The sequence below is a fragment of the Pseudomonas paraversuta genome (assembly GCF_904063065.1).
Lineage (GTDB): Bacteria > Pseudomonadota > Gammaproteobacteria > Pseudomonadales > Pseudomonadaceae > Aquipseudomonas > Aquipseudomonas paraversuta.
Window position 1 is genome coordinate 115,344 of sequence record NZ_CAJFCL010000010.1, and the last position, 46,033, is coordinate 161,376.

The following is a 46,033-nucleotide window of genomic DNA, read 5'->3' on the forward strand; positions in this document are numbered from 1 at the left end:
TGAACACGAACAGGTTGTCGACGCTGAGCACTTTTTCCAGCGCATAACCGGTAACGAACAGGCTGGCCACGCTCGGACCGTGGGCGTAGTACAGGTAGCCCGCGAACGCGAGCGAGATCAGCACCCAGAACACCGACCAGACGGCGGCGTTGGTCAGCGTGACCGGTTTATCGCTTTTGTGGGTAAACAGGTCGACTGCCAGAGCAATGACCGCTAGCGCCACAAATACAGCGATGGTAGTTGGCGGAAAGCCAATTGCCGTGTTTTCCATGATGTCCTCAGAGATCAAAATCGCCAGGGTTCAACCCCAGCTCATTGCAGATAGTGCGGCAAGCAGCCCGCTCACTTTCATCGAAGTTGCCGTCGGCGCTACCGATTGCGCAGCAAACACGCACCAGCAGACGGGCAGCATCTTCTTTTTTTCGTAACTGACCGATCGACTTCAGGGCTTCTGCGCGACCGATCTGCTGATCGAATTCAAACTTGTCGCAGACCTCGTTGAAGGACTTGATCACGTCTTTAACGTCAAAGGCCTTCAATTCGTTTGAGTTCTGGATGAACCCGACCATCTTCTGCTTTTCGTCGCTGCTGATGTTGCCATCAGCTGCCGCCACCAGTGCGCATCCGGAAACCACGGCTTCCATGAACTCACGGTTTTTAAATTTGCTGACTTCCGCCGAAAGCTTGTCACGGGCGGCGGTTGCGTTGGTTTTCAGCCATTCAAGCATTGGGGTCACCTTGTCAGAAATTGAGTGAATGCCGCCAGCCTCGGCTGGCGGCCAATTACATAACGCTCATTTGGAGCCGGCAGCCCAGCGCATGCCCCAGCCAAATGCTTTGTCCATGTCCGAGTGCCCTTTGAAGAACTCGACCCTGCGGTTGACCTTGACGCTGCCACCGACGTTTTCGAGCAAGGCAATGGCGCACATGCCTTTGGTGCCGCCCTCTTCACTCAGACGCACTTCAATTGGGGGCTCGCCCGGAATATACAAGGTAATCACGCCATCGGTGGCCTGCCAGTTCGGGGCGCCTTCGTAGATGAATGCGTACACCAGTACGCGACGCATCTTGCGCCACTCCTTGCCGTTGATGCGCAGCCACTCGCCGTCGCTCACGGAGCCGGTGCGGTCGTCACCCATCAATTGAATGAACGGCTCGTCACGGAAATCGCCAAACGCGTTGCCCAGGGCCTGAACGGCACCCTTGCGGCCGTTTTCCATTTCGTACAGGCAGCCGACATCAAGGTCGATACCGCCCGACTTGCCGCGCAGCGAGGCAAAGAAACCACCGCCGCCGCTCGGCGTGGCGCGGTTCCAGTTGAGGTTGATTTTGATCTCGCCAAAATCACCGTCCTTTTTGTCCAGGCTGATGGAGGGACGCTGCTTGTCGAGGGTGATTTTCGACAGGTTGACCTTCGATGCCGGGGCTGGTGCAGCCGCCGGAGCAACAACTGGCGCAGGCGCTGCTGGCGGTGCTGCCGGGGTCGGTGCAGGTGCAGGTGCAGGTGCCGCAATATCAACCCCGAAGTGCTGGGCCAAAGGCGCCAGACCACCGGCAAAACCCTGGGCCACGCAACGGAACTTCCACGCGCCCTGGCGGCGGTAAAACTCGCCGAGGATCAATGCGGTTTCCTGCATGCCCACGGTCGGAATCGGCGCTTCAATACCGCCGCTCACAGACACATTGAGCTGCGGGAACGCGTCGAATCTGGCCTTGTTCTCATAAATGGTCGCGGTCAGTGCGACTTTATCGATAGCCGCGTCTATGGCGTCCAGATTGAGGCTGAACACGCTGCGACCGGGCGCAGATTCCGCCAGCTTTACCGCGCCATTGTTGACGCTTTGCTGGCCGAAGAAACACATGTCGTTGTCACCGCGAACCTTGCCCGACTCATTGAGCAGGAAGGCCGACACGTCCAGATCAGCCCCCGGCACAGGGCTGTAGCTGATGGTGACACTGAGGGTGCCGGTGGTCACCGCAGTGTTGGCGCCGGGAGTCAGAGTACTCATGGGCGCACCGCCTTGGCGGCCTCGCTGCTCAGGTCCTGTGCCGTACGGCCATTGGCAACGGTACCCACTGCGGTCAGGTCCCAACCCGCCGCAGTACGGCTCAGGTAGGCCATTACTACACCGGTGTGGCGGCCCTTGTCGGACAGGTTGAAGCGCGCCAGTTCCTTACCGCTCAGTTCATCGACGATACGGCAGTAGGCATTCTCTACCGCTTCAAAGTTTTGCCCGGTGAACGAGTTAACGGTAAACACCAGGTGTTTCACGCTGGCGGGCAGTTGCTCAAGATTGACCTGTATCGACTCATCGTCTCCATCGCCTTCACCCGTACGGTTGTCGCCGGAGTGAACGATGGAACCGTCAGTGGATTTGAGCTGGCGGAACCACACCAGATCCTGGGGTTGGCCGGCACTGTCGAGCAGGATGCATGAAGCGTCCAGATCGATGGCGGTATCACTGTTGAGCAATTTGGCAAAAAAACCGCTCGGCTTGACCGGGTCCCATCCCAGGCCCATGCGAATTTTCTTAAGACCGGTTCCGGCTTCTTTCTCGAGAGAAATGGTTTGGTTCTTGGATAGCGAAATGGCCATGAAGCGTCTCCTTGTCTACACTGAAGCACGATAGGTTGGTGCTGATTATTGACGTGCTTTGCTTACGCCTTGCTTACAACTCTTCGCGCAAGCACACATCAAGTGGCCGCTTGCGGCGCCACAGCGCGTGAAATTCGCGCCAATGTGGCTCCTCGGCGGCTCCGAGCATTTGTTCATCACCCCGGGTGTCACCCCAGGCGCGCAATGTGTAGCGGTCCAGAGGCCCATACTTGGCCTCTAACCGGATGACTTTTTGTTCACAGCGACAGTTGGTACCGTCGATCTCTCCCGTCAGTACGCCGTCGACTGATGCCAGCCGGGTACCGATCAGGCCGATACCAAGCTTTTTGGCGAAAGGCGTGAGCACCAGTTCGGGGGACGCCGAGCAAATGGTGACCGTGGCGCCCTGCTCCAGCTGGTTGGCGACAGATGTTAAGCCCAAAGGGCGCATTAGGCGCTGCCACGAAACGTCACAAAATGCTTCTGCACGTTCCTTGACCCAGGCTTCTTTGGCACCTGTCAGATAGACCGTGATCAGCTTTTCCTTCAAATCATTACGCGATATCTGACCCAGCAGGTAACAAACTGTTGATGGAATCATCCGCATCAAGCGCATGGCGAACAGCCGGTTGCCAAAAGCAAAGCGCAAAAACGGCACAAAGGTATCGTGATAGGTCAGCGTGCCATCGAAATCAAACGCTGACAGAACCTGCTTGCCTTTAACTGGTGTATTCAAAACGTCGTTCAACCCACTAATTCAGCCAATCGCAGGCTGCCTCCAAAAGTGTCCGACGAGCCGCCGGTTTCAGGGCGAACCCCCTGCCAGTGCGCTCGCTCAATAATTGTTTGCGCCCATTTGTAATGGGTCGCAGGCTCGCACATGGCGTCGTTGAACTTGAACACCGCAGGCGCCGCCTCACTCAGTATGTGGCGTGCGCTGTTGAGATCTTCAAGGCTGACTTGCAACGCCCTGTGGATAACTGCAATTTGCGACGGATGGATAGCGGTTTTACCCACCAGCCCGTGGGCCATGTCCAGCGCCAGTTCCTGCTCCAGCAACTGCGGGCTATTGAGCTGTTCAAACACCGGGGCCGTAAGGGCGAAACCGGCAGAGCCCATCACGCCGCACAGCATCGGAATAACATAGCTCATGGGCGTGCTGTACAGGGTCATCGCCGGGCTGCGACGCAAGCCCAGGCAACCCATCAAATCGTTGCCGCCGATGCGCAAGGCGATAATCCGCCCCGGCAGTTGCTCGAGCATCGCACTGCGCAATTCAACCATGGCCCCCGGGTCATACACCTCGGGAGTTTCCAGGGTCGGCATCAGCATCAATTCGTTGCGGGTCACCGCCTGCTGCCACTCGCGGATATTGCCAAGACGCAGTTTGGGCACCACAAAACCGTCGACGTGACGCATCAACGACCACTCATTAAGCACCGCTGCCATTGCCGCATCCCGGGGCCGAACAAACAGGATCGGCCCGCCGGACGGTCGACCGCCGCGCGCCTCGATGCCCAGCAACAGATTTTTCAGGTTGCTGAGCCCCTGCTGCACGTCCGTCTCGGCCACTGCGTCTTCAAGGCACACCACCAGCGAACGCAGGCCCTGGATTTTCTCGCCCATGACCACGTCCATAATGTCGGGACGGGTGGCCGGCATATAAAGAGTGGCGCCCAAGGCAAAGGCGGAATGCTTGATCATCAGCGAACACTCCTGATTACAGTCACGGCGCGATACGGCCCCAACTCTTCACCGACTTCTTCGACCTCGATATTCGCCTGCCGGGTAAGGTGCAGCAGCAATTGAACATCCTGATCGTCGCGGTTGCGCACCAGCACGTGGTCCGGCACCCGGCGCATGACTGCGCGCGTGGCCTCGGCGATGCCCGGTTTGACGCGGTTCGGGTTGCTCACTGCAAACCGTGTCGAGATACGTTCGACCGCAGCCACGGCTGAGCGTTGCAATATTTGCGCCTGCTCCGCAGTCCAGGGTTGGGCGGCTGCCTGGGGCGCCAATTGCGCGCGCTCGGCTTCGATACTGCGGATAAAGTCTTGTGTCACGTCGTGCCCGGCCAGATGCTCATACACCACGCAACCATGCAAACCGGGGTCTTGCGGCCAGATCGAACGGGAAACAAGGCCCGACACTGTCGCCCCCAGGATGCCCGAAGGAATCAGCCAGTCTTCTGCCGAAGCCGCCAGCCAGGCCCTTCCGCAGGGGTCGGCCAGCACCACCAGGCGCGGGTCGGCCGGGAAACGCGAATCGCCGGCCAGGCTGTCGCGGATCTGCCCGCTGATTGCACCTTTGCCGGTCCAGCCATCCACAAACACGATGTTCTCGGCGCCGTGGGTCTTGATGATAGCTTCGAGTGCGACGTTGTCGATTCCACGATCACGAATAATGCTGATCCCGTAATGCCGGGCGTCACGCCCCGATTCGACCAGCGCACGACGCAACAACACACCCAGCGGCAACCCGGCACGCACGAACGACACCAGCGCAATGGTCGGGCCGTTGTAACGCTGGTCCAGGGCCCTGGCCAGCGCCTGTACATCTGCGGCCATGCGCGCGCCGTTCTGCGCCAGCGCCAGGCGGTACAGGCTTTTATGGGTGTCGGACGGCGGATGTTCCTGGCTGATCATCTCCGAGTAGTGACGCTGACGGGTCTGGATCAGGCGCTCTTTTTCCTGCACATCGGTGACTTCAATCTGCATGGTGCGCAGCAAAAAGTGCACATCATCGGTGGCATAACTGCCACTGCCGACGGTTTGCAGGCCTTCGAAAGCATTACTCATGGCTGACGCTCGCCAGCACATGACTGGCCAGCTGACCACGCTTGGGCGTCCCCCACCAATCGCACTCGGTCATGAAGCCCATGTCCGAGACACTGTCGCCAAAGCCCAGCAACGGTCGTTTACCGTTGATCGCCTGATCGCGACGTACCCATTCGCGCACTGCGGCGCGCTTTTGCAGGGCCACCGGCAGGAACGCCAGGTTGTTGCCGTTGCCGTGCACGTACAACCCGTCCAGCAAACCGCGCGCCTTGACCACGGCCAGCACGGTGAGCAGTGCATCGTCAGTTTCGTTGTTGTGCTTGGTGACCACGTAATTGGCCAGGCCTTGCTCTTCAACCACCCAGCCACGCAGGGAGAAACCCAGCTCGGCGCCAATGGCCAGGGTTTGCTCACTCAACTGATGCAGGCGGGTTTGCTCCAGCGCCAGCTCAGTACCCATGTGCGCATGCCAGACCGGGTCCAGCGAACCGTCAGGATTGAGGATCACCCCGCCATGGGCGCACACCGCGCCATGCACGAAAGGCAGTTGCACCCGTTGATAGGCCTCGATGCTGCGGGCGGTCACCGGGACCACATCGGCAGTGGCCAGCAGCCATTCGACGAAGCTTTTCTGCGTCGCGCTCATAAAGCCGTTGGGCTGACCGTCCACATCCAGGGTCGCCGGGAAGCGTGGCTCATCCCCCATTTTGCGGGCGGTCTGAAACAGGGTGTCGTCCAGATCAACGAACACCAGTGGACGATTAACGCTCATCAACGATCACCTGTGCATTCAATGCGCTGACCAGCGCCGGATCCACCGCCGCTGCCGGGGTTTCAGTACAGATCAGCACCCGGTCGAACTGGCCGGGAGCAACGTTGTACAAGAAGTTGGGAATACCCAGACCGTAGTTGTCGCAGAACGACAGCGCATGATCGATGGCATGCCCCAGCGCAATCGGCGAACGGCTGGTGGAGCTGAAGTGCACATCGGCACCGGCTCGCTCCAGGCGCTCGGCCAGCAGGAACGGGCGCCATACATACTCGCTGGTACCAATGACCAACACCCGCTCCCCTGGCAAAACCTGCAAGCCGGGCGCCAGGGTATCGAGGTGTTCACGCACCCCCATACGGGCCCAGTCGCGATTCGGGTCCAGGGGCCAGTCGCCCCGGGCCACACTGCCGACTTCAGGCATGTCGGGCAGTTCTGCGGCGGGGTCTTCGGTGAAGGTGTAGCGACCGTCGAGCAACGACACGCTGCTGACGTGATCGCCCATGGCCTTGCGCACCGCGTCCCCGGACCAGTCGGTCAGGGTTGCCGTGACTATCCGTTGAATGGAATCCAGCCCGGCTTCGGCAAGCGCCTTGCTCAGGTTGATGAAGGTATTGCCGGTAGAGGCTTCGTCGTCCACCAGAACCAGCGAACGGGCAGTCAGCATCATCTCCCGGGTCCTGGCATCTTGCGGCAGGTGCAGCAAATGCGAGCTGGCGTGGCTGTGTTCTTCTTCAAAACGGGTGAACAGTTCGCCGCCGGTGGGGTGGCGACTGCTGCACAGGTACAGGCTGTCATCACGGGTCCGGCTCAGGGCGCGATGCACACCTGCACCCAGGCCCACGGCGGTTTCTGCCATGCCGATCACCAGCACCGGGCCAGGCAGGTCGGCAGGGATTTTCGCCGCCAGCGCGTTAAAGCTTGCGGCCATCAGCGACGGACGAGCCGGGATATGCCGGCCGAGCACACGGGAAACAAACAAAAAAGCGCGCTTGGGATTGCGGCGCTCGGCAAAACTGAAAAGTGCCTGGGGATCAAAGGTCGATGCATTGACCTCAACATCCAGTCGACCGCGCTTAAGGTTTGCGTGCAAAGCCTTGGATCCGGTCATGGGGTTACCGCTGTTCATCAATGTTTTACTACCTGGAAAGACTTAAAAAGTGAGGGACGATCTGGGAGCCCGGGTTTTAGGACAAGTTAAAAATGGTTACCAAAGATGGCCAAAATCAATTCTGCCGATCCAAAAGCGCTTCGCCGCAAACCGGAACCACGACAGTGATCGCCTTTACCTGAACATTCTCGCGCCAGACACTGGCCGGCGCGGGCATTCCCAGGCGACGGGCGGCGAAAATACCGGGCAGGTTAACCCCCGCTTCCCGGGTATAGCCGATACCACCGGAGTAACGCAGATTGATCTCCAGCAGATGCGGATTGCCTTCGGCATCATCGCGGGTTTGCACGTTGACGATGCCGTCGCAGCAAAAATGCCGCGCGGCTCTGAGTGCCAGTTCGACGGCGGCACCGTCGCATTCGAATGACTGCATCAGCCCCTGTTTGCGCCGCCCGACATATGCCACCGCGTTGCCCGCTTCGCACACCATGTCCACCGACACCTCGCTACCGGGCATGTACGGCATGACCAGCAACGGTTTGGGCTCAATGGACTGGCCGTAGGCCCGGGCAAACACCTCGGCATTCACCTCATGGGCATCGGCATTGGCAAAGCTGCGAAACGGATCGACATCATCCCCCAGGCGCCAGAAGCCCTGACCATAAATGCCGCGGGTCGGTTTCACACACACCTGCCCTTCACGGGACAGCCGCGCGTAGGCCTCTTGCAGCTCGGCCTGGTTGTGCACGGTCACCGCCGGAATGCAGGCAAGCCCTGCGGCCAGCGCCTGACGGGTGAATACCGACTTGTCGTCGACCCGCTCAAAGGTGTCCAGGTCCAGGGCGCCCGTGACCAGTTGCAAGCCTGCGGCCTCGAATTGGCCACGATGGGCTTCATAGACCTGCCCCACACGCCCGGCCAGCACCAGCTTGATCTGATGGCTCAGGGCCTGCTCAATGACCCAGGCAATACGCTCTTGATTGTCCAGCGGCTCGCGCCAGGCGACATCCGCCAGTCCGGTTATTTCAGGGCGATTTTGACGGTGCGAGGCGAAAATCCGAACTGCATCGGGCAGCGCCGCGCGCGCGCCGGCAATCACATCGCGCTGGCTGGATTGCCCTTCAAGAAACCAGATCATGAACATCCTTTGCTGCAGAGGGAGGAGACACACGTTGAGCGCGGGAGTCTAGCGGATGGGGCCGGCAGATGCCCCAGTGATTGACCGGTGTGCCTGCCGGAGCTGGCAGGCCGGCGCCCGGATGAGTACCTCCCGCAGCCCGCACACCCTTTGCAGCCCGGAGGTCTCAGGTTTCACATTTTGTTAAGAATTGCCCTCCTATACTCCAGCGCACCATTACTTCCGACTCTGCCCTGGTAGCCAAATGCGCCTGACCCGCCCTGCTCTGCTGTTATTGCTGCTCGGTTGTCTGCTGTTCTTTTTTGCCCTGGGCAACCACCAACTGCAAGGCTCGACCGAGTCCCGGGTAGCGGGCATCGCCATGCAGATGCACCTGAGCAACGATTGGGTGACGCCGTCCCTGCTCAACCAGCCCTTCCTCGAAAAACCGCCGCTAAGCCTGTGGCTGGATACGGGCGCCATTCGCCTGTTCGGGGGTGAACTGTTCGCCGTGCGCCTGGCATCAGCCTTCGCCGGATTATTTTGCGTCATGTTGCTATACGCCATGCTGCGCAAACTTGGACGCCCCACGGCACTGGCCTGGACGGCTGCCGCCATGCTGGCGACCATGGGCAGTTTTTGGGGCAATACCCGTCAAGTGGGGGAAGATGCCCTGCTGACATTGGGCGTGAGCATGGCGCTGCTGGCGTTTTTTCACGCCAGCCGCCAGCCGGGCTTTGCACGGGGCAGCTGGCTGCTGTTTGCTGCCGGGATCGCCATTGCAACCCTGAGCAAAGGAGTATTGGGGCTGGCGCTGCCAGGGGTGGTGATCTTTACATTTCTGCTGTGCGAAAGCCTGATAGAGAAGCGCTTTGTCCTGCGACACTGGCTACGACCGGCACTGTTGACCCTGCTGGGACTGATTCCGCTGATGATCTGGTTGTGGGTGCTGTATCAGCGCGGCGGGCTTCAGGCTGTGGGCGAAGTACTGTGGACCAACAGCGTCGGACGTTTCAGCGGCTCCTTTGTTGATGCCGGGCATTACGAACCGTTTTACTACTACCTGAGGAAGCTGCCCGAAGCCTTCCTGCCGTGGAACCTGCTGACCTATCTGGGGCTCTGGCACTTTCGCCGGCAACTGCGAAGCAACCCGTATCTGCTGTTCTTCTGTGTCTGGCTACTGGCGCAGTTTCTGCTGCTGAACCTGGCCTCAAGCAAACGTGCGGTGTACCTCATGTCACTGACCCCGGCCGCTGCTGTCATTGCCGCCGAATATGCCCGGGTGGTGCTGGAGTGGCTGTACAAGAAAAGCCGGACCTCGACCCTGGCCAGATTCCTGAGCGAGCATCATCGTGCCCTGGGGGGAGTGGTTTTAGCCTGCATCGTGGCCAGCTACCTGCTGGCGGCGCTGTGGGCGCCACGGGCCGACAAGGAGGAGTCATTCCAACCGGTAGCGGCCCATGCACTCAACCTGCAAGCCGCCGGCAAACACATCGCGTTGATGCAACCGGACGAGCGCCTGGGCGCCCTGGTGTTCTACAGCCAGCGACTGCAGCAGACGCTGGACTCCACAGCCGAACTGCAGGCCTTTCTCCGCGCCTCGCCCGATAACGTCGCCATCGTCGAACAACCGGTTATACCCGGGTTAGCCTTGAACATAGTGGACAAGGTCAGCGTCGGACGTCACCACTATTACTTCATCAGCCTGGCAACGCCCGGGCCCCGGACTTGATCCCGGGCAATACAAAGCCGGTTAGCGTGGCCGATTACCCTGCATTGACTACGCTCCCTGTGCTGGACGATTCCCAGCCAAGGAGCCTGTCATGACCATCAACATCACCAGCAAGACCCTGAGCGACTATGACGCTCATCTGGCGTTCAATACGGCCACCGCGTTTCTGCGCAAGTCCGATCTTGCCAACTATTTGATTGATCAGCTTGAACAGCAAGACGTAAAACTCAGCATTGACGTCAGCAGCGACCCGGCGCTGGCGCAAAAGGATGCTTCAAACAACGGGGTGATTTTATGGAACCTGCACACCGCGACCTCGCCAAGCCCGCAACTGGCCGACGTGGCGGCCCTGCTCAGTCGTATCCCGGCCGGGCAGAAGCAATACATCACCAGCCAGTGGGTGCTGATGCATTTACTCGCACTTGCCTGCCATCAATTAAACGATCAGCTGAATTTTCGCGATGCGGATGCGACGTGGCCATGGCTGGACGAAAAAGTCCTGAGCGCCGGCGATATCGAAAATGTTGTGGCCCGTGAACTCAGCGACCTGCCGTTGCCCGAAGAGCAAAACTGGAACCGCCTACTTAATCGGGCGTGAGCTGCACACAGGCCCGGAGAGGTTGTCAGTCAGGGCAAACCCTGTGCAAGCATGGCTTGCCCGCGTTAGCACCGGCTTGTCTGCACTGCAGACAAGCCGGCACCTGCAGTGGGATTGGCTCAGAATTGCGAGGCTTCGAACACGTGATGCTCTGGTGCTGCCTCCGGCAGGATGGCCGACCAGTCGTTGGTCTCGACATACCCCAGCATCTGCGGGTCATGGGTGCCATCGTCCTGGATGAACAATGAAGCCCCGTAGCCGAACGTTGTATCCGTTGGCACATGCATGTCCGCTTCCAGCGCGTCCATGCATTCGCTGTGGGTCACCAGCACCAGGTTGCGCCCCGGCACCTTGTGCTTGAGGGCATCACGCAACATCGTGCCGCGGCAGTTGAATAACCAGTCCTGCGCCGGCACCGGGCGAATGAACATGGCATCGGCGGTTTGCCGCGCCCGGGTCAACTCACTGCTGTAAATATCGACGTTCTTCAGCCCCAACTGCCTGAAATTGGCGCCCAGCCCCTGAACCACCTCTTCGCCATGCACCGTGATCCCGTCAGGCAGGCCCAGGCATGGGGTCGACGAGCGATCGCAGCGCTCGCCATGGCGCACCAGTGCAATCACATCACCTCTGGCCCAGCTCTGGGTCAGGGTCAGTACCTGTCCGGCATGTTTTGACTGCGCCAGATTGGGCGCCGGCACTGGCGCCAGAAGGTTCCACGTGACCGCACCGGTGAGCAGGCTTGCGGCGACTATCACCAATGCATTTCTGTAACGCGCCAGCACACCGCGCAGCATGGCACGTGTGGCTCCAGCCAGACGAAGACTCAAAATCACGGAAGAAATACCCTCTATGGCAGTCAGTGGACGACACTGGCCGTTACCCTAAAACGCGAATATGACAATGGGTCGATGCGCGCCTCTTTTTGTAAGAGCAAAGATTGCACACGACGGATATCGGTTAGCTGAACCAGATTCTAAAAACCCCCACGTCAGGGACAGGTGAAACGAATGTGAAAAAAAACGTAAAGCCGCCCCTTGCCCACATGCTTGCAAGGGCTTTTCGCCGAATATTCATTGTTATCAAGAAAACATTTCAGCTCTGAGAACTGCCGCCGATACACCCCAACACAAGCATTCTGCTGGGCCAATAACTAAAACCCTCCAGCGAAATTCGATCCTGCGTGCACCGTTCCTGGAGAACTTTATGAACAGCTGGCTGAGCAACATCAGCGTCAACCTGAAACTGACCCTTGGCTTTGGCCTGGTACTGCTCCTCACTTGCGTAATGGCGATCTTTGACTGGCTCAGCCTGGACAAAATGGTTGATCGCAGTAACTGGATGAGCGATATCACCCGGCTCAATACCGCGTTTACCAACCTGCGGGTGACACGCTTGCAGTACATGCTGACTGACGGCGACGAGACCGCCGCGCAAGCAGTGCAAGGCAGTATCGATGCCTTTCAGGAACAGCAGAAAAAGCTGATCGACACCTTCAAGAGCCAGGAAAACCTCGTACTGCTCAAGGAGCAGCAAGCCATCATCGGCGACTACGAGCGCGCACTGGTGACCATGCGCAAGGCATATGTCGAGTCTGCCGAAGCGCGGGCCGCCATGGACCGCAATGCCAAACTGGCCCAGGACGCCATCGCCACGCTGCTGGCCAGCACCCTGCAACTGCCTGCCGCTGAAGAGTCCCGTTTCGCGATGTACCAGACCGTGTCTGAAGTCCGCGAACAATTCCTGCTCTCGCGTTATCAGGTCCGTGCCTATATTGCTGCGCCAACGCCGGCGACCGAAAAGGCCGCCAGCCAGCAACTGGAAAAGACCGTCGACAGTCTTGAAAAGCTCAATCCTTATTTCGCGACGAGCGCCGCAGAGACCCTGCGTACCCTGACCCGGACCATGGAGCAGTACCAACAGGCGCTGCAGGTGTACAGCAGCACCGACAACACCATCATCGACGTGCGCAAGAAGATGACCGAGTACGGCGCCAGCGTTCTGAGCCGCAGCGATGAGCTGTACAAACTCCAGTTGCAGCGCCGCGACATCGAAAGTGCCACCGCCAACAGCATGCAAGCGATCACCACCCTGCTGGTGCTGCTGTTCGGCATCGCTGCTGCGGTGATCATCACCCGCCAGATTACCCGCCCGTTGCGTGAAACCCTGGATGTGGTCGAGCGCATTGCCAGTGGCGACCTGAGCCACAATCTGCAGGTGACCCGTCGCGATGAACTGGGTGTGTTGCAGCAAGGTATTGCGCGCATGGGCACCACCCTGCGCGACCTGATCGGCGGTATTCGCGACGGGGTTACGCAAATCGCCAGCGCCGCCGAAGAGCTGTCAGCGGTCACCGAGCAAACCAGTGCCGGGGTCAACAGCCAGAAGATCGAGACCGATCAGGTGGCCACTGCCATGCATGAAATGACGGCGACCGTGCAGGAAGTTGCGCGCAATGCCGAGCAGGCTTCGCAAGCCGCCGCAGCCGCCGACGGCGAAGCCCGTGAGGGCGACAAGGTGGTCAATGAAGCCATTGACCAGATCGAGCGTCTGGCAGTTGAAGTCGGTCGCTCGACCGAAGCCATGGCCGTGTTGCAACAGGAAAGCGACAAGATCGGCAGCGTCATGGATGTGATCAAGGCCGTCGCCGAGCAAACCAATTTGCTGGCCCTTAACGCCGCCATCGAAGCCGCCCGTGCCGGTGACGCCGGACGCGGTTTTGCCGTGGTGGCCGACGAAGTGCGTGGCCTGGCCCAGCGTACGCAAAAATCCACCGAAGAGATCCAGACCCTGGTTGCAGCCTTGCAAAGCGGTACCCAGCACGTGGCCAACGTGATGAACAACAGTCGCTCCCTGACTGACAGCAGCGTGACCCTGACCCGCCAGGCGGGCACCTCGCTGCAGGGCATTACCCGTACCGTGTCGAACATTCAGTCAATGAACCAGCAGATTGCCGCCGCCGCCGAACAGCAAAGTGCAGTGGCTGAAGAGATCAGCCGCAGCATCGTCAATGTGCGCGACGTTTCCGAGCAAACCGCAGCCGCCAGCGACGAGACGGCCAAGTCCAGCGTTGAACTGGCGCGCCTGGGCAATCAGCTACAAGAGATGGTGAGCCACTTTAAAGTCTGACCCTCACTGCAGGAGCGAGCCTGCTCGCTCCTGCACCGGGACCATTGAGCCTCCTCTCTATCGGGGCAGAAACACACCGGCGCGGTTACCGTTGGCCACGCCGTTTTCATAACTCAACACCCCGTTGACCCACACCCCGTCAATCCCTTGTGCCGCTTGTTGCGGGGAGTTGAAGTCGGCGACATCACGTACTTTCGCGGCATCGAACAGCACCAGATCCGCCCAGTTGCCTTCGCGTATTTCTCCCCGCCCCCCAAGACCAAAACGAGCCGCCGACAACCCGCTCATTTTGTGCACCGCCGTGTGCAGCGGGAACAACCCCAGGTCACGACTGAAATGCCCCAGCACCCGTGGAAAAGCCCCCCACAAGCGTGGATGCGGAAACGGATCGTCAGGCAGGCCGTCGGAGCCGATCATTGACAGCGGGTGCGCCAGAATCCTGCGAACGTCGCTTTCATCCATCCCGTAATACACCGCGCCCGCCGGTTGCAGGCGCTGCGCTGCATCCATCAGCGATACGCCCCAAAGCCCTGCTATGTCCTGCAAGTCACGCCCGCCCATTTCAGGATGCGGGGTCGACCAGGTAATGGTGATCCGGAACGCGTCAGTCACTTGCTTGAGGTCCAGAGTCGAAGAACTGGCGGCGTAGGGATAACAGTCGCACCCCACAGGATGGGTTTTCGCTGCCTGCTCCAGAGCTGCCAGCAAGTGCGGACTGCGCCCCCAGTTACCCGCCCCGGCACATTTGAGATGGGAAATAATCACCGGCACCCGGGCCTGGCGACCGATCAAAAACGCTTCATCCATGGCCTCCATCACCGGCTCGAATTCGCTGCGCAAATGCGTGGTGTAGAGCGCGCCGAACGCGGTCAGTTCTGCGGCCAGTTGCAGCACCTCGTCGGTCTCGGCATTAAACGCACTGGCATACGCCAGCCCTGTGGATAACCCCAGCGCCCCCGCTTCCAGGCTTTCCCGCAGCTGCTGACGCATGCCGCGAATTTCGCCGGGGGTGGCGGTGCGCTGCAGATCGTCCATGTGATTGCTGCGCAACGCCGTATGACCGATCAGCGCACCAACGTTCAACGCGGGACCGGCCGCCGCAACGGCGGCGCGGTAGTCGCTGAAACGCGGGTAGGCAAACGCGGCCTTGTTGCCCAGCAGGTTCATCGGGTCCGGCGGCTCATCGCGCAAGGTCACCGGCGACGCGCTGATCCCGCAGTTGCCGACAATCACTGTGGTCACGCCCTGACTGAGTTTGGGCAGCATCTGCGGCTGGCGAATCACCACCGTGTCGTCGTGGGTGTGCACATCAATAAAACCCGGAGCCAGCACCCGGCCCACCGCGTCTATTTCCCATGTGCCGCGCACATCACCGAGGTTGCCAATACGCTCGATACGCCCTGCGCGTACGGCCACGTCAGCGCTATAGGCCGGCGCGTTGCTGCCATCTATAACCCGGGCATTGCGGATCACTGTGTCGTAGTTCATTTCAATCCCCCAATGGCAGGCAATCATCACCGCCGCGATAGTCATCCAGTGCCAGTTTGATCCGGCGCAAGCGCTCCTGGTTGGCTTCCGGCATCGACAGCGCCAGCTCGGTGGCAAGCACGTCAATGGCCAGCAGCATCCCGTAGCGGGCCGCCGTTGGTTTGTAGATAAAGCTGGTTTCCACCCCTTGCAGCGCCAGCACCACATCGGCCAGTTGCGCCAGCGGCGTAGCGGGCCGGGTGATGGCAATCACTTTGGCGCCATAGTTATGCGCCAGCTTTACCACCTCGATCAGCTCGGGGGTCAGCCCGGTCAGCGAGCACACAATAACGGCATGCTCCGGTCCCAGGGTCGCCGCCGTGACCCGCATCATCACGACGTCGCGACAGGCCGCGACCGGGTACCCCAGGCGCACCAGACGCACCTGCAATTCATCGCTGTAGACACTGGAACAGCCGCCCATCCCGAACGCATGAATCATCTTCGCTTCGCCCAGCAGCTTGACCGCATCGGCGAAATGCACGCCATTGAAGCCGGCCAGATGCTCGTGCAGCGTCGATTCAATATCACTCACAATCTGACGGAAAAAAGCCGACTGCTCAGGCATGCTGCCGGTATCTAGAAAACGACTGCCCACCCCGCTGGCCTGGGCCAGTTGCAGGCGCAAGTCACGCAAGTCACGGCAGCCGACACTGCGCGCAAAGCGCGACAGCGTGGCGCTGCTGACCTCGGCCCGCAGCGCCAGCTCATCGAGGCTGGCACTGGCGGCAAAACCGGTATCGCTGAGTATCAACCGGGCAATGCGGGCCTCGGCAGCGCTGAAGGTGTCCTGGCGAACCCGGATTTGATACAGGATGTCCATTTAAATCAGCTCTGAAAGGATCAGGGTAAAACCGAACGCCACGACTGAAATCAAGGTTTCCAGCACGGTCCAGGTTTTGAAGGTTTGGGCGACGGTCATATTGAAGTATTCCTTAACCAGCCAGAAGCCGCCGTCGTTGACGTGGGAAAAAATCACCGAGCCCGCGCCCGTGGCCAGCACCAGTAATTCCGGGTGCGGATACCCCAGGCCCAGCGCCACTGGCGCCACAATCCCCGAAGCCGTAGTCATGGCGACGGTGGCCGAGCCCGTGGCGATGCGCATCAAGGCCGCAAATACCCAGCCCATGAACAGCGGTGACAGCTGAAAGTCCTGGGCCAGACCGACAATTTCGGTGGTCACCCCCGAGTCGATCAGAATCCGGTTCAGGCCGCCTCCGGCCCCCACCAGCAGTGTGATGCTGGCCGTAGGCGCGAGACATTCGTTGGTGAATTTGAGGATAGATTCACGGTTGAAGCCCTGGGCCAGCCCCAGGGTCCAGAAGCTGACAACCGTCGCAATCAGCAAAGCCATTACCGAGTTGCCGATAAATTGCAGAAACTGATTAAACCCGCTGCCGGGGGTAGAGATCAGGTCGGCCCAGCCGCCGATCAGCATCAGCACGACCGGCAACAGAATCGTCGCCAGAGTGATGCTGCAACTGGGTAACCGGGCCCGCGGTTCACGGTTGATGAACTGCTGTTCCAGCGGGTTGATATCGGGCAACTGAATACGCGGCACGATGAATTTGGCAAAAACCGGACCGGCGATGATCGCAGTGGGGATGCCGATCAGAATCGCGTACATCAGGGTTTGCCCGACCGACGCCTGGTAGGCCTGTACTGCCAGCATCGCTGCCGGGTGCGGTGGCACCAGTGCATCCACCACCGACAACCCGGCCACCATCGGCAAGCCCACCATCAGTACCGACACCCCGACCCGCCGGGCAACGGTAAAGGCGATCGGCACCAGCAGTACAAAACCGACCTCGAAAAACAGCGGCAAGCCCACCAGGAAGGCGATACAGACCATGGCCCAATGCGCGTTGCGCTCACCGAAGCGATCGATCATCGTCCGTGCTACCTGCTCCGCGCCCCCCGACTCGGCCATCATCTTGCCAAGCATGGTGCCCAATGCCACCACCAGCGCAATATGCCCCAGGGTTTTACCGACACCGCCCTCGTACGCCCCGATCACACTGCCTGCAGGCATGCCCGCCATCAGGCCCAGACCGATGGCCACCAGGGTAATGACGATAAACGGATTGATCTTGTAGCGCGCAATCAAAACGATCAGCGCAATGATGGCAATGGCCGCATACAACAGCAGCCCATAGCCCGAAGATGGCGTCATGCGATGTTCCCCCGGCAATATTTTTTGAGTTCTTCTGAAACTTAAAAAGCATTACCGGGGTGAATTAACAATCTTTGTGAAAGTAATTTTCGCGCAACGATATGTGTTGTCGCGATCAGGCATGGACGACAGGCCGAAATGAAAATCACGGGGGTGTATTTTCATCGATCGGGTCTGGGTCTGGGTCTGGGTCTGGGTCTGGGTCTGGGTCTGTAGGAGCGAGCTTGCTCGCGAGCTGTCTGAAAAGCTCGCGAGCAAGCTCGCTCCTACAAATAGGCGGGGGGTTACTCGTGGTGGACGCGGGCGCGCTTGAGCAGTTTTTTGCTGCGCTCGGACAAATGCAGGACCCGCAGGTGTTTGCCCGCTTTTGTGTAACGCTCGCGCAGGGTGTCCAGCGCGGCAATGGCCGAGTAGTCGACAAAGCTCAGATGGCTGCAATCCAGGGTCACTCTGGCCGGGTCGCCAGCAGGATCGAACTGTTTGAGAAAGGCCGCCGTCGAGGCAAAAAACAAGGTGCCGTGGACCCGGTAAAGCTTGCTGCCATCAGTTTCCAGATAGGTGTCGGCGTACAGCTGGCGCGCCTGCTGCCAGGCAAAATTGAGGGCCGCGATGATGACCCCGCACAACACCGCAACGGCCAGATCGGTGAACACGGTGATCACCGTTACCGCGACAATCACCAGAACATCGTTCAACGGCACCTTGTTCAGCACCCGCAATGAGGCCCAGGCAAAGGTTTGTTGCGCGACCACAAACATCACGCCCACCAGCGCCGCCAATGGAATGCGCTCGATAAACGGCGACAGAAACAATACGAACAGCAAGATCATGATCCCGGCCGTTACCCCGGACAGGCGACCGCGTCCGCCAGAACTGAGGTTGACCACGGTCTGGCCGATCATGGCGCAGCCACCCATGCCGCCAAACACGCCCGATACCATGTTCGCGGCGCCCAGCGCCACGCACTCGCGGTCCGGATAACCACGGCTTTCGGTGATTTCATCGGTCAGGTTCAGGGTCAGCAGGGTTTCCAGCAGGCCCACCAGCGCCATGACGATGGCGTAGGGCGCAATGATGCCCAGGCTTTCCAGGTTCCACGGGATATCGGGCAGGCTGAACGTCGGCAAGCCGCCGGCAATATGCGCCATGTCACCCAGGGTGCGGGTCGGCAAACCCAGCAGATAAACCGCCAGCCCGACCCCGAGGATTGCCACCAGGGCCGGCGGCGCGGCCCGGGTCACCCGGGGCAGCAAATAAACGATGGCCATGGTCAGCGCCACCAGCCCGATCATCAGGTACAACGGCGCGCCGCTCAGCCAGGTTGCGCCATCCTTGAAATGATCCAGCTGGGCCATGGCAATGATGATCGCCAGGCCGTTGACGAAGCCCAGCATCACCGGGTGCGGCACCATGCGCACCAGCTTGCCGAGCCTGAGCAGCCCGAACGCCAGCATGATCAGGCCGCCCAGCAGCACAGTGGCCAGCAGGTATTGCACGCCGTGTTGCACCACCAGCGCGACAATCACCACGGCCATGGAGCCGGCAGCACCGGAGACCATGCCCGGCCGGCCGCCGAAGAGCGCGGTAAGGGTGCAAATGATGAACGCGCCATACAGCCCCATCAACGGATTGAGGTGGGCTACCAGCGCGAAAGCGATGCACTCGGGCAGCAGGGCAAACGACGTCGTGAGTCCGGCCAGGGCATCAGCGCGCAGACGTGTGAGTTTCATGGCGTACCTAAAATTCGGGGCGGGAAAAGCGGAGGGGGTATCGAAAAAAGAATGGTAACAAATTGCGAAGATGCGGGATAACCGTAGGAGCGAGCTTGCTCGCGAGCTTTTCAGCGCAGAGCTCGCGAGCAAGCTCGCTCCTACAGGTTTTTCAGGGTGTTCTTACTTCACAACCTTGCCAACCCCGCGACCACGGGGGTCAGAGGCGGTTTCCAGCTGGGTGCCGTTAACCCGGATCGCCTGTATATCACCCATGTTCCAGCCCTGATCCTCCAGGGTGTAGCCCATGGCTTTGAGCTCATCGGCAACTTTGCCGGTGAGCGGCGCGTAGGCGTCGTAGTAGATCGTGTCTTTAGGCAGCAACTGGTGATGTACCCGCTGGGCGGCCACGGCTTTTTCCAGCGGCAGGTTGTAGTCGTAGATATTGTTCAGCACCTGGAAGATCGAGGTGAAGATCCGCGAACCGCCCGGCGTACCGAGCACCAGGGTGACCTGACCATCACGGGTCACCAGGCTCGGGCTCATCGACGACAACATGCGCTTGCCCGGCTCGATGGCGTTGGCATTGCCCCCCACCACACCAAAGGCGTTGGCCACGCCCGGCTTGGAGCTGAAGTCGTCCATTTCATCGTTGAGCAGGAAGCCCGCGCCTTTGACCACGACGCCACTGCCGTAATCCCAATTCAGGGTGTAGGTGTTGCTGACGGCGTTGCCGTCTTTATCGACAATGGAGAAGTGCGTGGTCTGATGCGGCTCAAGTCCGGGCTTGATATTGGCCGTCGGCGAAATCGCTTTCGGGTTCACTTCTTTTGCCCGCTTGGCGATGTAGGCCGGGTCGGTCAACTCGGCCACCGGCATCTTGCCGAAGTCCGGATCACCGAGGTAATCGGCACGGTCGGCAAACACGCGCTTTTCAATTTCGGACAACAGGTGGATGTAAGGTGCCGAGTTCAGTTCGACACCTTTGAAGTCCGCGGCGCGGTCTTCCTTGATGCCGATCAGTTGCGCCAGTGCGATACCGCCAGAACTTGGCAGCGGTGCTGTGTACAAGCTGTTGCCGCGGAAATCGACCCGCATCGGCTCACGCCAGTTGACCTTATAGTCATTCAGATCTTCTTTGGTGATCAGGCCCTTGTCCTGCTGCATCTGGGCAATCAGCAGGTCGGCGGTCTGGCCGTGGTAGAACTCTTTGGCGCCCTGGTCGGCAATACGTTCCAGGGTGGCGGCCAGTTCAGGCTGCTTGAAGGTTTCGCCAGGTTTCATGCTGCCGAAATAGTCGCTGAAATTGGTGGTGCCCTTGAACAGCGCCAACGCATCTTCGCGGTACTGGTATTGCTGATCGGCCACCTTGAAGCCGTTTTTCGCGTAGCCCACGGCGGGGGTCAACAACTCGCTCCATGGCAATTTGCCAAAGCGCTGATGGACTTCCCACAGGCCCATCACCGTACCCGGCACGCCAGCGGCGCGCGAGCCGACCAGGCTCAGGTTCTCGATGATTTCGCCTTTGTCATTGAGGTACATATCGCGGCTGGCAGCCTTGGGCGCCGTTTCGCGATAGTCGAGGAAGTAGGGTTTGCCATCGATAAACAGGGTCATGAAACCACCGCCACCAATGTTACCGGCTTCGGGGTAAGTCACGGCCAGGGTGAAGGCGGTTGCGACTGCGGCATCGACTGCGTTGCCGCCTTTTTTGAGAATTTGCGCCGCGACTTCAGCGCCGTACTGATCCGGGGCGGCGACTGCCCCGCCTTCCAGCGTAACGGCATAGGCTGAACAGCTGGCTGCGATGGCAGCCGTCAAGGCCAGGGTTTTGAACCATACAACACGCATTGGAACTTCCTTTTATTTTTGTATAACGATGCCGAACATTGTCTGATTTCAGAAACGTTTACAAACAACAAAAGTAAAAATGCGGGCCTGTGCACAAACCGAAAAGCTATCCAAGAACAGCAGGAGCGAGCTTGGGCGCAAAAGAGCTCGCTCCTGCGGGGGGCAGAGATCAGGGGTTACAGCATTTGGTTTTTGATCCACTCCACCACGCTGCTGCGTTGCGGCGTCCAGCCCAGCAGTTCGCGGGCGTTTTTGCCGCGTACCCGGCTGTTGGAACCCAGGCCGTAGTTGGCCATTTCATAGCCCCATTCAGCTTCAGCATCGGCCAACGGCCAGTCGTGGGCTTCACCCAGCCCCAGCACCCGGGCGATGGCGTTGCTCATGTCGGCAAACGCCGCTTCGCCACTTTCAACAAAGTAGAAAGTCCCGGCCGGGGTGTTTTCCAGTGCCAGCAGGTACAGGGCCACGACGTCGTCGATATGCACGTTGGACCAGATGTTTTGCCCGCTGCCGACATGACGCACGACTCCGCTCTTGCGGGCCTGTTTAAGCAGGCGCGGCAGTTGCACGCTGTCGCGTTTTACCCCCAGGCTGTGGCCGTAAATCAGGGTGTTGCAGATGACCGCTGAACGTACATTGTCGTTGGCCGCCGCCAGTACCAGATTGTCGATGGCAACCCGCGCCGCCTTGTCGACGCTCGGCTCGGGCAACTGACCTTCGTAGTAGACAACGTCGCTGGCCTTGCCACCCGAGGCGTCGCCAACAATGCTCGAACCGCTGGTGTGCAAAAACACTTTGCCGCTGCCGCGCAGGGCCTTGAGCAAGGCTTCGACGGCGCCCCGATGGTCGCTGCTGGCCGCGTTGATCACCGCATCCGCCTGGCTGGCCTGCTTGGCGAGCAAGTCGCTGTCATCCAGGGCGCCCAGCACCGGCGTGATGCCAAGGGCGAGCATTTCCTGTTGCTGATCGGTGTTGCGCACCAGACCCGTGACCTGATGCCCGGCCTTGACCAAAGCGCTGGCAATTGAACCGCCGATAAATCCTGCTGCGCCGGTAACGAAAACCTTCATGGAGTGACTCCCGCGTGAAATAAGTGATGCCGCCAGTATCGAAGAGTGAGGGCAGTGGAAAAACCCGCCGCGGGCCAATTCAGTCTTGAGTACAGATCACTAATGCGCGGGGATTTACCCTTTGAAGTACGGCACCGCATAGCTGGCGAGCTTGTCCTGGATGAAGTCCAGAAAGCACTGAATGCGTAGCGCCAGCTGCGAGTTGCGGTAGTACACCGCGTGGATCGGCTGGCGGTAGCCGCTGTTGAATTCGCCCAGCAGCACTTGCAGGCGCCCGGTCTTGACGTCTTCATGGGTCATGAAATGCGACAGGCAGGCGATGCCCTGCCCTTGCAGCGCCAGATGGCGGACCGTCTCGCCACTGGAAGCACTGATGTGCGGCTCGATGGCCCAGCGATCGCCTTGTGCATAACGCAACGGCCATTGGTTCAAACCGTCATTTTGGGTAAAACCGATCAGGGTGTGACTGGCCAGATCGGCGACGCTGCCGGGGGCGCCGTGGCGGGCGATGTAGTCGGGGCTGGCGAGGATGCTCAAGGGGCTGCAGCCCAATGAGCGGGCGTGCAAGGTGGAATCGGCCAGGGTACCGATGCGGATCGCGATGTCAGTGCTTTGCTCCAGCAAGTCGATGATCAGATCATTACTGTTGAGCTCCAGCTGGATCTCGGGGTAGAGCTCACGGAACTCGCTGATATACGGAACGATGGCATGCAGCATGAACGGCGAGGCGGCATTGATCCGCAGACGCCCGGAAGGGGTGCGCTGGTGGGAAATCAAACGGTCTTCAAGCTCATCCATTTGCTCCAGGATCAGCTTGGCCCGCTCGAAGAAAAACTTGCCCTCCTCGGTCAGGTCCATGCGCCGCGTGGTGCGGTTGATCAAGGTGGTTTCGAGCTTGGCCTCCAGCCGTGACAAGGTACGGCTGACCGCCGAAGGGGTTTGTCCGGCCTGTTCGGCAGCCGCGGAAATGGAGCCGCACTCAATCACTGAAACAAAGATTTGCAGCTCATCGGATCTGGCTTTCACACGTGCCCCTCATTGGTAACTGCCTGCAGCGTAGTCGCTGACTCGCGAAGCGAGGCTGCGATCAGGGTAGCAATTTCACACTGATCGCAGTCCCGCGGTGCGCAATCAAACGGCTCGCAGCCGCGCTCCGCGAGTCAACGACTACCGCAATTGCAGGCGTTAGATGGCGAACACTTGTTTCAGGTGTTGCTCATAACGGGCGGCATCGTCCTGGGGTTGTGGACGTTTCATCACGTCGACACACAGGAAGGTCGGCAAGGCGCTCATGCCAAGGAACTCATTGGCCTTGTGGAACGGGAAGTACACCGCGTCCACGCCTTTGCCTTCGAAGAAGTCGGCCGGATCATCAAAGGCTTGCTGCGGTGCGTTCCAGGTCAGCGACAGCATGTACTTTTTGCCGTGAATCAAACCACCGCTGCCATAGCGCTGCGAAGCGTCGGAACGGGTACGGCCGTCACTGGCGTAGAGTTTTCCGTGACCTTCGGTGAAGACTTCGTCGATGTACTTTTTAACGATCCAGGGCGCGCCCATCCACCAGCCCGGCATTTGATAAATGATCACGTCGGCCCACAGGAATTTCTCGACTTCCTCGGCCACGTCATAGCCTTCATCGATGTGGGTGACTTTGACTTCGAAGCCCTGGCGATCGAAAAAAGCCAGCGCAGTGTCGTGCATGGTCAGGTTGTAGCGACCATCGGAGTGGGCAAATTTTTTGGCACCGTTAAGCAAGAGTATTTTTTTCATCATCAGCCTCATTCGGGATTAACCCTCAGCGCTGTTGAGCGGCCTTCGGGTGTTAAAGATTTAATACCTGGCAGGGTATCGATCACTGCCCTCGGGAAAAACCCGCATCGGAGCAAATCACCTTTGCTTATCAAGCACGAATAGCTGCCATATTGTTGCCAAAACCTTTAACCAGCGATTAGCAGATGCATACCCAATAGCGCCATACCGATAAAAAATACGGATTTGAATAATGCGCCGCTGATGCGCTGACGCAGCCATTGACCCAGCCACATGCCGAGCATGGCGGGCAGCAGCGCCAGCAATGACCCATTGAGCTCGCCGCCACCCAGATTTCCGCGCCAGTAAAGCCCGGCAGCCAGGGCCAAGGTGGAGACGCTGAAGGACAATCCCAAGGCCTGTACCAGCTGATTTTTGCTTAAGCCCAGGGCCTGCAGATACGGCACGGCAGGGATTACAAACACACCGGTGGCCGAGGTAATGATCCCGGTGATCAACCCGCAGGTTGGCCCCAGCCAGTTCTCCATCCGTGGCGCGACCCGCAGCACGGGCAGAAACAGCCCGCTCAAGGCATACAGCAACAAGGCCATGCCCAAAGCCCGTACCACCCAGCTGCCGCCATCACTGCTGAGCCACAGCATGCCAAGGCCGGTGCCCAGCAAAATCCCCAGTTGCATCGGCCACAGCCGCTTTATCAGCCCGCGTAGCCGGCCGCCCGCAGCCAGTTGCCAGGTATTGGTGACGATGGACGGGATGATCAGCAATGCCGCTGCCTGTGCCGGGGCAATAGCCAGACCCAGCAAGCCCATGGCTACCGTCGGCAAGCCGAGGCCAATCACCCCCTTGACCGTTCCGGCCACCAGAAAAGTCAGCAGCACCAGCAATGACAGGGACCAGCCAAGGTTTTGGTAGAACTCGAAGAGTGTTTTCATGGCCCTATGCTGGGCCACGGTGCCGGGGTTGGAAATGCGTCATATACTGAGCCAGCCTCTTGCATGACAAGAGGCTTATTTACCAAGGCAGGTGACATGGAGGCTTATGCACTTCGATCTGGTGGATTTACGGCTGTATCTCAATTGCCTGCAGACCGGCAGCATCACCGCGGGCGCCGGTCTCAGCCATTTGTCCCTGGCCGCCGCCAGTGCGCGCATCAGGGCGATGGAAGCGGCGCTGGGGGTGGCATTCTTGCAACGCAGCCGGCGGGGCATCAGCCCGACACCTGCGGGCCAGGCGCTGGCGCAACATGCCCGGCTGCTGCTGCGACAGGTGGAACGCATGAATCACGATCTGGCCGAATACGCCCAGGGCTTTAAAGGCCAGGTACGGTTGCTGTGCAATACCGCAGCCCTTACCGAATATCTGCCCGAGTTGCTGGCCGATTTTGTACGCCAGCATCCCCATATCAGCGTCGACCAGCACGAATTGACCAGCCTGCGTATCACCCATGCCCTGCGCCAGGACGCCGCCGATATCGGGATAGTTTCCAATGCAGTCGATACCCGGGATCTGCAAACCCGGCCCTTTCGCGATGATCCGCTGGTGCTGGTGCTACCCCAGGAGCATCCGCTCTCCAGTCTGCCGCAGCTCAGGTTCAGCGACACCTTGAGCCATGACTATGTTGGACTGTCAGCCAGCAGTGCACTGGCCGTGTATCTGGAAGAGCAGGCGCTGCACAGCGGTTGCCGCATGCAGGTGCGCATCCGGGCCGAGGGCTTTGATGGGGTCTTGCGCATGGTCGCCCGGGGCGCCGGGCTGGGCATAGTGCCCAAGGCCACCATCGAACGCTGGCAGGCACCGCGCACCTTCAAGGCAGTGCCCCTGAATGAGCCTTGGGCAGACCGCAAACTGCTGCTGTGCGCCCGCTCCTTCGAACAATTACCGGCCTGTGCGCAAACCCTGCTTGGGGCGCTATCGACCCCGGATAACCGATAAGAAACTTCCTAGAGTGCTGTTCGCCTGTATGCCTGAATTTTTACCAAGAGTAATATCCGGGGCTTGCTGACCCAACGCGGCGCCTGTCGTCCCGTTGATTTCATCATCATTGAGAATAACCACCCACAAGGCACCCGATGGCTGACGCTAACTCCCCCCCGGTCACACTCAAACGCGGTTTGAAAAATCGTCATATCCAGCTGATTGCCCTGGGCGGCGCTATCGGTACCGGGCTGTTTCTGGGCTCGGCGGGCGTGCTCAAGTCCGCAGGGCCGTCGATGATTCTCGGTTATGCGATTGCCGGCTTTATCGCGTTTCTGATCATGCGCCAGCTCGGCGAGATGATCGTCGAAGAACCCGTGGCCGGCTCGTTCAGCCACTTTGCCCATAAGTACTGGGGCGGCTATGCGGGCTTTCTGTCGGGCTGGAACTATTGGGTGCTGTACGTGCTGGTGGGCATGGCCGAACTGACTGCGGTCGGCAAATACATCCAGTTCTGGTGGCCCGAGGTTCCGACCTGGGTCAGTGCCGTGGTGTTCTTTGTGCTGGTCAACCTGATCAATACCCTGAACGTGAAAGTCTTCGGCGAGATGGAGTTCTGGTTCGCGATCATCAAGGTGGTGGCGATTGTCGGCATGATAGTGCTGGGTTGCTATCTGCTGATCAGCGGCACCGGCGGCTCCCAAGCCTCATTCAGTAACCTGTGGAGCCATGGCGGATTCTTCCCCAATGGCGGCACCGGTTTGCTGATGGCCATGGCCTTTATCATGTTCTCCTTCGGTGGCCTGGAGCTGGTGGGTATCACCGCCGCCGAAGCCAGCGAACCGAAAAAAGTGATCCCCAAAGCCATCAACCAGGTGGTGTACCGGATTCTGATTTTCTACGTCGGCGCCCTGACTGTTCTGTTGGCGCTGTACCCCTGGGACCAGTTGCTGGTGACCCTTGGCGCCGGCGGGGATGCATACGGCAGCAGCCCGTTCGTGCAGATTTTTGCCTTGATCGGCAGCAATACCGCCGCCCAGATCCTCAACTTTGTGGTGCTGACGGCTGCCCTGTCGGTCTATAACAGTGGCGTTTACTGCAACAGCCGCATGCTCTTCGGTCTGGCCGAACAGGGCGATGCACCCAAGGCGCTGATGAAGCTGACCAAAAATGGTGTGCCATTGCGGGCACTGGGGGTGTCGGCGCTGGTGACCTTGCTGTGTGTAGTGGTCAACTACCTGGCGCCGCACAAGGCACTGGAGTTGCTGTTCGCGCTGGTGGTGGCTTCGTTGATGATCAACTGGGCGCTGATCAGCCTGACCCATATCAAGTTCCGCAAGGCCATGGCGGTACAGGGCGTGAAGCCTTCGTTCAAAGCGTTCTGGTTCCCGTTCAGCAACATCCTGTGCCTGGTGTTCATGGCCACCATCGTCTCGGTGATCTGGATGATCCCCGATGTGCGTGCGTCGGTGTATGCGATCCCGGTGTGGCTGCTGATCCTTTACGGGTTCTATCAAGTACGCCTGCGTACGGGCAAAGCATTGGCAAACCCGCGCTGATCCTTGCCTGACACAACAAAGCCCCGGTCCTTGTATCAAGGATCGGGGCTTTTTCGTATCCGCAGGCTGCGTATTCGGGTCACTGGGGGTCGGAACCAGACATCTGCCGGAAACTGCCGCCGGTTAGGCTGGAATCCGTGCCTTGATCCATCTACCGGAGTCCTTATGTCTGCGCCAATTACCGTACTTCGCGACACCCACCCCCTGCCCGTGCTTGATGCCTGCAAATGGGAAAAGCTCGAAGGCGATCCGCACACCGTGAACCTCAATGCCTACACCAGTGATGATGGCAGCAAAATCATGGGCACCTGGATTTGCACGCCCGGCAAGTGGTACGTGGAATACGTGAAGTGGGAGTACTGCGATTTCCGCGAGGGCTACTGCATCATCACCCCCGAGGGCAAACAACCGATTCATCTGCGGGCCGGGGATATCTTTATCGTGGAGCCGGGGATGAAAGGCACATGGGAAGTGGTTGAAACAGTGCGCAAGTATTTTGTCTTTGCCTGATTGGCACCACGCAAAAAACCGGGAGTCCGCCCGACGCGGACTCCCGTAAATGCCCTATTCGGGCTTGCGATAGCTATTGATGATGGCCGAGAAGTCTTTACCGCCCTCTCCGCGCAAACTCATTGCCTGGTACAACTGTTGCGCCACTGCGCCCATGACCACGGGCTGATGCGCCTGACGTGCAGCTTCGGTGGCCAGCCCCAGATCCTTGAGCATCAGCTCGGCACCAAAACCGCCGGTGTAGCCGCGCGAAGCGGGTGCCGTTGGCACAATGCCCGGCCACGGGTTGTAGATTTCGGAACTCCAGCAGCGTCCGGTGGAACTGTTGATCACCCCGGCCAGCACTTCGCTGTCGATACCCAATGCCGCGCCCAGAGCCATGGCTTCACTGACCCCGACCATGGAGATACCCAGCAGCAGGTTGTTGCAGATTTTAGCCACTTGGCCGGTGCCCACATCCCCACAATGGACTATGTTGCGGCCCATTTGCGAAAGGACCGGGTGCAGCGTATCGAACAGGGCCTGGCTGGCACCGACCATAAAGGTCAGGGTGCCTGCCTGCGCCCCGCCGGTGCCGCCGGACACCGGGGCATCGGCCATTTGCACGCCTTGTTTGGCCGCCGCGCCCGCTACATCGCGAGCGGTCTGCGGGTCAATGGTGCTGCAATCCACCGCCGGGACACCTTCGCCGATGCCGGCCAGCACCCCGTCTTCACCCAGCCATACGCTGCGCACATGGGCGGCAGCCGGCAGCATGGTGATCACCAGTTCAGTACCTTTGGCCGCCTCACGGGGCGAAGCGCTGACATGGCCGCCAAGGGCCGCCAGTTCAGCCAGAATGTCCTTGTTCAGATCAAACAGGTTCAACGAGTGCCCGGCCTTGAGCAGGTTGCGCGCCATCGGTGCGCCCATGTTGCCCAAGCCGATAAATGCAATATTCATGGTCTGTGCCCTCAACGAAGATTGATGGTGGTGTTGACGCCATCATTCACGCTGTCATCGTCGAACCAGCGACTGGTGACGGTCTTGGTCTGAGTATAGAACTGCACCACTTGCTTGCCGTACGGCCCCAGATCGCCCAGCTTGGAACCACGGGAACCGGTGAAGCTGAAGAACGGGACCGGCACCGGAATCGGGATGTTGATGCCGACCTGGCCCACGTCGATTTCGTTCTGGAATTTACGCGCCGCCGCACCGCTTTGGGTGAACAGGCCGGTGCCATTGCCGAACGGGTTGGCGTTGACCAGCGCAATGGCCTGGTCAAGGGTATCGACTTCAATCACCACCAGGACCGGGCCGAAGATTTCCTGGGTGTAGATCTGCATGTCGGTGGTGACACCCGAGAACAGGGTTGGCCCCACAAAGTTGCCGTGCTCGAAGCCCGGGACCTTGATATCGCGGCCATCCAGCTCCAGTACCGCGCCTTCCTTGATCCCGCTTTCAATCAGCCCCAGCACGCGCTCTTTCGCACGCTTGGAAATCACCGGGCCGACATCGGTACCCGCCTCGCTGCCGGCATTGACCTTGAGCTTTTGTGCCAGCGCCTTGAGGTCCGGCAACCATTGTTTGGCCGCGCCCACCAGCACCACCACCGAGGTGGCCATGCAGCGTTGCCCGGCAGCACCGAAACCGGCGCCGACCAGAGCATTCAGAGTTTGCTGGCGATTGGCATCGGGCAGTACCACGGCGTGGTTTTTGGCGCCCATCATCGATTGCACGCGCTTGCCGTGGCGGCCTGCCAGGTCATACACGTGGGTGCCCACGGCGGTTGAACCGACGAACGATACAGCCTTGATATCGGCGTGGGTGCACAGAGCATCCACCACGTCCTTGCCGCCATGGACCACGTTAAGCACGCCTGGTGGAACCCCGGCTTCAAGAGCCAGTTCCACCAGCATCAGGGTCGACAGCGGGTCTTGTTCTGACGGTTTGAGGACGAAGGTGTTGCCGCAGGCGATGGCCATCGGGAACATCCACAGCGGAATCATTGCCGGGAAGTTGAAAGGCGTGATGCCTGCACAAACGCCGATAGGTTGACGCAAGGTGTAGGTATCCACCCCGCTCGCAACGTTTTCTGCGAACTCACCCATCTGCAGGGTACCGATAGAGCACGCGTGCTCCACGACTTCCAGGCCGCGAAAAATATCGCCCTCGGCGTCGGCAATGGTTTTGCCCTGCTCGGCACTGAGCACCGTGGCGATACGCTTGGAGTGTTCACGAATCAGCGCCTGCAACTTGAGCATGATGCGCATCCGCGCGCCGATCGGCGTCAGCTTCCAGGTCTGGAAGGCGCGTTGCGCTGCGGCGATAGCGGCGTTGACTTCATCGGGGGTAGCGAAAGGGACTTTGGCCAGTACTTGCTGAGTCGCCGGGTTGACGATGTCGTGCCACTCGGTGGTCTGGGACTCGACCCACTCGCCATCGATCAGCAGTCGGGCATTTTGGTACGGGGTAGTAGAAACGTTCATGGAAGTCTCCGAAATTATTGTTATGTCCGGTCACGCCAATCTGTAGGAGCGAGCTTGCTCGCAAGCAAGCTCGCTTCTACAGATTAAGTCGTGCACCGGTGCGCCCGGATTGGTCGCAGGACTGTTTTTGGAGTATAGGTGTGCGTTCTTCTAATAAGAACGCACATAAAAGCCGGTCTAACATGCAAAAAAACATCACATCGTTAAGCGCACTGAACTGGGACGACCTGAAGTTTTTTCTCGAGGTGGCCCGCACCCGCAAGGCCAGCAGCGCCGCCAAGCGCCTGGCGGTGGACTACACCACCGTGTCACGGCGTATCAGTTCGCTGGAAGCCGCGCTGGGTACCTTGCTGTTCGAAAAATCCCGTACCAATGGCTTCACCCTGACCCCTGAAGGCCAGCGTCTGCTGGGGTATGCCGAGTCAATCGAGAGCACGCTGCACATGGCCTGCGAGCAGGTTTCGGGCTCGGGCGTGGCGCTGTCGGGGCATGTGCGAATGGGCTGCACCGAGGGCTTCGGAAGTTTTTTTATCACCCCGCAGTTGAGCCACTTCGTGGATGCCTACCCGGCCATTTCCGTGGACATCTTGCCGTTACCGCACTTCATCAGCCTGTCCAAGCGCGAAGCCGACATCGTGATTGCCCTGGAGCGTCCGGAACACGGGCCGTATGTGTGCTGCAAGCTGTGTGACTACCAGTTGCAGTTATTTGCTACCCAGGAATACCTGGACCAGCACCCGCCGATTCGCCGGGCGGCCGACCTGGTGGATCACCCGTTTATCAGTTATGTCGACGATCTGGCGTTCAGTTCCGAGTTGCTGTACCTGGCCAATGTGCTGCCCGGCGCCAGCGCCAACCTGCGCAGCACCAGCGTGATCGCGCAGTTCGTGGCGGCGCAGCAGGGCCGCTCGTTGGCAATCCTGCCGTGCTTTCTGGCGGCACAGGACCCGCGTTTGCTGCCGGTACTGCCGGACGAGATCAACCTCACACGCCAGTTCTGGATGTACTGCCGGGAGGATTTGAGGAAGCTCAAGCGGATCACCCTGTTGTGGGATTACATCCGCGAAGTGACGGAGCTGAATGCACCGTTGTTGCTGGGGGAAAGTCGCGAGATGCGCTTCGCCGATTAACAGTCCTTAACGCGCAGCCGACACAGGAGAGCCGCACCTGCGTACTGCGCTGCGCGCCGCCGGCCTTAAGAAATTTAGGACAAATCCCATAGGCGCCAATTTTCACCACTCTTACTCTGCGGCTCCGGGCTCCGACTGTCAGCCCCCGACCTCCGATTAGCCGAGGTGCCATGGCTTCCATGCCCTCATCCATCAAGAGTGTTCCCTCCCATGTGCATTTCCTGCGAACCGTCACCTGCACCCACCATCAATCATCGCCGTAATTTCCTCCGCCTGGCGGGGGGCGCTGCCGGCGCTTTGATGCTGGCCGGCGCGCTGCCCGCGCAACTGGCCCAAGCCGCCAGCGAAGGCCCGGTCCCCAAACCGCAAAACCGGCTTGACCCGCAACAGGCTTTGACGCGGTTGATGGCAGGCAATGCCCGTTACGCCCAGGGCGTGACCCGGCGCCATGACTTCCTGACCGAGCGTGAGGCCCTGGTCAACGGGCAAAACCCCTATGCCGCCGTGCTGGGTTGCGCCGACTCGAGAATCGCCCCGGAGTATGCATTCGATACCGCGCGCGGCGACCTGTTTGCGGTGCGGGTGGCGGGTAATTTCGTGACGTCCGACGGCCTGGCAAGCCTGGAATATGCCGTGGCCGTACTGGAAACACCTTTGATCATGGTGCTCGGCCACGACAGTTGTGGTGCGGTCTCGGCCGGGGTCAAGGCGCAGAAAGACGGCGCGAAGTTTCCCGGGCAGATTCAGGGGCTGGCGGATGCGATCAAGCCCTCGGTGGCCAAGGTGTTAACCCGGCCCGGAAACCTGCTGGACAACGCCATTGCGCAAAACGTCAAAGACACAGTGGCCCGCCTCAAAAGTGAATCAAGCCTGTTGTCGGATGCGCTGGCCAAGGGAAAGCTGAACATCGTGGGTGGCATCTATAAACTCGACAGTGGCAAAGTCGAGTTGATCGCCTAGAACCCTGAACATGTTCCCGGGCTGCAGCCTTTGCGTGCTTTATGCAGGGGACTGGCGCCCGGGACATGCATCCCGCTGTTAAAAGCCCTGCTTGCTGCTGATGAACAATCCGCTTCCCGTCCCTCAGCATCCGAGGAAAAACCGCCATGAATCTCAGGACGATGCCCGCCCTTTTGTTACTGGGTGTACTGTCTGGCGCAGCTGGCGCCGCGGACATGATTGCCTTCTGGGACAAGCCTGAGCGTGGAGGAAACAGTTTCAATCGACTGCCTCCCGATCAAGCCTATTTCGATGCTCTGCAGGACTATGGCGCGAGCTGGGTGCGCCTGTCCTATGACAAGTGGCAGCCGGCAGAACGGGACTACCTGATTGGCAATGCAGACCAGTACCAGGGACTGGTTGCCAAGGATCTGCAACAGCTGAAAACCACCCTGGACCGGGCACATGCCGCAGGGCTCAAAGTGGTGATCACGCCCCTTTCGCTGCCGGGTATGCGCTGGGCGCAAAACAATGGCGACCGCTTCGATGACCGCTTGTGGCAAGACAAGCGATTCTGGACCCAAAGTGCTGCCTTTTGGCGTGATCTCGCCGCAGTGCTCAAAGAGCACCCCGCGGTTGCCGCTTACAACTTGATCAACGAGCCGGCACCGGAAAAACAGGCGGGGCTGGCCGAGCACGCCGATGCTGCAAAGATGCGGGACTGGTACGAAAAACAGGTCGGCAGCGCACGGGATTTACCCGGGTTTTACCAAACCCTCATTAGCGCCATCCGCGAAGTTGATTCACTCACACCGATCATGGTGGACGCCGGCTGGTACGGTGCGGCCGATGCATTCTCATACTGGCCAGCCCCGTTGGCCGACAGCCGCGTGCTGTACAGCTTTCACATGTACGAGCCCTATGCGGCAACCAGTGCCCCCAATTTGCAACGGGCCAGACCCTATACCTACCCGGGCCTGGTGCCATTTGCTGCGGGCATGCAGAAGTGGGACCCGAACCGGGTTCGCAGCTATCTTCAGCAGCCACTCGACTGGGCCGCACAACACGCCATACCGGCCAACCGGATGGTCGCGGGTGAGTTCGGATGCATGCGTAAACTGCCCGGTTGTCAGCAGTATCTGGAGGATGTGCTCAGCGCACTGGAAGCAGCCAGGGTGCACTGGGCATTTTACAGCTTTCGCGAGGACAGCTGGGACGGTATGGATTACGAGCTGGGAAACGCCAACGTTCCCTGGGCTTACTGGAAAGCGGCTGAGGACGGGCAGCCGGACCCGGTCAAACGATCTGCCACAGCTGAATTCGAACCCATCAGCAAGCGGCTGAAGAAGAGTGAATAAAAGCCCCGCCCCCTCCTGACACTCGCACACTGATCTGATAGCGATGCCAGCAGAGGCCGTAGCCATAACGCGGGCCTTTATTCGGCAATCACCACAATCGCCACCCGCCGATTTTCGGTACGTCCGGAGCGGGTGCTGTTGGACGCTACCGGCACCCGGCTACCCAGCCCGCGGACCTCAACATTTTCAGGCTGCATGCCGACTTTGGTCAGCACTTTGACCACGCTGTTGGCACGCCGTACGGACAGCTGCTCGTTGTAAGCGTTGCTACCGGACGAGTCGGTATGGCCGTCAACCCGTACGCGCTGGATGTCGGCGGCGAGCAATGCTTTACCGATGCGTTCCACGATTTCCTGGCTCTGGGGGTTGAGCACTTCCAGGTCGCTGCCGAACAGCACTTTGCCTGACAAGCCAAATGCCCAGCCTTCATCGGTCAGTTCAAACCCCTGTTGCTTGAGCACGGCAATCTGCGCCGGCGTCAGCCCTTTGGGCGGGGCGGTCTGACAGCCGGTCAATGACAACATGGCCAACAACAAGACAGCACTAAAAAATTGCAGGTAACGCTGGGTCAATACACGCATGGGGGGACAAGCTCCTGATTATCACTGGGCTGCGGGGTACTCCAACTCCGCAACCTGTTGCCCGCCTCGGGCGAGGCGTTTGGCCTGGTACATCGCCGAATCCGCTGCACAGAGCAGCGTATCCGGGGTTGCGCCATGTTCGGGGTAAACGGCGATTCCAATACTGAGCGACGTCACGACATGGCTGTCATCCGGTAACCGGATCGGCTCAAGCATGCTGGCGATGATTTTGTCTGCAATACGCTGGGCATCTTCGATGCGGTGCAGCGGGGTCAGGGATATGGCGAATTCGTCGCCGCCCAGACGCGCCACCACATCGTTTTCGCGCAACTGGGCGCGGATCCGCGTTGCCACTGCGACCAGCACCGCGTCTCCAGCGGCATGGCCATGGGTATCGTTGATGTCTTTAAAGCGGTCACTGTCGAGAAACAGCACGGCAACCTTATCTCCGGGCTTGTTCAGCGTGCGCAAGGTCAGCGCCAGCCGCGCGGCAAAATAGGCTCGGTTGGGCAGATTGGTCAGCGAGTCGTGGCTGGCCTGGTGCGCCAGACTCTGATTTTCATTTTGCAAGTGGCTTTGCCATGACTCCAGCTCATCAAGCAAGGCATTGAAGTCGTTGCCCAGGCTGTCCAGCTCGGCGATATGGGCAGGCGGCACGCGACGGTCAAACGCCCGATCGATGCGCGCGGCGTGGGCAACTTCGGCCAACTGCTGCAAGGGGCCGGTAATGCCGCCAAGCAGACGCCGCGACAGGTACAACGCGCTCCAGGCACTGAGCGCCGTACACAGAAGCACGCCAAGCAAGCCGCTGAGTAAAAAGCGCAACATGTTGGCGCCGTGCCCGCTGACCACCACCACCCCGACTTCCCGCCCCTGATGCTCAATCGGGACCTTGATCGGCTGTTGCAGCAAACTGTCGGCCAGCAGCATTTCGACCTTCGACAGCAAGCCGGTTTCCGGGCGCCGCCAATGGGCGAGCAATTCACCATTGGCGGTGTAGACCTCAGCCTCGGCGACGGCTTCGGTGGAAGCGATCATGTCCAGCGCTTCGGTTGCCGCCACCTGATCATCAAACACCACGGCAGCTTCCACGGTGTAGTTGATGGAGCGGGCGATCAAGTGCAGGTTGTGGTCCGCATAAACCTTGAGCGCCAGCACGCCCAGCAGGGTCATGGACGCGCTGGCCAGGATCACTGCTACCAGCGCTACTCCCAGATGCCCGCGCCGCAGCACAGAGCGCAGGCTGCGCCGCTGTTCAGGAGCTTTGAACAGGCTCATGGTTGAACCGCCCGACGCCGTGACAGTTGCAACACGCTGGGGTGAATACGCACACCGCTGCGGGCAACAGAGTCGAGGTTGACCTCAAATGTCACTTGCTCATCGGTCACCCGCAGGCAGAACAGACTGCCGACGGTGCATTGATCACCGTATTCGCTGATGCTCAGGACGGCTTGTCCGCTCAGGGAACTGAACAGGCTGCTGCGCTCTGCGGTGCTTAGCTTGCCCAGATACACCGCGTTGCACTCGCGGGCTATGGCCGGATTACTCACCAGCATGCGCCGCACTTGCACCTGCCGACCACTGGACTGGGTAGCACCTTGAAGCAAGTCATCGGTGTATTCAGTGGGGCCCACCACGCACAACTGCATTTGAGCCGGCTCGATGGGCCAGCGTGCATAGCTGAGGATGCCCAGGACCACTTGGGTCACAGCCTTCGCTCGCTGATCTGCCAGGTTGCTGGAAGCTTCAGGCTGGGCCAGGCAGGGAGTGCTCAACAGTAACAGGCAAAGTGATAGCCGCCGTAGCCGCCATCCAGCCCCTTGTCCTGTCGGTGGGACAGCCACGTCCATGCCTGAAATCTCTGTATTCATTAGGTGAGTGATGTCGCAACGATAGCACGGAGCGCATCAAAACGTGATGCGCGTCACATTATGCCCGGCCGCAACGGTTTGCGCAGGACCCATACCCCGAGGTTCTGCCGCAAGTTGCGGCCAGGGCCATAAGCAGGGGGCAAATCCTCTTTGACCATGGCTACTTCAGCCCCAGCATCAAGCCGCTCAAGCGCTTAACCTTGCGCTGTACCGCTTCTTCGAAGACACCGGCACGCGGCTCGACCAGGCTGAACCAGTGTTTGGCCCGGGTGATACCGGTGTAAATCAGCTCCTTGGTCAATACCGGGTTCAGCGCTTCCGGCAGCACCAGCGCGGTGTGGGAGAACTCCGAGCCCTGGGATTTGTGCACGGTCATGGCGTACACCGTTTCCACATCATTGAGGCGGCTTGGCAGCACAAAGCGAATGCCGCCCTGCCCGTCGTTGCGAGCGAAAGCCACGCGCAACACGTACTTTGGTGTCAGTCCGTCACGCTCAGGGAGTTTGAGAGCAATGCCGATATCGCCGTTCATCAACCCCAGGCCGTAATCATTGCGGGTCATCAGCACCGGGCGACCTTCGTACCAGTGCTGGTCGCTGTCAATCAGCTTATGGCCGAACAGGGCACGGGTGATGCGCTCATTCAGACCTTCGACACCCCAGGGACCTTTGCGCACCGCACACAGTACTTGAAACGCTTCGAACGCCTCCAGCACCTTGCCGGCCCACGCGCCCCAGCAGGGGTCTTCGAGCCCCGCCTCGGCTGCCGGGCGCTGCTCGCGCAACACCTCGAGATAGTGTCGATAGCCTTTGGCCTGCGCCCCTCGCCCTTCCAGCGCCAGGCGCTCAAAGGCACGGTCCTGTTCACCCTTGAGGGACAGGGCAAAAAGGTCGGCATGGCTGCCGGCCGCCAATAGCGCCCGCGCAGCATCGGATTGCTGACGATTGACCAGGCGCGAGAGCTGGCCGATGCCACTGCCTTCGCCAAAGCGCCGCGAATGGCGGAGCATGACCACTTGCTGGGCTAACGGATGAGAACCGTCGAGGTCTTGCTGCAATTCACTGGCGGCCAGGCTTTCGCCGCTGACGTGCTCCAGCCACTCCCGGGTTTGCGGGGTGTACCAACCCGCTTCGGCATCGCGACACAAATCCCCCAGCACGGCACCGGCTTCAACCGACGCCAGCTGGTCCTTGTCCCCCAGCAGCACCAGCCGGGCATGGGCGGGCAGTGCATCGAGCAGGTTGGCCATCATTTCCAGGTCGATCATCGAGGCCTCGTCAACCACCAGCACGTCCAGCGGCAAACGGTTGCCCGCGTGATGGCGGAAGTGCCGGGTGCCGGGGCGACTGCCAAGCAGGCGGTGAACGGTGGTCACATCACTGGGGATTTTTTGCCGGACCTTGTCGTCCACTTCCAGTGACTTGACTTGCAGACTGATGGACTCGGTCAAGCGTGCCGCTGCCTTGCCGGTCGGCGCGGCAAGACGGATCCGCAACGGGGTCCCCGCTTCAACGGCCGGGGCTTGAAGCAGTGCCAGCAAACGTACCACCGTGGTGGTTTTACCCGTACCGGGACCGCCGGTGACAATGCTGAACGCGCCCCGGGTGGCCAGGGCGCAGGCCAGCTTCTGCCAGTCAATCGGCGCATTCGCGGCGGGGCTGCCGAACAGGCTGTCGAGGCGCGCAGGCAAATCTGCAGAGGTCACTTGAGTGGCTGCCAGCCGTTGGCGCAATGCGCTGTCGATGCGCCGCTCATACGCCCAGTAACGACGCAGATACAGACGCCGGTCACTCAGCACCAATGGCCGGCTGGCGGCATCGGCCAGCGGCTGGCCGGCATGCTCTACCAGCGGGCTGGCTTGCAAAGCCTTGCACCAGGCGTCGCCATCCAGCGCTTCGAGTAATTGTGAGGGCAGCAACATGGCACCGGTCTGCACATCACCCTCAGGCGGCAGGGACAGCGCGAAATCGGGCTCTTTCAGGGTTTCAAACAGGTCCAGGCAGACGTGCCCGTGCCCCAGCTGGTGGCTGGTCAACGCCGCCGCCAGCAGCACCAATGGATCGCCATGGGGGTCGCGCTCATGCAGAAATGCGACAAAGGCTTTATCCAGAGCGCGCAGCCAGCCGCGCTCCACCCAGCGCTCCAGCAATAGCAGCAAATCCTCGGCCCGGTGCAAGGGTTGCAGCCGGGCCAGGCTCTCGGCCGTCAGCGGGGTAGGCAACAGCTCGGCAAATGAACGACTCATAATAACACTCCCTGTTCCCACGCCGGCTCTGCCTGTTGTGCCGCAGGTTTGCCCTGGAACATCAGGTCCAGGCTTTCGATCAATAGTCTGGGCGGACGGGTGAAGAACACGCCCTGCCCCTGGGACCGGGTACCGCGCAAGAACAGGTAGAGCGCGCCGCCCATATGCCGGTCATAGTCGTAATCGGCCAACCTGGCCTTTAGCTGGCGATGCAGGGCCAGCAGGTACAACACGTATTGCAGGTCGTAGCGGTTATCCAGAATGGAGGCCGTCATCGCTTGCTCGGTGTAGGCCGAGTCGTCGGCACCCAGCCAGTTGGATTTGTAGTCCGCCACGTAGTAACGCCCCTGGTGTTCAAACGTCAGGTCAATAAAGCCTTTGAACATGCCATTGAGCAGGCTCGGTTCCGCTGCCGCACGTGCGGCACCGCCATGGGTGTGCTGGCGTACCAGCCTGTCCAGTTGCAGGACATCAACCTTGTGGCTGGCAAACCAGAATTCCATTTCGATCTGATACTGGCTCAGCTCGCTGAGGACCACCGCCGGCTGACCGTTATTGAGGCGCAGCGGCTCATCTTGCAGATGCTGCAACCAGTCGCTCAGGGTCTCGATCCAGCCTTGCCAGCCGCGACGGTTGCAACGCCGGGCCACGGCATTCTGGATGGCCTGCGGGTCTGCCTTGAAGCCTTCGCTGCCCGCCCATTCGAGCAGACCATGGAGGAAGGTTCCGGGATTGGGCCCGCGGGGAAACCGGTGAATGTCGCCGCCACTGAGCAGCACTTCACGCGGCGCATCCGGATCAAGCCGCTCATCGTCCGAGAGTTTTTGCGCCAGGGCGCTTTCAGGGGCTTCGGCGGGGCTGAGGCTGTCACCAATGCGCAAGGCACTGTAGGACGCGATCCACCAGTTTTCCGCTGCCCGACGTGCCGGTAGCAGCGGCTTGAGCAGGGTCGCCTGATTGAGCGGTGGATAAAATTTCGCCTCGCTGGCCGTCGGCACGGGCAAGTAGCGGATCGCCGCGCAGTCTTGTTGCAAGTCAGTCAGCCAACCCTGCAATCCTGCGGACTCGGCCAGCAGCGCACCACCTCCGAGCAAATAGCCCAGTGCTGAAAGGTGCAGCACCGAACGATTGTTGTTACCGCGCTTGAGGTCGGCCACCCCCAGCCAGCAAGCATGCTGGGCCCGGGTCAGGGCCACATAGAGCAGGCGCAGGTCTTCGGCCAGACGCTCGTCATCGGCCTGGGTTATCAGCTCTGGCGTGGCCTTTAAACTCACCCGCGGGTTGCCCGCATCATCGTGATAATGCAGCGGCAAACGGCTGCCATCCACAGGTTTGGTGGAGCAAATAAACGGCAGAAATACCAAGGGGTATTCCAGGCCTTTGGACTTGTGAATGGTCACCACTTTGACCAGTTGCTCGTCACTTTCAAGGCGCAGGATTTGCTCTTCCCCGGCCTGCCCGGATAGCGCCAGGTGCTCGGCCAGATGCCGGATCAGCGCCTGTTCGCCATCCAGTTCGGTGGCGGCCTGCTGCAGCAGTTCGGACAGGTGCAGGACGTTGGTCAATATCCGTTCGCCATCGACACGGGCAATCAGCGCCTGAGGCAATTGGAAGTCATGCAGCAGTCGGCGCAACATGGCCAGCACACCCTGCTTGCGCCAGATCTCGCGGTAGCCCCGGAATTGCATGACCCGGGATTCCCAGGCCAGTTCGTCCTGATTCAGACGTTCGAGTTCAATCAGCGGCAGGTCGAGGGTGATGCAGGCCAGGGCGGCCCGCAGCGGGCGTTCAACGTCCGGCTCGGCACAGGCTTTGAGCCAGGCCAGTACATCGTGGGCTTCCTGGGCGGCGTAGACCGAATCCTTATCAGACAGGTAAACGCTGCGTACGCCCCGTGTCGACAATTCACGCCTGACCGCCTGAGCTTCCTTACCGTCACGCACCAGAATGGCAATGTCTGCCGGCAATACACCGCGCAGGGCTTTGCCCGGCTGGGCAAAACCGCACCGACCTTGCTGACCGCCATTGAGCAACTCAACAATTTGGCTGGCACAGGCCGCTGCCAGTTGCTGACGATAAATGACACCTGACAGCGGCTGCTCGGAGGGCAGTTGCCAAAGGGTCAATGCAGTGGCGGGCTGGCCATCCAGTTGCAGGACTTCTTTACGGCCCTGGGATTTGACCGACACAAAGGGCACCGGATTCTCCGGACCTTCGCGGAACAAAAATGCCCCCCGCCCGCTGTCCCGCTGCTCGGCCCGGGCAAATACGTGGTTCACCGCTTCGACCATTACATGGCTGGAGCGGAAGTTGGTATCAAGGGTATGCAGTCGGCCACTGGTGGCGTGACGGGCACGCAAATAGGTGTAGATGTCGGCGCCGCGAAAGGCATAGATCGCCTGTTTCGGGTCGCCGATCAGGAACAGGCCGGTATCGGGACTGTTGTCTTCGATACGGTAGATGGTCTCGAAGATGCGGTACTGCACCGGGTCGGTGTCCTGGAATTCGTCAATCAGGGCCACCGGAAACTGCTCGCGAATCAGGGTCGCCAGACGCTCGCCGCCGTCGGCCTGCAACGCCGCGTCGAGCCGCAGCAGCATGTCGTCAAAGCCCATCTCGGCACGCCGACGCTTTTCTTCTTCAAAACGTTTGCTCACCCAATAAGCGGCGTGTTCAAGAACTGCGGCATCCGGCGTCGGCAAGGCATCAAGCGCGGCTTTCAGGCCGTGCATGGCGTCCAGCGCTGGATGCTGCGGGGGCTCGCCTTTCCAGGCTTCTGCGAAGCCATCGGGGGTCAGGCGGGTGAAACCTGTGCCCAGATCCAGCTGCTCCAGAGATTCGTCAGCCGCCCAGGCACTGAGTTTTTCAAACCAGGGTTCAAAATAACGGGCCTGCATTTTCCTGCCGTCCACCGCTTTGGCGGCCACGGCCTGCAGGCAGATTTCACGCAGCTGCTGGGCCCATTGCAACCAGGGGGTTTTCAGCTGTGCAAGGGCCTGGCGACGTTCCAGCAAACAGGCTTCGATCATCGAGGCCGGTGTTTGCTCCACATTTTCAGGCGCCCTTGAGCTGCCGAACAAGGCTCGAACCCGCGGTAACAAGGCGGCCGGGCCACTCCAGTTGGCGCGCACCCAGTTCAAGGCATCGCCATGCATGGGGTAACAAAACAGTCGCCAGTAATCGCGCAATACTTCGCCGAGCAAATCGCTGTGGTCGGTTTCCAGGGTCTGGGTAAACAGGCTGCCACTGTCGAAGGCATGTTCACGCAGCATCCGCTGGCACCAACTGTGGATGGTCGAAACGGCAGCTTCGTCCATCCACTGTGCTGCGATATCGAGGCGCCCGGCACAGGCGGCCCATTGCCCGGGCGCGAACTGGTCCCGCAGTTGTGCAACCAGGGCGTCCGGGGCTTCGATCTCGTCACGGAAGAACCGCGCGGCTTCAGCGAGTCGGGTGCGGATACGGTCACGCAGCTCTTTGGTCGCGGCATCGGTGAAGGTCACCACCAGGATTTGCGGGGGTAGCAACTCGCGGCCGAAGCCCGACTCCCCGGCGCCATGCCCCAGAATCAAACGCAAATAGAGTGCCGAGATGGTGAAGGTTTTGCCGGTGCCCGCGCTGGCCTCGATCAGTTGACTGCCGCGCAGGGGAAAGGCCAGGGCCAGAGGTGTTTTTTGCTCGTTCATTAGCGGGACGCCTCGCTGTTCAATGAACGCCATGGCGCATCAAAGAGTGGTCGATAGAGGGCATCGCACCACTCTGCAAATTCTTCACTGGCCATCAGGGCCGGGTAATCAGGGAACTGGCGTGCGAGTGCGGCACTTTCGCGACGCTCGCCATCGCTGGTCTGGCCGTCGCCTTCGTAGGCTTTTTGCGCCGCGGCATCGGCTTTGGCCGGATCGGTCTGGGCCAGCCAGGCGAAGGCTGTTTTGACTGCAATGGGTAACGGGCGGCCCATGCCGACTTTCCAGGCCATCAGCAAGTTGCCAAGAATTTCACTGGCGTGCTTGGCCTCCAGAGGCGCGAGCAGCAAGGTGTCATCGCTGGCTACCAACGCAGTGGACATGTCCAGGCCACTGGCGCAAGCGACCAGGTGGTTGACCCAGGGCCGGGTCAAGCGATGCCATTTACGGGTTTTGATCGCGCCAATACTGTTAGGAATAGTCGTGACGGACAGTAGGCCCTTGTCACTGCGTTGATGCAGATTGCTCAGCCAGCCTTCCAGAATCAGGCCGTTTGACTCAAAGCTGACGGGAAGCGCGCTATTGAGCGGCGTAGGCCAAAGGGCAAGTAATTGCTGATAGCGCTGTAGTACATCTGGAAGTGGCTCTATCAGTTCTTGCTGCAGACTCTCGCCAAAACCGGCCATGGGCAGCAGACCGCTGCCCTGTAAACGCAGGGCCCGGGTATGCAAGGCCTGTTCAGGCTGGTCTGGCTGCGCCAATGCGGCTTCGAGCAAGCTGTCGCTCAGGGTGTAGCGCTGTAACGCGTCGAGTACGAAGGGTTCCTCATCTGCCAGAGGCACTTCGGCCGCCTCAAAGAACACTTTCAAACGTTGGCTAAAGAAGTGCCGTACAGGATTACGCAAGAAGTCCTGCAGTTGGGTCAGGTTCAAAGGTTCTTCTTGTTCGTGTGCGGTCAGGATGCCCGGCGCAACAGGTGCCGGTTGGGGCTCGTGCAAACGCTGCCATTCCCGGGCATAGCTGAACAGGTTGGAATTACCTTCATGGAAGTAGCGGGTACTGAAGGGTTGGAGCGGATGTTCCTGGGTCATGGCTTGCAGCAAGTCGCCCCCGCCCGCCAGTTGCCAGCCGCTGGCCAGGTGGTCGCGCAGTTGCCCGATCAATACGCAGGCAGGACGCTCGCTGTTGTCCCGAATACTGCGCCCGACCCAGCTGATATAGAGCTGATCCCGTGCAGAAAGCAGCGCTTCGAGCAGCAGGTAGCGGTCATCTTCCCGGCGGGATCTGTCACCCGGGCGGTAGTCACTGCCCATCAGGTCGAAATCAAGCGGTGGTTGCGCACGCGGGTAGTCGCCATCGTTCATGCCCAACAGGCATACCAGCTTGAACGGAATGGCCCGCATCGGCATCAGGGTGCAAAAATTCACCGCCCCGGCCAAAAAGCGCTGCGACAGCTTGCCTTGATCAAGCCCGGCCAACCAGGCTTCACGTACTACGGTTAGCGGTAACTCGTCTTGCAGACCGACCAGCTCACAGGTTTCGAGCCAGGTTTCGCGAAGCTCTTCGAGCTGGGCCAGCAGGTAATCGTCATGTTCGGTTTCTGCCTGGAAAAACAGTTGCACCAATGCCTGCAGGCGCTCGCCCCATTGCCCCGGCAAAGCCGGTCGGGACAGCTCCTGGTGGGCAATTTCCAGTGCGTCCAGCAATGCCACGAGGGGACCGATCAGTACCGCATCGAGACCGCCAATTTCATCATAAGGCTCAATGCCATCGCAGGCTTCGGCGCTACCGACGGCATAACCGAGCAACATGCGGCGCAGGCCAAAGCGCCAACTGTTTTGTTCCAGATGAGCCGGCAAACCGAGGCCGGCCCGTTGCTCTGCATTCAGTCCCCAACGAATCCCCGCACCTTCAATCCAGCGATGCAGGGTCGGCAAGTCGCGCTCTTGTACGTTGAAGCGGGCGCGCAGGGCCGGAACATCCAGCAAGTCGAGAATTTCACTGACGGGAAAACGGCTGTCCGGCAGCTTGAGCAGATGCTCGATGGCGATCAGCAGTGGATCACGGCCACGCTGGCCCTGGTCTGCCAGGGTGTAGGGGATGAACCGGCGGTCGTCTCGCTCGATCTGGCCAAATACCGCACGGATATGGGGCGCGTAGCTGTCGATATCCGGCACCATCACGATCACATCCCGCGGCTGCAACTGAGGATATTTTGCGAATCGGGCGAGCAACTGGTCGTGAAGGATCTCGACTTCGCGCTGCGCACTGTGGGCAACCTGGAAGCGGATTGATTGATCCTGATCCAAATCGACGGCGGGCCATAACTCGCGGGTTTCGCTGAGGGGGCGCAGTTCGAGGATGTCATCCTGCAACTGGTTCAGCTGGTTCAGTGGTTGCACCTCACTGAACAGGTCGATACGACCATCACGAAAAGCAGCGCGATAACTATTGGGGTCATCGTAGCTGTCGAGCAAATTGATGTAGTCACGCCCTTGTTTGCCCCAGGCAGCAAGCAACGGGTGGGCGTGTTGATGCAGGATATCCAGGTCCAGGGCTGCAGGCATTCCCGCTTTGCGCGCCTGACGTTTGTACTGGTGACGCAGCAGGTCTTTATCCGCAACGATGTCAGACCAGTGATGGCGACAAGGGTTGTGTACACACAGCAGCACCTGGCTGAAACGGGAAAGTCCGGCCAGGGCTTCGAGCGCCTGGGCGGGCAGTGAAGAAATCCCGAATACAATCACCCTGGCCGGTAAACCGGGCGGCGCTTGCTCAAGGCTGTTGATCTTATCCATGAAGCGCTGGTGAACACCGGCCCGACTCTGGGACATGCCCTCCTCACCCACATCGAGCAATAACGCACGCCAGAGTTCGGCCTGCCAGCAGTTAGCCGGGCTCAGGGCCGGACTTTCACCCCGGGCGTTGCGCAATTGATGGCGGCCTGCGGCCCAATCTTCCAGCCAGTCGGCCCGGTAAACCTGATATTGGTCGAACAGGTCAGCCAGCCGCTCTGACAGCTGATAGCGTTTGCGCAGATCGCTGTCATGGGTAAGGAAGCGCTGCAAGGGTTCGAAGTGCGGCTGATCGATAAGCGCCGGGAGCAAGCGCATCAGGCGCCAGGTCAGCGGGGCCTTATCGAGCAGGGACGTTGCAGGGATTTGTTCACTGCCCAGGACGACTCTATAAAGTTGCCACATGAAACTGCCGGGCAACTGCACGTCTACCGCGGCGGCAATACCACAGCCGCCAAGGTCATCGTCCCGGGCATCTTCCGCCAGAGCCAGCTTCAGCCATTGGGCAATACCGTTGCTCTGCACCAAAGCAATTTCGTTCTCCAAAGGAGCCAGAGGGTAGCGGCGCATCCAGCTCACAACCAGGCTGCGCAACTCATCAAGGCGGTTACCGTGAACCACCATAAAACCCGCATTGAGGGACGTAGCAACCGGCATGACGGCATCCTTAGGAGAGAGCAAATCCAAAGGCGAACCTTATCATTGCCCGGGAGCATTGGTGGAGTATTGCAAGACCGGTCCGGCCCTGCAGTCGCTACCGACGGCTGCGATAGACAGTAAGTCTTGGGCAAGAGAAGCCCTGTGCCACCTGTTGCCTTGCGCATTCGGCGACTGTAGCAGCGGAAGAGTTGTTGCAGCGTATCGCGGGCTGCAACTTTTCTCGGCACAAAAACAAACCCCCTGTCTGCGTGAGCAGACAGGGGGTTTGGAATTTAATCTTGACGATGACCTACTCTCACATGGGGAAACCCCACACTACCATCGGCGATGCATCGTTTCACTTCTGAGTTCGGGATGGGATCAGGTGGTTCCAATGCTCTATGGTCGTCAA

General features: G+C 60.0%; 37 protein-coding genes, 1 rRNA gene and 1 pseudogene (1 of these 39 running past the window's edge). 10 read left to right on the plus strand and 29 right to left on the minus strand.

Annotated elements, in window-relative coordinates; genetic code table 11:
- The 10 genes from JQ845_RS19980 to JQ845_RS20025 form a co-directional block, all read right to left on the minus strand.
- Window positions 1-271, minus strand: the beginning of a protein-coding gene (locus JQ845_RS19980) for a TerC/Alx family metal homeostasis membrane protein (RefSeq protein ID WP_003439426.1). 773 nt of this gene lie to the left of the window's left edge; the window shows 271 of its 1,044 coding nt (coding positions 1-271); its start codon is at window positions 269-271; the stop codon falls past the left edge of the window.
- A 7-nt stretch (window positions 272-278) separates the two neighbouring features.
- Entirely contained in the window at window positions 279-728 is a 450-nt protein-coding gene (locus JQ845_RS19985) for a tellurite resistance TerB family protein (protein WP_003439424.1), read from the minus strand.
- A gap of 66 nt (window positions 729-794) precedes the next feature.
- Window positions 795-2,009 carry a TerD family protein gene (locus JQ845_RS19990; RefSeq protein WP_010657265.1) on the minus strand — a complete coding sequence of 405 codons (1,215 nt, stop codon included), beginning with the start codon at window positions 2,007-2,009 and terminating at the stop codon, window positions 795-797.
- A complete protein-coding gene (locus JQ845_RS19995; protein WP_003439420.1) occupies window positions 2,006-2,596 on the minus strand; it encodes a TerD family protein in 591 nt (196 codons plus the stop codon). Before JQ845_RS19995 ends, JQ845_RS19990 begins: the two co-directional genes overlap by 4 nt.
- A 73-nt stretch (window positions 2,597-2,669) precedes the next feature.
- Entirely contained in the window at window positions 2,670-3,344 is a 675-nt protein-coding gene (locus JQ845_RS20000) for an HAD-IB family hydrolase (protein ID WP_003439418.1), read from the minus strand.
- On the minus strand, window positions 3,341-4,300 hold the full coding sequence (locus tag JQ845_RS20005) for an HpcH/HpaI aldolase/citrate lyase family protein (RefSeq protein ID WP_003439417.1): 960 nt from the start codon (window positions 4,298-4,300) through the stop codon (window positions 3,341-3,343). The genes JQ845_RS20000 and JQ845_RS20005 overlap by 4 nt, the downstream gene beginning before the upstream one ends.
- Window positions 4,300-5,394 carry a cysteine protease StiP domain-containing protein gene (locus JQ845_RS20010; RefSeq protein WP_127196844.1) on the minus strand — a complete coding sequence of 365 codons (1,095 nt, stop codon included), beginning with the start codon at window positions 5,392-5,394 and terminating at the stop codon, window positions 4,300-4,302. Before JQ845_RS20010 ends, JQ845_RS20005 begins: the two co-directional genes overlap by 1 nt.
- Window positions 5,387-6,145: an HAD family hydrolase gene (locus tag JQ845_RS20015; RefSeq protein ID WP_003439414.1), complete on the minus strand. Its 759-nt coding sequence runs from the start codon at window positions 6,143-6,145 to the stop codon at window positions 5,387-5,389. The genes JQ845_RS20010 and JQ845_RS20015 overlap by 8 nt, the downstream gene beginning before the upstream one ends.
- Complete coding sequence (locus JQ845_RS20020) at window positions 6,135-7,271, minus strand: phosphoribosyltransferase domain-containing protein (RefSeq protein WP_010657268.1); 1,137 nt, start codon at window positions 7,269-7,271, stop codon at window positions 6,135-6,137. Before JQ845_RS20020 ends, JQ845_RS20015 begins: the two co-directional genes overlap by 11 nt.
- Before the next feature lie 97 nt (window positions 7,272-7,368).
- The gene (locus tag JQ845_RS20025; protein ID WP_127196845.1) at window positions 7,369-8,391 is read right to left on the minus strand and encodes an ATP-grasp domain-containing protein; all 1,023 of its coding nucleotides are present in this window, start codon (window positions 8,389-8,391) and stop codon (window positions 7,369-7,371) included.
- 244 nt (window positions 8,392-8,635) lie between these two features.
- Between JQ845_RS20025 and JQ845_RS20030 the strand changes: the two genes are divergently transcribed.
- Window positions 8,636-10,102 carry an ArnT family glycosyltransferase gene (locus JQ845_RS20030; protein ID WP_203009387.1) on the plus strand — a complete coding sequence of 489 codons (1,467 nt, stop codon included), beginning with the start codon at window positions 8,636-8,638 and terminating at the stop codon, window positions 10,100-10,102.
- A 91-nt stretch (window positions 10,103-10,193) separates the two neighbouring features.
- The gene (locus tag JQ845_RS20035) at window positions 10,194-10,700 is read left to right on the plus strand and encodes a hypothetical protein (RefSeq protein ID WP_003439405.1); all 507 of its coding nucleotides are present in this window, start codon (window positions 10,194-10,196) and stop codon (window positions 10,698-10,700) included.
- A gap of 119 nt (window positions 10,701-10,819) precedes the next feature.
- Here the strand turns inward: JQ845_RS20035 and pmrG are convergent, their stop codons facing one another.
- Entirely contained in the window at window positions 10,820-11,497 is a 678-nt protein-coding gene (gene pmrG / locus JQ845_RS20040; RefSeq protein ID WP_003439403.1) for a lipopolysaccharide core heptose(II)-phosphate phosphatase PmrG, read from the minus strand.
- A gap of 544 nt (window positions 11,498-12,041) precedes the next feature.
- Here pmrG and JQ845_RS23325 point away from each other — a divergent pair.
- Together JQ845_RS23325 and JQ845_RS23330 are read left to right on the plus strand one after the other, a co-directional pair.
- A pseudogene (locus tag JQ845_RS23325) lies at window positions 12,042-12,974 on the plus strand (methyl-accepting chemotaxis protein); the annotation flags it as partial.
- 141 nt (window positions 12,975-13,115) lie between these two features.
- Window positions 13,116-13,829, plus strand: coding sequence for a methyl-accepting chemotaxis protein (locus tag JQ845_RS23330; protein WP_369826392.1), 714 nt, complete (start codon window positions 13,116-13,118; stop codon window positions 13,827-13,829).
- Between the two features lie 57 nt (window positions 13,830-13,886).
- Here the strand turns inward: JQ845_RS23330 and JQ845_RS20050 are convergent, their stop codons facing one another.
- From JQ845_RS20050 to JQ845_RS20090, 9 genes are all read right to left on the minus strand, one after another.
- Entirely contained in the window at window positions 13,887-15,317 is a 1,431-nt protein-coding gene (locus JQ845_RS20050) for an N-acyl-D-amino-acid deacylase family protein (protein ID WP_203009393.1), read from the minus strand.
- A 1-nt stretch (window position 15,318) separates the two neighbouring features.
- Window positions 15,319-16,179 carry a MurR/RpiR family transcriptional regulator gene (locus JQ845_RS20055; protein WP_003439399.1) on the minus strand — a complete coding sequence of 287 codons (861 nt, stop codon included), beginning with the start codon at window positions 16,177-16,179 and terminating at the stop codon, window positions 15,319-15,321.
- Entirely contained in the window at window positions 16,180-17,529 is a 1,350-nt protein-coding gene (locus JQ845_RS20060; protein WP_203009388.1) for a GntT/GntP/DsdX family permease, read from the minus strand.
- A 284-nt stretch (window positions 17,530-17,813) separates the two neighbouring features.
- Window positions 17,814-19,259: a SulP family inorganic anion transporter gene (locus tag JQ845_RS20065; RefSeq protein WP_003439397.1), complete on the minus strand. Its 1,446-nt coding sequence runs from the start codon at window positions 19,257-19,259 to the stop codon at window positions 17,814-17,816.
- Between the two features lie 162 nt (window positions 19,260-19,421).
- On the minus strand, window positions 19,422-21,089 hold the full coding sequence (gene ggt, locus JQ845_RS20070; protein WP_003439396.1) for a gamma-glutamyltransferase: 1,668 nt from the start codon (window positions 21,087-21,089) through the stop codon (window positions 19,422-19,424).
- Between the two features lie 176 nt (window positions 21,090-21,265).
- Window positions 21,266-22,159 (minus strand): NAD-dependent epimerase/dehydratase family protein, encoded by an 894-nt coding sequence (locus JQ845_RS20075; RefSeq protein ID WP_003439395.1) that lies wholly within the window; start codon window positions 22,157-22,159, stop codon window positions 21,266-21,268.
- 114 nt (window positions 22,160-22,273) lie between these two features.
- Window positions 22,274-23,185: a LysR family transcriptional regulator gene (locus JQ845_RS20080; protein ID WP_003439394.1), complete on the minus strand. Its 912-nt coding sequence runs from the start codon at window positions 23,183-23,185 to the stop codon at window positions 22,274-22,276.
- A gap of 159 nt (window positions 23,186-23,344) precedes the next feature.
- Window positions 23,345-23,929 (minus strand): NADPH:quinone oxidoreductase MdaB, encoded by a 585-nt coding sequence (locus JQ845_RS20085; RefSeq protein ID WP_003439393.1) that lies wholly within the window; start codon window positions 23,927-23,929, stop codon window positions 23,345-23,347.
- A 167-nt stretch (window positions 23,930-24,096) separates the two neighbouring features.
- Window positions 24,097-24,861: a sulfite exporter TauE/SafE family protein gene (locus JQ845_RS20090; protein ID WP_003439392.1), complete on the minus strand. Its 765-nt coding sequence runs from the start codon at window positions 24,859-24,861 to the stop codon at window positions 24,097-24,099.
- A gap of 106 nt (window positions 24,862-24,967) precedes the next feature.
- Between JQ845_RS20090 and JQ845_RS20095 the strand changes: the two genes are divergently transcribed.
- From JQ845_RS20095 to JQ845_RS20105, 3 genes are all read left to right on the plus strand, one after another.
- Window positions 24,968-25,861 (plus strand): LysR substrate-binding domain-containing protein, encoded by an 894-nt coding sequence (locus JQ845_RS20095; protein ID WP_060781833.1) that lies wholly within the window; start codon window positions 24,968-24,970, stop codon window positions 25,859-25,861.
- A 137-nt stretch (window positions 25,862-25,998) separates the two neighbouring features.
- The gene (locus JQ845_RS20100; RefSeq protein WP_003439390.1) at window positions 25,999-27,402 is read left to right on the plus strand and encodes an amino acid permease; all 1,404 of its coding nucleotides are present in this window, start codon (window positions 25,999-26,001) and stop codon (window positions 27,400-27,402) included.
- 165 nt (window positions 27,403-27,567) lie between these two features.
- Complete coding sequence (locus JQ845_RS20105) at window positions 27,568-27,912, plus strand: cupin domain-containing protein (RefSeq protein ID WP_003439389.1); 345 nt, start codon at window positions 27,568-27,570, stop codon at window positions 27,910-27,912.
- 54 nt (window positions 27,913-27,966) lie between these two features.
- On the opposite strand, the gene mmsB is transcribed toward JQ845_RS20105, so the two are convergent.
- Both mmsB and JQ845_RS20115 read right to left on the minus strand, forming a co-directional pair.
- Window positions 27,967-28,854, minus strand: a complete 888-nt coding sequence (gene mmsB / locus JQ845_RS20110) for a 3-hydroxyisobutyrate dehydrogenase (RefSeq protein ID WP_003439387.1) — start codon at window positions 28,852-28,854, stop codon at window positions 27,967-27,969.
- A gap of 11 nt (window positions 28,855-28,865) precedes the next feature.
- Window positions 28,866-30,380, minus strand: coding sequence for a CoA-acylating methylmalonate-semialdehyde dehydrogenase (locus JQ845_RS20115; protein ID WP_003439386.1), 1,515 nt, complete (start codon window positions 30,378-30,380; stop codon window positions 28,866-28,868).
- 182 nt (window positions 30,381-30,562) lie between these two features.
- Between JQ845_RS20115 and JQ845_RS20120 the strand changes: the two genes are divergently transcribed.
- The 3 genes from JQ845_RS20120 (at window position 30,563) to JQ845_RS20130 (ending at window position 33,807) form a co-directional block, all read left to right on the plus strand.
- Window positions 30,563-31,510, plus strand: coding sequence for a LysR family transcriptional regulator (locus tag JQ845_RS20120; protein WP_003439384.1), 948 nt, complete (start codon window positions 30,563-30,565; stop codon window positions 31,508-31,510).
- Between the two features lie 210 nt (window positions 31,511-31,720).
- Window positions 31,721-32,470, plus strand: a complete 750-nt coding sequence (locus tag JQ845_RS20125; RefSeq protein ID WP_203009389.1) for a carbonic anhydrase — start codon at window positions 31,721-31,723, stop codon at window positions 32,468-32,470.
- A 146-nt stretch (window positions 32,471-32,616) separates the two neighbouring features.
- Window positions 32,617-33,807: a glycoside hydrolase family 5 protein gene (locus JQ845_RS20130; protein WP_236010224.1), complete on the plus strand. Its 1,191-nt coding sequence runs from the start codon at window positions 32,617-32,619 to the stop codon at window positions 33,805-33,807.
- A 77-nt stretch (window positions 33,808-33,884) separates the two neighbouring features.
- On the opposite strand, the gene JQ845_RS20135 is transcribed toward JQ845_RS20130, so the two are convergent.
- The 7 genes from JQ845_RS20135 to rrf form a co-directional block, all read right to left on the minus strand.
- Window positions 33,885-34,388: an OmpA family protein gene (locus JQ845_RS20135; RefSeq protein WP_003439378.1), complete on the minus strand. Its 504-nt coding sequence runs from the start codon at window positions 34,386-34,388 to the stop codon at window positions 33,885-33,887.
- A gap of 21 nt (window positions 34,389-34,409) precedes the next feature.
- On the minus strand, window positions 34,410-35,666 hold the full coding sequence (locus JQ845_RS20140; RefSeq protein WP_003439376.1) for a diguanylate cyclase domain-containing protein: 1,257 nt from the start codon (window positions 35,664-35,666) through the stop codon (window positions 34,410-34,412).
- Window positions 35,663-36,238 (minus strand): YfiR family protein, encoded by a 576-nt coding sequence (locus tag JQ845_RS20145; protein ID WP_003439374.1) that lies wholly within the window; start codon window positions 36,236-36,238, stop codon window positions 35,663-35,665. Before JQ845_RS20145 ends, JQ845_RS20140 begins: the two co-directional genes overlap by 4 nt.
- A 181-nt stretch (window positions 36,239-36,419) precedes the next feature.
- Window positions 36,420-38,504, minus strand: a complete 2,085-nt coding sequence (gene recD, locus JQ845_RS20150) for an exodeoxyribonuclease V subunit alpha (RefSeq protein ID WP_203009390.1) — start codon at window positions 38,502-38,504, stop codon at window positions 36,420-36,422.
- Window positions 38,501-42,190, minus strand: a complete 3,690-nt coding sequence (gene recB / locus JQ845_RS20155; RefSeq protein WP_203009391.1) for an exodeoxyribonuclease V subunit beta — start codon at window positions 42,188-42,190, stop codon at window positions 38,501-38,503. The genes recD and recB overlap by 4 nt, the downstream gene beginning before the upstream one ends.
- Window positions 42,190-45,639: an exodeoxyribonuclease V subunit gamma gene (gene recC / locus JQ845_RS20160; RefSeq protein ID WP_203009392.1), complete on the minus strand. Its 3,450-nt coding sequence runs from the start codon at window positions 45,637-45,639 to the stop codon at window positions 42,190-42,192. Before recC ends, recB begins: the two co-directional genes overlap by 1 nt.
- A gap of 279 nt (window positions 45,640-45,918) precedes the next feature.
- Window positions 45,919-46,033: ribosomal RNA gene (rrf, locus tag JQ845_RS20165) — 5S ribosomal RNA — on the minus strand.

Excerpts from the sequence above, each read along its gene's own strand:
- JQ845_RS20120 (WP_003439384.1), top strand. The coding sequence starts at position 30,563 with ATGCAAAAAAACATCACATCGTTAAGCGCACTGAACTGGGACGACCTG.
- JQ845_RS20050 (WP_203009393.1), bottom strand. The coding sequence starts at position 15,317 with ATGAACTACGACACAGTGATCCGCAATGCCCGGGTTATAGATGGCAGC.
- JQ845_RS20095 (WP_060781833.1), top strand. The coding sequence starts at position 24,968 with ATGCACTTCGATCTGGTGGATTTACGGCTGTATCTCAATTGCCTGCAG.
- JQ845_RS20135 (WP_003439378.1), bottom strand. The coding sequence starts at position 34,388 with ATGCGTGTATTGACCCAGCGTTACCTGCAATTTTTTAGTGCTGTCTTG.
- JQ845_RS20075 (WP_003439395.1), bottom strand. The coding sequence starts at position 22,159 with ATGAAGGTTTTCGTTACCGGCGCAGCAGGATTTATCGGCGGTTCAATT.
- JQ845_RS20025 (WP_127196845.1), bottom strand. The coding sequence starts at position 8,391 with ATGATCTGGTTTCTTGAAGGGCAATCCAGCCAGCGCGATGTGATTGCC.
- JQ845_RS20145 (WP_003439374.1), bottom strand. The coding sequence starts at position 36,238 with ATGGACGTGGCTGTCCCACCGACAGGACAAGGGGCTGGATGGCGGCTA.
- JQ845_RS20060 (WP_203009388.1), bottom strand. The coding sequence starts at position 17,529 with ATGACGCCATCTTCGGGCTATGGGCTGCTGTTGTATGCGGCCATTGCC.
- JQ845_RS20085 (WP_003439393.1), bottom strand. The coding sequence starts at position 23,929 with ATGAAAAAAATACTCTTGCTTAACGGTGCCAAAAAATTTGCCCACTCC.
- JQ845_RS20065 (WP_003439397.1), bottom strand. The coding sequence starts at position 19,259 with ATGAAACTCACACGTCTGCGCGCTGATGCCCTGGCCGGACTCACGACG.
- JQ845_RS20090 (WP_003439392.1), bottom strand. The coding sequence starts at position 24,861 with ATGAAAACACTCTTCGAGTTCTACCAAAACCTTGGCTGGTCCCTGTCA.
- JQ845_RS23330 (WP_369826392.1), top strand. The coding sequence starts at position 13,116 with ATGCATGAAATGACGGCGACCGTGCAGGAAGTTGCGCGCAATGCCGAG.
- recD (WP_203009390.1), bottom strand. The coding sequence starts at position 38,504 with ATGAGTCGTTCATTTGCCGAGCTGTTGCCTACCCCGCTGACGGCCGAG.
- JQ845_RS20020 (WP_010657268.1), bottom strand. The coding sequence starts at position 7,271 with ATGAACAGCGGTAACCCCATGACCGGATCCAAGGCTTTGCACGCAAAC.
- recC (WP_203009392.1), bottom strand. The coding sequence starts at position 45,639 with ATGCCGGTTGCTACGTCCCTCAATGCGGGTTTTATGGTGGTTCACGGT.
- pmrG (WP_003439403.1), bottom strand. The coding sequence starts at position 11,497 with ATGCTGCGCGGTGTGCTGGCGCGTTACAGAAATGCATTGGTGATAGTC.
- JQ845_RS19985 (WP_003439424.1), bottom strand. The coding sequence starts at position 728 with ATGCTTGAATGGCTGAAAACCAACGCAACCGCCGCCCGTGACAAGCTT.
- JQ845_RS20140 (WP_003439376.1), bottom strand. The coding sequence starts at position 35,666 with ATGAGCCTGTTCAAAGCTCCTGAACAGCGGCGCAGCCTGCGCTCTGTG.
- JQ845_RS19990 (WP_010657265.1), bottom strand. The coding sequence starts at position 2,009 with ATGAGTACTCTGACTCCCGGCGCCAACACTGCGGTGACCACCGGCACC.
- JQ845_RS20115 (WP_003439386.1), bottom strand. The coding sequence starts at position 30,380 with ATGAACGTTTCTACTACCCCGTACCAAAATGCCCGACTGCTGATCGAT.
- JQ845_RS20100 (WP_003439390.1), top strand. The coding sequence starts at position 25,999 with ATGGCTGACGCTAACTCCCCCCCGGTCACACTCAAACGCGGTTTGAAA.
- JQ845_RS20105 (WP_003439389.1), top strand. The coding sequence starts at position 27,568 with ATGTCTGCGCCAATTACCGTACTTCGCGACACCCACCCCCTGCCCGTG.
- JQ845_RS19995 (WP_003439420.1), bottom strand. The coding sequence starts at position 2,596 with ATGGCCATTTCGCTATCCAAGAACCAAACCATTTCTCTCGAGAAAGAA.
- JQ845_RS20030 (WP_203009387.1), top strand. The coding sequence starts at position 8,636 with ATGCGCCTGACCCGCCCTGCTCTGCTGTTATTGCTGCTCGGTTGTCTG.
- JQ845_RS20035 (WP_003439405.1), top strand. The coding sequence starts at position 10,194 with ATGACCATCAACATCACCAGCAAGACCCTGAGCGACTATGACGCTCAT.
- ggt (WP_003439396.1), bottom strand. The coding sequence starts at position 21,089 with ATGCGTGTTGTATGGTTCAAAACCCTGGCCTTGACGGCTGCCATCGCA.
- JQ845_RS20125 (WP_203009389.1), top strand. The coding sequence starts at position 31,721 with ATGTGCATTTCCTGCGAACCGTCACCTGCACCCACCATCAATCATCGC.
- mmsB (WP_003439387.1), bottom strand. The coding sequence starts at position 28,854 with ATGAATATTGCATTTATCGGCTTGGGCAACATGGGCGCACCGATGGCG.
- JQ845_RS20015 (WP_003439414.1), bottom strand. The coding sequence starts at position 6,145 with ATGAGCGTTAATCGTCCACTGGTGTTCGTTGATCTGGACGACACCCTG.
- JQ845_RS20055 (WP_003439399.1), bottom strand. The coding sequence starts at position 16,179 with ATGGACATCCTGTATCAAATCCGGGTTCGCCAGGACACCTTCAGCGCT.
- JQ845_RS20010 (WP_127196844.1), bottom strand. The coding sequence starts at position 5,394 with ATGAGTAATGCTTTCGAAGGCCTGCAAACCGTCGGCAGTGGCAGTTAT.
- JQ845_RS20130 (WP_236010224.1), top strand. The coding sequence starts at position 32,617 with ATGAATCTCAGGACGATGCCCGCCCTTTTGTTACTGGGTGTACTGTCT.
- recB (WP_203009391.1), bottom strand. The coding sequence starts at position 42,190 with ATGAACGAGCAAAAAACACCTCTGGCCCTGGCCTTTCCCCTGCGCGGC.
- JQ845_RS20005 (WP_003439417.1), bottom strand. The coding sequence starts at position 4,300 with ATGATCAAGCATTCCGCCTTTGCCTTGGGCGCCACTCTTTATATGCCG.